Source organism: Janthinobacterium paucivorans (assembly GCF_051380805.1).
Classification (GTDB): Bacteria; Pseudomonadota; Gammaproteobacteria; order Burkholderiales; family Burkholderiaceae_D; genus Janthinobacterium; species Janthinobacterium lividum_D.
On record NZ_JBNYXR010000005.1, the window covers coordinates 168,171 to 225,841 of the forward strand.

Here is a 57,671-nt window from a genome sequence, read left to right on the forward strand (position 1 = left end):
CAGCCAGCAGCAGCACGGTGATGGCATAGCGGGTCAGTTTGCTTACCATGTCGGTAGCCCTTCCTTGATCAGATTGAACATTTTTTTTGTTTGAACATCATTGGTACAGCGATAAAGCCAGCGCGCCAAAGATGACGACGAAGATGCATAGCCGCGCCAGTGACGGGTGCCACACCATGCGGTACACGCCCAGCGATCCGAGGATGCGGTCGAGCAGGGTTTGCAGGCCGATGCTGAGGATGAACAGGGGTAGCAGGGTAGGAATCAGAATGCCGAACAGGGCAAATTCACGCGTCATGACGGTCTCCGGCGCCAGGCGCCATGTTGTCGAGTAATGAGGTGTAGATCGAATGCAGGTCGACCAGGGCCGTGTGCAGGCGCAGGTCTTGCTCCTGTTGGTGTTCGGCTGTGGCAGCGGCGTCGGCCGCCGTGTCCTTTTGCGCCGCACGCACCACGGCGCCTGCCTGCAAGGTGGCAGCCAGTGCCCCCTGCAGTTGCGCTGCGCCACGCGTGTGCAGCCAGGCGGCGATGCTGTCCACGCAGCGTTGCAGCGCGTCGCGCGCGCGGCTGTTGGCGCAGGCGCTGGCGATCAGTTCGCGCAGATCGATCACCGAGTGGCCGATTTCCAGCAAGGTCAAAGCCTGGCGCACGATGGCGCGCGTGGCCTCGCCCGGCGCTGGCCCGGCCGCCGCATTGAGCTGGCTGAGCAGATCGCGCACGCGGTTGTCGAAGCGGTGTTTCACGCGGTGCGCAGGTGCCGTGCACGCCTGCAGCGCTTCGCGCCACAGGGCTGGACCGACATGGTCCTTGTGGCCCATGGTGTGCTCGGGCAGCAGCACGGCGAACACGAGGGCGGCCAGCATCAGGCCGACGATCAGCGCCATGCCCGTGTTCAGGAACGCCGCACCATCGATATGCATCAGGTTGCTCGGCGCCATCTGCGTGATGAAGGTCGACATGCCCAGGCCCACCCCCAGCTTGGCAGGATTGGTCATCAGGTACAGGCCCACGGCCAGGAAGGGCGCAAAACTGAGCACCAACATGGGGAAGCCGTCGCCATGCACCAGCACGCAATACACGCACACGAGCGACAGCGGCAGGGCGATCAGGAAGCCCGCCAGCACTTGGCGTATCATCATGATGGGGCGCGGCGAGGACGAGGCCAGAGCGCAGAACACGGCTGCCATCAGCATCGCCGTGCTGGCATACGGCCAGGCCAGGAAGTAGGCGCCCAGCGCCAGCAGAGCCAGGCTGATGCCGGCGCGCGCGCCACTGGCGATGACCAGCGCGGGCGGCGTCTTCGGCGCATACGCCTGAGGCGTGCTCAGGTTCAGCGGCGTATCGTGCGCCAGGCTGGAATACACTTCGTGAAAGCGGCTCATGTCGCGCGTGTAGCGTTCCAGCAGTTCGCACATCGTGTCGAAGTCGATACGCTGCGCATGCACGATGCCGGTCGCGTCGATGTCCGCGCGCGCCAGCGCCAGCGCCGCTCGCAAATGGCGCTGCATGGTGTCGAGCGAGCCTTGCGAGGGCGTTGCCTGCAGCGCTTCGGCGACGATGGCGTACAGCGGCGCGCAGGCTTGCAGCACCTGTGTCTCGCCGTCGCGCTGCAGGCGTTCGAACAGGCGGTGGAAGGTATAGAAAGTGGTCAGCGCCGTCATGAAGGTGGCGTTGAAGGCGTGCAGCTTGCGGTTTTGCGCGCGCGCGTGGCCCACGGCGCTGCTCACTTCGAACAGGGCGGCCGAGCGGCCCAGTTCCAGCGCCGCGACGTCGGCGGCAAACTGCAGGTGCGTCAATTCCACCTGCGCCGGCGTGAGCTTTTGCTGTAGTACGTCCTGGCAAAAGGTAAGCAATTTGCTGTAGCGCGCCTGCACCGAGCGCATCACTTGCGTGCCCTGGTGGCGCGGTAGCAGCACGCTCGAGACGACGGCCGAGCAGATGATGCCCAGGCCCACTTCGGCCACGCGCGTGACGGCCAGCGAAAATACCTGCAGCGGCTGCTCGATGGCGGGCAGGACGATCATGCAGGCGGTGTAGCCGGCCAGCACATACACATACGACTGGGCGTTGCGGTGCAGGGCCGAGCCGCTGGTGCACAGGCCCACCCACAGGGCCAGGCCGGCCAACAGCAGCACCGGTTGTTGCGGGAACAGACCGATCAGAGTCAGCGCGGCCGTGCATCCGAGCACAGTGCCACACAAACGGTAAAAGCTTTTTTCCAGCACCATGCCGCTGCTGGGCAGGGCCAGGATGATGGTGGTGGTCATCGCCGTGCTGGGCGAATCGAGTCCCAGCCGGTAGGCCAGCCACAGGGCGCAGAACGCGGCGACCAGGGTCTTGAGCACGTAGATCCAGCGTTCGCCTTCCGTCGTGTGCCAGTCTTGCAGCGCCAGCGCCAGCCAGCGGGCCGCCCGGCTCAGGGCGCCTGGCGTGAATGTTGTTGCTGTCGCTGGCGTCATCGATAGGCGATCAGTTCTGGTTGTTGAGATTGTTGAGGTTGCGCAACTGGCGCAGGTACAGCTTGTCGAGCACTTGCAGCTCTTCATCCGTGAAGCCTTGGTACAGGGCAGAGGTTTCCTGGTACACGTCGGGCAGTGCCGTTTCGATCAGCGCGCGGCCCTTGTCGGTCAGCGAAATCATCACCGAGCGGCGGTCGCCGGGGCGCGTGCCGCGGTGGATCAAGCCGCGCGTTTCCAGGTCGTTGCACACGCGCGTCAGATTGGCCGGCTTTTCATGGCAAGCCATGCCCAGGGTGCAGGCGTTCGAGGTTTCCTCGTCCGTGCCGTACAGCACGGCCAGCACCATGTAGCTGGCATCGACTAAGTCGTGCTTCTTTAACGCGGCATTGGTCAAGTCTCTCATGCCTTTTTGAATGTGGTACGTCATGCGCAACAGGCGCATCAGTTCCATGGGGAAACCTGGCATGCGCGTGCGGATGTTTTGCAGCCGCTTGGAGGTGGCGTCAAAAGCGGTCATGTCCTATTCCTTCATGTGTGAATAAAGTCCCGATTGTATCTTGTTGAGCCATGGCAATGCCAGGATTGCAAGTTTAGATTCCGCCCCCCAGTGCATTCATCAAGGAAACGTAGAGATCGAGCTCGCGCGCCCCATTTCGCGCCCGCTGCTGTTCTTCCGCCAGCAGCGCCACTTGCGCGTTGAGCATGTTAATGGCGTCGCTCATGCCCGCCTTGTAAGTCTTTTCCGCCATGTCGCGCGCACGCTGCGCCGTGCTCAGCGCCTGCAGCGTCAATTGCTGCTGTTTTTCCAGCGATTGCGCCTCGGTGACGGCATTCGCCACCTCTGACATGGCGTTGATGACGCTGGCGTTGTATTGCTCCACGGCAGCGTCGTAGATGGCTGTCTGGCTACCCAGTTGGGCGCGCAGGCGGGCGCCGGCAAAGATGGGCAGGCTTAGCGCAGGGCTGGCGCCGCGGATCTCCGAGTTGGTGTCAAGAAAGTGGCTGAAGCCGAAGGCTTGGAAGCCGGCAAAGGCTACCAGGTTGACGTTCGGGTAAAACTCGGCCTTGGCCGCATCGATGCGCTGCGCCGCCGCTTCCACGCGCCAGCGCTGGGCGGCGATATCGGGCCGGCGGCCGATCAGGTCGGCCGGCAGGGCGGCCGGGATGGCCAGTGGCTGGTCCAGGCGCAGCACGGGACGCGTGAGCGCCGCACCGGCGCCCGGGCCCTTGCCCGTCAGGGCCGCCAGCTGGTTGCGCAGCAGGGCCAGCGACTCGGCCGATTGCTCCAGTTGGCGGCGTCCCGCCGGCAAGGTGGTTTCGATTTGCGCTACGTCAATATCGGTGCCGATGCCGGCCGCCTTGCGCTGGCGCGTGATGTCGAGGATGCGCGCGCGCTGCGCCAGGCTGCGTTCGATCACGTCCTGCAGCTGGAATGCATACGCGAGCTCGATGTAGGTGCGCAGCAACGCCGTTTCCAGGGCCAGACGGGCCATCTGCGATTCGGCCGAGGCCATCTGCACGTCGCCCAGGGCGGCGGACAGGGCGGCGCGGTTGCGGCCCCACAGGTCCAGGTCGTACGCGGCGGTGACGCTGGCCTGGTTGCGCCAGGCGTAGTTGCCGGCCAGCGGCGCCGGGGTGCTGCCGTGCTGGGAATACAGCTCGCGGTTGAGGGAGACGGTCGCATCGGCTTGCGGACGGGTCTTGTCTTCAAACGCGCCTGCCAGCGCCTCGGCCTGGCGCACGCGCGCCTGGGCGCCGCGCAGGGTGGGGCTGTCCGCCAGCGCCTGCTCGATCAAACGGTTCAATTGGGGGTCGTGCAAGTCTTGCCACCATTGCGTGCGTGGCCACTGTATGGCGGCAATGGCAGCGGCCTGCATGGCTTTGCTGGCCTGCAGTTTGTTGGCGTCGAGCATGGCTGATTGCGGCGCGATATGAGCCATGTCGGCGCAAGCGCTCAAGACAAGGATCAGGCTGGCGGCAAGCAAACGGCGGTGCAGGGACATGCAGGAACTCCGGGGTGGCTAAGTGTAGGGGGTGTTGCTTGCAGCATCACGGCTCGCCGCAGTAAGCGCCGGGAGTGGCCCGGCCGGGGCAGGCTCGAGTGCTGCGCCACAACTGAGTGCTTACTGACGCAACACGGATGCTGGCTGGTTTCTTATTTCACGACGTGCTTGGTCGTTTGCGCTACATCAAAGTCCGCTTCCGTTTGCGCGATCAGGCCAGCCTTGCGGGCGGCGTAGAACTCGGCCATGACTTGCTCGCGCGTCACTTTGCTGGCGGCGGCGACCGGCGTTTTCGGGTAGTCGACTTCGCTGCTGGCGATTTCGCCGGCGTTGCGGGCGCGGATGTATTCGGCCGTGACCTGCTCGCGCGTGAGTTGCTCGCTGGCGGCTGGTGCGGCGCTTTGGGCGAAAGCCGAGGTAGCGGTGGTGATGGCAAACAATGCTGTGATGAGTGATTTGGCTTGCATGATGAAACTCCAATATGTGCATGATGGCTGGGTGCATGGGCCGGTTCGCCACGGACCGGTCGCTTCGGTGGCAGGGCGCTGGTGGGCGCCGTGCCGCCGATGAAGCAGTTTCTGGATGAGAAGATGCTTACTTAAGTTAACTATAGCAATGAATATTACATTTGTGAAGTAATTGATGAAAATAGTGCTGCGGTGCCGCATTTCCGCCGGGGAAAATGCCGTGCAGGCGTGCGCCGCTGGCCAGGTCAGGGGAGTAAGCTCATTTTTTATTAATGGGAGGCAGCCATGAGCAGCAGTTCACTCGATCCGGATAATTTGCCCGTCACCTCTGACCGCGTATTGGGCAGCGGCCATGGCAAGGGCGCGCTGGGGCCCAGCGACAGTTCCGACAGCGGCAGCGACATGCAGGGCGTGCCCGGCCAGGATGCGGAAGAACTCGACAGCGACAGCGATGCGGCCGGCACCGGCGAACGGGCCGGCGTGGAGCCGCATAACGCGGCGCCCGATGGCGGCGACATCGATGTCGATCATGTCGAGCGCCTGGCGCCCGTCACCCCGGCAGAGCAAGCCGAGGATGAAGCGCGCGCTGCTCCGGTGCCGCTGCCACGTCGCTGATGCCGGCGGTGGCGCATGGCCGCCACGAATTGCTGTCTCTGCTGCGCCATCAGCGTAAAATGCGGCCAAGGCGGTGTGCGCGCCGCCATGGCCAGTCGGCCGACACACGATAGGATGTCAGAGGATGCAAACGCAGATGTCGCAAGAGAAAGAAAAAGACTTGATGTTGATGTACCGCGAGACGCGGCCACGCGAGTTCTTTGGCGAAAAAAGTAACACGAATCACTTGGCCTGGAGTTTGCTGGTGGTGTTGCTGGCGCTGGTATTGTGGTTGGTCTTGGCCCTGGCAGCAGCAGAAAATCAGCGCTATGCGCTGGCTACGAACGCGTGCCAGGATCACGTGTTCCCTGCAGAAATCGACATGTCTTGCCTCAAGCAGGTCAAGTCGCGCGATCACTGGTGGCAGCATGTAGGACATGCGCTGTTACGCATGGGTGCCTGAGCCTAGCGCGATCCGGCTGAATTTGGTGGCGGCGAGGGCCGCTGCGGTGACAGGGCGCAGGAACTGCTGGAACTGCTGCCACTGCTGCCACGGCCCTTGTCGCCGCCGTATATGTCGTAGATGTCGTATATATCGTATATATTGTATATGTCGTACATGCTGTACATGCCCGACACTGCCCGCGATGGACCTTCCCAAAGGTGAATGTGGCCTTCCCGCGCCTGCACGTCGATGGCCGCCAAGTCCAAGGCTCTACACGCCAACTGCTGCAGCGCGGCCACGCTTTTGCGGATTTGCGCACCGTTGATGGCACCGGCCAGCGTCGAGGTGACGCGTGGATCGCGCAGTACTCAGGCCAGCGCCATCTGCGTTAGAGTCTGCCCCCGCTGTGCAGCGATCTGCTTCAGTGCGCGCACGCGGGCCAGGTTTTCCGCGCCCATCCTGCGGCACGCGCCTTACAATACATGATAGGCGATAGGCTATAGGCAATAGGCGATAGGCGCTGACGAATCTCACAAGGAGTGGGCATGGAAATCGAATTGAAATTGTTGCTGGCGCCGCAAGACGCGCCGCGCCTGCGCGCGCACCCCCTGCTGGCGCAGTCTGCGCAAGGCGAGCCGCAGGTGCTGCAGATGCACGATATCTATGTCGATACGCCCGATTTGCAGCTGTGTCGCCACCAGGCGGGCTTGCGCGTGCGCCAGGTGGATGGGCGCTGGGTGCAAACCTTGAAGGCGGGCGGCCATGTCAGCGGCGGCTTGCACAGCCGCCATGAATGGGAAAGCGAGGTGGCGGGACCGCAACCGGACCTCGCCGCGCTCGACTTGCTCATCGGTCGCAAGCAGCCCATCCGCGCGCTGCTGCGCCAGGATGCCATCCGCGATGCCTTGCAGCCGGTGTTTACCACGCGCATCGAGCGCACCGTATGGCAGTTGCGCACGGCGCAGGGCGAGCAGATCGAGTGCGTGCTGGACCAGGGTGTGATTGAAAGCGGTGTGGCCGCTGGCGATGGTGCCCTACGTAGCGTGGCCGTCAGCGAGATCGAGCTGGAATTGAAGCAGGGGCAGGCCGCCAGCCTGTTCGGCGTGGCGCTGGCCCTGCTGCACGACGTGCCGCTGCAGCTGGGCCACATGAGCAAGGCGGAGCGCGGTTACCGCCTCGCAGCGCCACAGCCCCTGCGCGCCGTCAAGGCGCAAGCCCTGGCGCTGCATGCGGCGATGTCGGTGGAGCAGGTGTTCCTGGCTATCGCCAGCAATTGCCTGGAGCAGGTCAGCAGCAACCAGGATGGCGTGGCAGCGGGCGAGGACGTGGAAAGCGTGCACCAGATGCGCGTAGGTTTGCGCCGTTTGCGCTCGGCGCTCGGGATGTTCAAGTCCCTGCTGGCGCTGCCGCAGGTCTTGACGCGCGAACTCGACTGGTTGGGTGAGGTGCTCGGTGAGGCGCGCGACTGGGATGTACTCGCTGGCGTTACCCTGGCGCAGCTCGATGGCGAGGCAGCTGCGGACGCGGCGGTGCTGGTAGCGGCGGCGCAGGCGCAGGCACGCCTGAAGCACGTGCAAGCGGCCCAGGCCGTCACCTCGGCGCGCTATACGGCTTGCATGCTGGGCTTGCAGCGCTGGCTGCAGGCGCGGGCCTGGCGCGACAGTTGTTCAGTGCGTCAAGTGGTGCGTCTCGACGCGCATAGCTGCCCATTTGTCCGTGCTACCGTGCGCAAGGATCAGCGCCGACTGTTAAAGCGGGGAAAAGACTTGCCGCAGTTGGCGCCGCCGGCGCGTCACCGGGTGCGCATCGCGGCCAAGAAAGCGCGCTATGCCACTGAATTTTTTGCATCCTTGTATGACGCCGGGCAAGTCAGGCGCTACGTGAAGCGACTGTCCGCCTTGCAGGACGAACTGGGCTGGCGCAACGATAGCGCTGTGGCGGACGCCTTGCTACGCGCGCTGGCCGAAATGCAGCCTGATCTGCTATCGCAGGCGGCCTATGTGCGCGGCTTCCTGGCGGCGCAATTGCAGGGCGGTGCAGGCAAGGCGCTGGCGCGGCCATGGCGACGCTACGCGCACGCCCCTTTGCCGTCGAAGGACAAGGCCTGACAAGCTTGTCCAGCCGTCCTGCCGTCGAGCCTGTCGCCATCGTGAGATATCTGTTCCGCTGACACTTTGCAAGAGTGCAGACGTCGTCGATCGTCGTCGCATGGCGCAGCATGCGAGCGGCGCTGCACAAATTTTTCCAGGTCCGTGAGCGTCAAGGGGCTGCTGAAGAAGTATCCCTGGTAGGCGCGACAACCGTAACGCGCCAGGAAATCACGCTGTGCCAGCGTCTCGACGCCCTCCGCGATGACAGCGATGTTCAGGCTGTGCGCCAGGGCGATGATGGTTTTGGCGATCGATGCATCGCTAGGGTCATGCGTCACGTCGCGGACAAAGGACTTGTCTATCTTTAACTGGTCCAGCGGCAAGCGCTTGAGATAGGCCAGGGAAGAATAGCCCGTGCCAAAATCGTCGAGTGAAAAACCGACGCCGTGCGCTTTGATTGCGGACATCTTGGCGATCACGCCACCGACGTCGGACACCAGCAGGCTCTCGGTCAGCTCAAGCTTGAGAAGACGAGGGTTGGCACCGCTGCTGGCCAGGGCGCACAGTACCTGATCGACAAAATTGTCCTGGTTGAACTGGCGCACGCTGACATTGACCGCGATGCTCAGATAGCGCATGTCCGGGTGTCCGGCCCAGGCGACCAATTGTGCGCAGGCCGTTTCAAGCACCCATTGTCCCAGCGGCAGGATCACGCCGATTTCTTCGGCCAGCGCAATGAAGTCGCTGGGCGGCACCAGCGCGCGCAGCGGGTGTTGCCAGCGTACCAGCGCTTCGACGCCGGTAACGTCCCCACGGTGGTCGATTTGCGGCTGGTAATGGAGTATCAACTGCCGGCATGGAATAGCGTCGCGCAAGTCCGTTTCCAGCGCGGCCCGTTCCAGCATGGCCACCTCCATGGCGGGATCGAAGAAGCGCAAGGCATTGCGTCCCACCGCCTTGGACTTGTACATGGCCAGGTCTGCCTGCTTGAGCAGATCGTCGATACTGGTCAGATTGCCCATGAAGAGCGTGGCGCCGATACTCGAGGTGCTGCGGTGGCTAAGCTGCTTGAGCCAGTAAGTCTGGCTCAGTTCTTGCAGTATCTTGTTGCCGATGATATCGACCTGGGCTGCCGCCTGTTCCGCATTCACATGCAGGTCCGTCAGCATGACGACGAACTCATCGCCACCCAGGCGCGCTACGGTGTCGCCAGCGCGCACGCAGCCGACCAGGCGCCGCGCGACTTGATTGAGCAATAGGTCGCCCATGCCGTGCCCAAGCGTGTCGTTGAGTGTCTTGAAATTGTCCAGATCAATGAATAGGACGGCGCCATGCTTGCCGCTGCGCATGCTCGATGTCTTCGCCTGCTTCAGGCGGTCCAGCAGCAAGATGCGGTTGGGCAGATTGGTGAGTTGATCGAAGAAGGCCAGTTGCTGTATTTGCTTCTCTGTCTTCTTGCGCTCGGCGCGCCGAAAGCGGTGCCGTTTTTGTATCAGCAGCAGCCCGAGCGTGCTGAAAACGGCGACCAAACCGAACAGGATGCTTTGCGCATACAAGCTCTGGCGCCACGGCGCGAACAAAATCTCGGTGTCGCGGCTCACGGCGATGCGCAGCGTCGTCCCGAAGATGGACGCGCTCGACGGCACGTCGCGCTCGGCGACCATGCGATGCTGCTCGGCGCTGCGCGCCAGGCCGGGCATCCGGGCGTCGGTCTGGCGCGAAGAAGCCAGGTACATCTGGCCGTCTTCGCGTGAAATCGAGCTATGCACATCGTGCGCATAACGAATCGAATCGAGCAGGTTGGAAAAATAGGCGGGCGCCAGGCTGACCATGACGATGCCGCCAAAACGGCCCTGAAACCCGCTGATGCGCCGGCACAGGCTGATCGCGCCGGGAACGGCGGTGTCGCCAGGCGGTGCGCTCACGTGCAGCAATTGCGGATCGGCGAGTCGCATGGCTTTTTGGAAGCAATCGTTTTGCCGGAAGCTTTCGGCCGCCATGTCGGCGTCGCTGCCCGCGACCACCTGCCCGTCAGGACCGATGACCAGGATGGGGCGGATGCCGATCAGCGTATCGTTGATCACTTTGAGCCAGTGGTTGGCCCGCCGCAGGTGATCGCCTTGCGCCTGCCAAGTGGCCAGTTCGTCGATGATGCTGTCGATCACCCGCTTGCTCAATTTTAATTGCGGCGTTAAATTCTTTTCCACGATTTCCGCCTGCATCGCCAGCCGCTCGTGTTCCTGGCGATTAATCCGGTGATATTCCTCGTACTGGGTAAATGCAATGAAGCCGGCCAATGCCGACAACACCATGGCGTGGATCAGCCATTGCTGGAGAAAGTGTTCATTTTTAATCTGCTGCGGTGCGGACATGGAAGGTATGCGAGGTTCTGGCGCGGCAACCCGTTGCCACTGGCTTGCTTCGATCCAGATGGCCAAATGCTTTTGTTGCGAATGAGAAAGTGTAGCGGGGCATGCGTAAGCAAAATGTAAATTGCTTAGTCGGGCATGTAAATGTTTCGTAAATTCTGCACAGATAAAAAAGGAAGTTATTACCTTTCGGTAAAAACTTCCTTTGGGAAAATATGACAATTTTCAAGTCATATTTTCATGTCAACATGTCGTTGACGTTGACAAGAGAGACGCGCTTAGGCGAAGTTCTTGGCAACGAATTCCCAGTTGACCAGGCCCCAGAACGTTTCCACGTACTTGGCGCGCAGGTTGCGGTAATCGATATAGTAGGCGTGTTCCCATACGTCGCAGGTCAGCAGTGGCTTGTCGCCGGTGGTCAGAGGGCAGCCGGCGTTCGAGGTGTTGACGATGTCGACGGAGCCGTCGGCTTTTTGTACCAGCCAGGTCCAGCCCGAACCGAAGTTGCCTATGCACGACTTGGTGAATTCTTCCTTGAACTTGTCGAACGACGACCATTTGGCGTTGATCGCGTCAGCCACGGCACCGGTAGGCGCGCCGCCGCCGGCCGGCTTCATGCCGTTCCAGTAGAAGGTGTGGTTCCATACTTGTGCTGCATTGTTGAAGATGCCGCCCGACGATTTCTTGATGATCTCTTCCAGCGACAGGTTCTCGAACTCGGTACCCTTGATCAGGTTATTCAAGTTGGTGACATACGCCTGGTGATGCTTGGCATAGTGGTATTCCAGGGTTTCTTTCGAAATATGCGGCGCCAGAGCGTCCATTTCATACGGCAGTGGTGGCAGAGTATGTTCCATGTGATGTCCCTTTATGGTGAGTATTCGGAGTCTTCCGGCCTGGGCCGGAGGGTTGAGCCTTGCGTGCTTGAACCAAGCATTCTTGCTGAACGAGCCACTATTGTAAAGCGGATGCGCCATTGCTGCAGATTCCGGCACGCGTGGCCGATGCTGTCGGCGTAGTGATTCTCGTTTAGCTTAAGTTGCGAGGAAATGGTCGCTGCCGCAAGCCTCAGCGGACGCTGGCGCACGGATAGCCTGCGTCTTGCAAGCCTTCTTCGACGCCATGCAGGCTTGCGTTGAAGAAGGGGCTGGACCTATCGTGCACCGTGCATCGTGCACTGTGAGGCGTGCACCACCATGCCGATGCTCATCGGGTGCTCTGTGTTACGTTAGCGTCGCCTGTACGCTGGCGATGCCGATCTGCGCGCTGCCTTCGGCCAGGCGCACATTGACGTTCTGGCGCGCCTGTAGCTGCGCCGGCGAGCGCACGATGGCGCCCTTTTCATCGCGCACGATAGCGTAGCCGCGCTCCAGGGTGCGCTGGGGATTCAATAGTTCCAGCTGCGCCGTCAGGCCGTCGAGGTGGTGGCGCCGCTGGCCTAGTTGCTGCGCCATGGCCGCGCCGCTGCGGCGCTGCATTTCCACCAGGCGCACGCGCGGCGCCGTGACGTCGGGCCGCAAGGCGACCCAGCGCGAACGCAAGCGCTCGAGCGCGAACTGCGACTGCTTCACGGGCGCGCGCGCCGCATGCGTCATGGCCGTCGACAGGGCCAGCAACTGCAAGCGCTGTTGCTGCAACTGCGCTTTCGGGTTGAGCAGGCGACGGCTGTGGCGGTCCAGCGTTTGCGCTGCATCGTCGAGGCTGCGGCGCATGGCGCGGCGCAAGGCTGCCGCATCGGCGCGCAGCGATGCCAGCCAGTCGGCGCGCGGCGTGGCCGCCAGTTCGGCCGCCGCCGTCGGCGTGGCCGCGCGCAGGTCGGCCGCGAAGTCGGCGATGGTGAAATCGGTCTCGTGCCCCACGCCGCTGATGACGGGCATGGAACAATCGGCGATCGCGTAGGCCACGGCTTCATCGTTGAACGACCATAAGTCTTCGATGCTGCCGCCGCCACGGCATACCAGCAGCACGTCGCACTCGGCCCTTGTCGATGCCGTGCGGATGGCTTGCGCGATTTTTTCCGGCGCTTGCTGGCCCTGTACGGGCGTAGGGTACACAATGATATTGATGTGCGGTGCACGGCGCTTGAGCGCGATCAGCACGTCGCGCAGGGCCGCCGCTTGCGCGCTGGTGACGATGCCGATGCTGCGCGCAAACATCGGAATGGGGCGCTTGCGTTCCTGCTCGAACAGGCCCTGTGCGGCCAGTTTTTCCTTCAGGCGCTGAAACGCTTCATACAGGGCGCCCACGCCGGCGCGGCGGATGGCTTCCACGTTGATCTGGTAATCGCCGCGCGCGCCATACAGGGTGACGAGGGCGCGCACTTCGACTTTGTCGCCTTCGCGCGGCGTGAAGCCGGCGTACTGGGCGCGGCCGCGGAACATCACGGCGCGCACCTGGGCGCCATCGTCTTTCAAGGTGAAATACCAGTGACCCGAGGCGGCGCGCGTGAAGTTGGAAATCTCGCCGGCGATCCAGGTCAGGGGGAACGAGCGCTCGAGCAGGCGCGCGACGGCCTGGTTCAGGGCGCTGACGGTCAGCACGGGCGGGGCGGCAAAGCCGCTGTCAGTCGGGGTGTCGGTCATCATGAAGTGGGAGAGGGAAGGGAACTGTCCACATATTATCGGCGAGGTCATGCTTATGTCATATATCGCGCAAAACAACAAGTTCTATTTCTAAGTATTTGATTTTATGTGGAATTCCTGTATGCCTGATTTGCGTGCACAGGGAAAAAATCCTTTAATATCAAGCACATCAACGCAGCCCCTGCCACTTACGCACAAAGTTATCCACAGAAAGTGTGCGGAACTTTTTTCCATGCACCAACGTTGCCGAGCAGAGCTGTTTTGGCGAGGAAAAATGCCTTGCTACATTTTTGCGCACGGCAATAAAATACTGAGGAATCAATCGCTTAGTCTGCCATGCATGGCCTTGCGCACAATCTTATCCACAAAAAATGTGCAGAACTCCGATTTGGCGTGTGAATTATCCACCGACATGCCCATGGCACGGCTTGCCTGAATTTTGCGCAGCATAAGAATATTCATATAAATCAATAGTTTAGTATCGCAGTGTATGCATTGCGCACAATCTTATCCACAGAATATGTGCAAAACTGCCTAAACCGTAGCGTCTCTTCGCCGGATTTTTCACTGCACGCGCGGGCTGTGAGTCTGCCTTATTTTTAAGCATGTAAAAAAAATCCTTTAAAATCAATGCTCTTCCAGGGAGTTAATCAGCTTGCTCACAATCTTATCCACACTTTATGTGTGGAACTGCACTGGCGCCGGAAAAGTACAGTATCGCAGCGAAACGCGGCCATCAAAATGCCGCTTTTCGGCTCCTGCCACATTTTTATGCAAGCTCAAAAAAACGATATAAATCAATGTACTTGGCGTCTATTCTTGCGCTTGCACACAATCTTGTCCACAGATTGTGTGTGAAACTTTGACGCTGACTAAGTCGCCTATTTTTCGCCGCCTGCCACTTTTTTGCGCATTGATTTAATCTCCTTTAAAATCAGGCACTTAATCGAATTACTTGGCTTTGCGCACAATCTTGTCCACAGTAAATGTGCAAAACTCTTCAACTGTTAATTTATTGGCATTGACTATGCTCGATAAACTGCTATGCCTGTATTTTACGCATACCGACAATACCCATGTAAATCAATGACTTGCATGCTGCACTTCATGCTTGCTCACAATCTTATCCACACAAAGTGTGCAAAACTGTGCACTGGCGCTATACGCCCGGCGCGTGGTGTGGGCCAGTGTGCAGTCAGTCACCACTTGCCGCCGACGCGGCAACGCGCTACATTGCGCCATTCCCGCGCCGACATGTCATCGCATTTCGGCGCTCGCTACAATACGGTTTGTCCGGGCGCTGCATCGCCGTCTCTTTACCAGGAGTTTCTTTTGCTTGCTATATTCCAAGCCGCTGGCTGGCCCATCTGGCTGTTGTTGATTGCTTCCATCGTCGCCCTGGCCCTGATCATCGAGCGCGTGTTTTACTTGCGTCGTGGCAAGATCTTGCCCCGCAAGCTCTTCGATGAAGTGGTGCAGGTGTATCGCAGCGGCAAGATCACGCCCGATACGGTAAGCAAGCTGGAAGACAATTCGCCGCTGGGCGTGGTGCTGGCCGCCGCCTTGCGCAATGTCAACGCGCCGCGCGAGGTGATGAAGGAATCGATCGAGGAGGCGGGCAGTGGCGTGGCCCACGTGCTGGAGCGCTACCTGACCACCCTCGGCACCATCGCCACCCTGGCCCCACTGATGGGGCTATTTGGCACGGTGGTGGGCATGATTGAAATCTTCGGTTCGCAAAATGCCAGCGGATCGAATCCGGCCCAGCTGGCCCACGGCATTTCGGTGGCGCTATACAACACCGGCTTTGGCCTCGCCATCGCGATGCCGGCACTGATCTTCTACCGCCATTTCCGCGCCCTCGTCGACAGCTTCGTTATTGACATGGAGCAACAAGCGGTCAAGTTCGTCGACATCGTCCACAGTGGCCGTCAATGAACTTCCGCAAAGGCAAGGGGCGTGAAGACCCCGAAATCAATCTGATCCCGTTTATCGACGTGCTGCTGGTGATCCTGATCTTTCTGATGGTCAGCACCACCTACAGCAAATTTACGCAGCTGCAGATCACCTTGCCGACGGCCGACGCCGAGCAAGCGAAGGACAAGCCACAGCAGATCGACGTCACTATCGATGCCAAGGGTAACTACACTGTGAACCGCGAACCGGTCTCGTTTCGCGACGTCGCTGGCCTGGCCGATGCCTTGCAGAGCGCGGCCAGGGCGGCCAATGGCGGCAAGGCGCCCGCGCAGACGCCCGTGGTGGTGCTCAACGCCGACCAATTCGCCATGCACCAGATGGTCATCCATGTCATGGAAGCGGCGCGCCTGGCCGGCTATGAAAAGCTGACGTTTGCGGCGCAGGCGGGCGGCAAGTAAGGCAAACCTCCAACCCCAACCGAAGTGCCGGGGTCGGACCCTCAGGGTCCGACCCCAGGTGTTGATTTTGGGTTCCAATTTTATTTGACACCCATGCCCACATCCTCCCCCGCCAAGCTTGAAACGACTCTCACCCGCGCCTGGCTGACGCGCGGTCCGCTGGCGTGCGCGCTTTGGCCTGTCTCTCTGCTGTTCGGCGCCCTGAGCGCGCTACGGCGCGGCCTGTACCGCGTCGGCGTGTTGAAATCGACGCGCCTGCCCGTGCCCGTCGTCGTCGTCGGCAATATCTTTATTGGCGGCACAGGCAAGACGCCGCTGACGATCTGGCTGGTGCAAGCCTTGCGCGACGCCGGCATGCGCCCTGGCGTCATTTCGCGTGGCCATGGCAGCGCCGAGCGCTTGCCGCGCGCCGTCACTGCCGCCTCTACGGCGCAGCAGGTGGGCGACGAGCCGCTGTTGATGTTCCAGCGCGGCGCTTGTCCCGTGATGGTGGGGCGCGACCGCGCGCAAGCGGGGCGGGCGCTACTGGCGGCGCACCCGGACGTCGACGTACTGGTCACGGACGACGGTTTGCAGCATTACGCTTTGCAGCGCGACGTGGAAATCGTGCTGTTCGATGGCCGCGGCGTTGGCAATGGCTGGCTGCTGCCGGCCGGCCCTTTGCGTGAATCGCCGCGCCGTCGGCGCGATGTGACCGTGCTCAATGCGCCCGAGTTGGCGCCGGCACTGCTGGGCAACGTCGCGCCCGCAGCTTCATTGGTGGTGCAGATGCTGCTCGATGGCAGCGTGGCCGAGCGCCTGCTCGAGCGCAGCGTGCAACTGCCGTTGGCGACCCTGGCGGCCAGCGGTCAGCGCATCGTGGCGGCGGCCGGCATTGGCAATCCCCGGCGTTTCTTTGCCATGCTGCGCGCTGCCGGATTGGACTTTGTGGAGCTGTCCTTGCCCGACCATCACGACTTCCTCGACCAGCCATTTGCGGCACTCGACACGGATGTGATCTTGATCACCGAGAAGGATGCAGTAAAATGTGCGCAAATTGAATATCTCAAAGATGACCCGAGACTGTGGGTCGTCCCCGTCAGTGCGCGCATCGATAGCGCGCTGGCCCAACAAATTGTGGAGAAATGTCGTGGACGCTCGATTGCTTGATATCCTGGTCTGCCCTGTTTGCAAGGGTCCGCTTGAACACGATAAAAAGGCGCAGGAATTGATTTGCCGCGCCGACCGCCTGGCCTATCCTATCCGCGATGGCATCCCCATCATGTGGGCGGACGAAGCGCGCACCTTGCAAGACGCAGTGGAATAACGATGGCGTTCATCGTCATCATCCCGGCCCGCCTGGCCTCGACGCGACTGCCGGGCAAGCCGCTGGCCGACCTGGGCGGCAAGCCCATGGTGGTGCGCGTGGCCGAGCAAGCGCTGCTCTCGGGTGCCACACGCGTCATCGTTGCCACCGACCATGACAGCATCCGCGCCGCCTGCGCCGCGCACGGCGTGGAAGTGTGCATGACGCGTGCCGACCATCCGTCGGGCACGGACCGCATCGCCGAAGTGGCGCGCACGCTCGATTTGCCGCCGGACGCCGTCGTCGTCAACCTGCAGGGCGACGAACCCTTGATCGATCCCGCCCTGCTGGCCGCCTGCGCGGCGCAGATCAGCGCCAGCGTCCCCATGGCCACGTGCGCCCACCCGCTGCATGATGTGCTTGAGGCCTTCAACCCGAATGTCGTCAAAGTGGTGCTGGACAAGGCGAATCGCGCCTTGTATTTTTCGCGCGCCTGCATCCCCTGGCACCGCGACGGCTTTGCACAGTCGCGTGAAACCTTGCCGCAAGGCTACGTGCCGCTGCGCCATATCGGCCTGTATGCGTACAGCAATGCGTTTTTGCAAACGTACCCCAGCCTGTCCGTGTCGCCGCTGGAAGCGATCGAGGCGCTGGAGCAGTTGCGCGTGCTGTGGCACGGTGTTGCCATCGCTGTGCACGTCACCGACTCGGCGCCTGCAGCCGGCGTTGATACGCCGGAAGATCTTGTCAGGGTGCAAGCCCACTACGGCGTTCTGTAACGCGCTGGCGGCAAAGCGGCAAAGCGGCAGGTGTGCAACGGTGGTTTGTATGCCTGCAGCAAAAACCACATTTTGAAACCCCTGTCTCGCTTATTACTGGCTTTGATCAATCAGGGCATGACAATTCGACAGCAAACTGGCGCTGCGGGGATTTTTTGTGGTAAGTTTCGTAGAGAAAGATAGTCATAGCAACATCATCTAAAAATAATTACACATACCACCATCCAAAATCTGTTTTTTAGGAACTTTTCAATGCGTCTGATACTTTTAGGAGCACCCGGTGCCGGCAAGGGCACCCAAGCTAACTTCATCAAAGAAAAATACAACATTCCACAAATCTCCACGGGCGACATGCTGCGCGCGGCGATCAAGGAAGGCACAGAACTGGGCCTGGCAGCGAAAAAAGTCATGGATGCCGGCGGCCTCGTGTCCGACGACATCATGATCGGCCTGGTCAAGAACCGCTTGCAAGAAGCCGATTGCGCCCATGGCTACCTGTTCGATGGCTTCCCACGCACCATCGCGCAAGCGGACGCCATGAAAGATGCCGGCATCAATGTCGACTATGTGCTGGAAATCGACGTGCCTGATGCCTCGATCATCGAGCGCATGGATGGCCGCCGCAGCCACCCCGGTTCGGGCCGCGTCTACCACGTCAAATTCAACCCGCCCAAGGTAGACGGTATCGATGACATCACGGGCGAAGCGCTGATCCAGCGTGACGACGACAAGGCCGAAACGGTCAAGAAGCGCCTGGACGTCTACCATAACCAGACCAAGGTCTTGCTCGGTTACTACAACGAATGGGCCAAGTCCGGCCTGTCAGGTGCGCCGAAATACCGCCGCATCGCCGGCGTCGGTCCGGTTGAGCAAATCCGCGACAGCGCCTTCGCTGCCCTGGCTGAATAAGCAGTGATGTAAAAGCGGACCTCAGCGTCCGCTTTTTTTCTGCCCGCATCGCTGAAGGCATAACGTTTTCGTAGTTCAGGTTTTTTGCAGGTCGTGTTTTCCTGGCTGCGCGTGCCTACCCGGTGCGTTCTGCAGCTGTTGGCAATGACGTCGGATAAAAACAGAAGGGGACGATATGGCAGCCAGTTTGTGGTTTGCGGTAGCCTGCGGCTTGCTCGCAGTCATTTACGGTGTGATGTCGCGTAGCTGGATCTTGCGCCAGGATCCCGGTAACGCGCGCATGCAGGAAATCGCGCTAGCCATCGAGCAGGGTGCGGCCGCCTATCTGGCGCGCCAGTACCGTACCATCGCGTTTGTGGGCGTGGTGTTGCTGATCGCCATCTATGCGCTGCTTGGCCTGCATACGGCGCTGGGCTTTTTGATCGGCGCCGTGCTCTCGGGCGCCTGCGGCTTCATCGGCATGAATGTCTCGGTGCGGGCCAATGTGCGCACGGCGCAAGCGGCCACGCTGGGTATCAACCAAGCTTTGAGCGTGGCCTTCAAGGGCGGAGCGATCACCGGCATGCTGGTGGTCGGCTTGGGCCTCTTGGGCGTGACCCTGTTCTACTGGCTGCTGGTGATGACGGGTGCGCCCGGCCTGAGCCAGCATGACTTGATCAAGCCCCTGATCGGACTGGCCTTCGGCGCTTCGCTTATTTCCATCTTCGCTCGCCTCGGTGGCGGCATTTTTACCAAGGGCGCCGACGTGGGCGCTGACCTGGTAGGCAAGGTCGAGGCGGGCATCCCCGAGGACGATCCGCGCAATCCGGCCGTCATCGCCGACAACGTGGGCGACAACGTGGGCGACTGCGCCGGCATGGCGGCCGACCTGTTCGAAACCTATGTCGTGACCCTGATCGCCACCATGCTGCTGGGCGCATTGCTGATGGCGCAGGCCAGCAGCACGGCCATCATTTATCCGCTGCTGCTGGGCGCCGTCTCCATCCTCGGGTCCATCGTCGGCTGCGCGATGGTGAAGACCAAGCCGGGCGCGAAGATCATGTCGGCCCTGTACACGGGCCTGTGGTGGGCTGCTGGCTTGTCGCTGCTCGGCTTTGCCGTGGTGACGTGGCTGCTGTGGCCCGACGACGCCATGCGCTACAAGATGATGGGCGCTACCGTCGTCGGCATCGTGCTCACCGGCCTGATGGTCTACATCACCGAGTACTACACGGGCACGGATTTCAAACCCGTGCGCCATATCGCCGAAGCGTCGACGACGGGTCACGGTACGAATATCATCGCCGGCCTGGGCGTATCGATGAAGTCCACCGCTTACCCGGTGCTGGCCGTCTGCGTCGCCATCCTCGTCTCGTATCAATTGGCCGGCCTGTACGGCATCGCCATTGCAGCGACGGCCATGCTGTCGATGGCGGGCATCATCGTCGCGCTCGACGCGTATGGCCCGATCACCGATAACGCGGGCGGCATCGCCGAAATGTCGGGCCTGCCCGACTCCGTGCGCGCCATCACCGATCCGCTCGATGCCGTGGGCAACACCACCAAAGCCGTCACCAAAGGTTATGCCATCGGTTCGGCCGGGCTGGCCGCGCTGGTGCTGTTCGCCGACTACACGCATGCGCTCGAATCGGTGGGCCAGCACATCACCTTTGATTTGTCTAACCCCATGGTCATCGTTGGCCTCTTCATCGGTGGCCTGATACCGTATCTGTTCGGCGCCATGGCGATGGAAGCGGTGGGCCGCGCTGCGGGTGCCGTGGTGGTCGAAGTGCGGCGCCAGTTCCGCGATATCAAGGGCATCATGGAAGGCACGGCGCGGCCCGAATACGACAAGGCCGTCGACATGCTGACGGCGTCGGCTATCCGGGAAATGATCGTACCCTCGCTGTTGCCGGTGGTGGTGCCCGTCGTTGTCGGCATGCTGCTGGGGCCAGCGGCGCTGGGCGGGCTCTTGATGGGCACCATCGTGACGGGCCTGTTCGTGGCCATTTCCATGACCACGGGCGGCGGCGCCTGGGACAACGCCAAGAAATATATCGAGGATGGACACTTCGGCGGCAAGGGCTCGGAGGCGCACAAGGCGGCCGTCACGGGCGACACGGTGGGCGACCCGTACAAGGACACGGCGGGACCGGCCGTGAACCCCTTGATCAAGATTATCAATATCGTGGCCCTGTTGCTGGTGCCGCTGCTGCCGGCCAAGGGCTGGCTGGAGGTCAGGGCACCGGTGTCCAGTCATGCGATCGCAGCGCCGGTCCTGGCGCCGGTGACACCGGTGCAAGTATTGCCGGCGCAGTAAGGCTACTCCTGCCCGCCCCGCATCACATGCTGCGGGGCGGTGCCGCGTCAGAAGCGCGACGTCAGGCCTGCAAACATGCGCCGCCCTGGCACGTAATAGGTGACCAAGCCATCGTTTGCCGGGCCCTTCTTGAACAGGTTTTCCACGCCGCCGCGCAGCGTCCACTGCGGCGTGACCTTGTACGACACGACCGCGTCAACGATGGTGTAGGCCTTGTTGGGCGTGCGGCGCGTCGCGGAACGTGACTCGGCGTCCAGTTCCTTGCCCGTGTACTGGGCCGATACTTCACCGAACAACTGGTCGTTCACTTGCCAGCCCAGTGCCGAATACAGCGACACTTTCGGCGTTGACAGCAAGTTCACTCCGGTAGTGAGGTTTTTCGCTTCCGCCATGTAGGTCAGGTTGTTACGCCAATTCACATGTTTCGTCAGGGGGATGGTGAGTGTGCCTTCGAGCCCGCTGGTGCGCGCTTTCTGGATATTCGTCATCTTGGTCCACCATTGTCCCTGGAAGAAGCCCAGCGGCGCATAGTCGATCTTGTTCTTGAAATCCGTGCTGAAATACGTCAGCCCGGCATCCCAACCGTTGTGTTCGTACGCCACGCCGATTTCGGTCGCGGTGCTCGTTTCCGGCGTCAACTCCGCGTTGCCAGCCATGTAGCAGCCGCCCTTGATGTAACCGAGTGGACGCAGGCCGTTGCAGCCGCCGCCGCCCGACTGTGTGGCGGCGCCCGGCGAGTTTTCCTTCAGGCTGGGGGCACGGAAGCCTTGCGACACGCCACCCTTGACGGTCCAGGCTGGCAAAGGGTGGTACACCAGATACAGGCGCGGGCTGTAGTGGTTGCCGAACTTGCCGTGGTGATCGAGGCGCAGGCCGGCCGTGGCCGTCAAGTCCTCGCGCAGGAACAGCTGATCTTCCGCGAACAGTGCCGAGGTGGTGCCGGACAAGGTTGCGCCGCTCACGGGATTGCCCAGGTAATCGGTGGGCAAGGTGCCGATGGTGTCCGTATTCGTCAATTGTTGGTGTTTCCATTGGCCGCCCATCACCAGCAGTTGCTCGACGCCCCAGCCCAGGCGTTTTTCCAGGGCCGCGTCCAGCGTGCTGTCCTTGGACTTGGCCAGCGTCCCGATGAACTGGTTGTCATAGTCGTTATGGTACAGATTGACCTTGGCCTTGCCGAAATCATAGCGGCCTTCATAGTCGAGGCCCACGCTCTTACGGATCAGCTTGCTTGCGCCCCAAGCACCGAACAGTGGCCTGCCGTTCTGGTTCAGCGTGGGCGAATCGCTCGCTTCCTGGCGGCCATAGCTGGCGTCCAGCGACAGGCTGTGCTTGTTATTTATGGCCCAGTTCAGCTGGCCGCTCATGGTCTGGTTGCGTTCGCCACCTATGCCGCCTGCCTTGCCGTTGCTGCGTTCATCGGGTTTTTGTTCCGATTGCGCGATGCCGATGCGCATGCCGACGGACTCCGACAGGGGGCCGGCCAGATTCAATCCCAACTGGTGCGCCGTGCCGCGGCCGCTGTCCTGCGGCTGCGTGTAGTTGGCCGTAGCCGTACCGTTCCACTTGCCCGGTACCTTGCGCGTGATGATGTTGATCACGCCGCCCATGGCGTCCGAACCGTACAGCGAGGACATGGGGCCGCGCACCACTTCGATGCGCTCGATCATGTCGGGCGAGATCCAGTTCAAGTCCTGGCGGCCCAGGTCGGGGCGGTAAGCCGTGTCGGCCGAGCTGCCGACGCGCTTGCCATCGACCAGGATCAAGGTGTATTTGTCGGGCAAGCCGCGCAGTTTGATCTTCGATTCTTCGCCGACCGGGCTGGTGCCGCCCGTCACGCCGGGAATGCGGCGCAGCAAGGTGTTGAGGTCATACACGGGCTGGCGTTCGATTTCTTCGCGCGTGATGACGCTGATGCTGGCCGGCGCATCCTGGATATCGATGGCCGTACCCGATGCGGTAACGACGACCGTGTTCATGCTGGGATCGGCGGCTACATGGGCTTCGGCCCAGGCGCTGCTGACGGCCAGCGACAGCAGGCAGGGCAGTAGCCGGGTGGCACAATACACGGCGCGGGCGGGATTGGAAACGGGGCTTACGAAGGTGGGACTACGCTTGGTCATGGTGAGTTTTCCGGAACTTGTTATTGCCTGGCTACCGTCCGGGTGGCTCGGGTATGAATGAAAAGAAAATATACTGTGCTCGAATTCTGTCAATGAGAATAAGAATCGTTAGCATTCTAATGCCATCCTGGCAAGAAGGAAAGTCTTGAACGGAAATAAAACACTGTTGCAAGCTGCGCATGGCAGGGGCAATTGTCAGCTTGTTAGCTTCGCTGGCATGTGGCATGGCGTGTGCCAATAAAGAAAGTCGTGCGATGGCAACAACGATCAGGGCAGGCGCATGTGCGCTGTTGCTGCAAGTTTTCGCTAAGAGAGCGTAAAAGTGGCTACAATTGTCGCCGACATTACGTTTACGTTTACGTAAGCGTAATGCATGACGCCATGCACCATGCAACCATCGGATGCTGGGAAAGCGGCCCTTATCACTCAGGAGATTTCATGCAGATTCAGGACAATGTATTCATCATCACCGGCGGCGCATCGGGTTTGGGCGCGGCCACGGCGCGCATGCTGGCGGCCGCTGGCGGCAAGGTCGTGCTGGCCGACGTGCAGACGGAGGCGGGCCAGGCATTGGCCGCTGAACTGAACGGCGTGTTCGTGCAGTGCGATGTCACGTCGGAAGAAGATGGCATGGCCGTGGTGGCAGCGGCAGGCAAGCTGGGGATATTGCGCGGCTTGGTCAATTGCGCCGGCGTAGCGCCTGCCGTGAAAACCGTGGGCAAGGATGGCCCGCATCCGCTGGCCCTGTTCCAGAAAGTCGTCAACATCAATCTGGTGGGCACCTTCAATATGTGCCGCCTGGCGGCCGACGCCATGGCCAGGCAGGATGCGACCGCTGAAGGCGAGCGCGGCATCATCATCAACACCGCTTCCGTGGCCGCTTACGATGGCCAGATCGGCCAGGCCGCGTACGCGTCGTCGAAGGCGGCAGTGGTAGGCCTGACCCTGCCGATGGCACGCGACCTGTCGCGCAGCGGTATCCGCGTCATGACGGTGGCGCCTGGCATTTTTGAGACGCCGATGCTGCTGGGCATGCCGGCCGAAGTGCAGGATGCGCTGGGCAAGATGGTGCCGTTCCCTTCGCGCCTGGGCAAGCCCGGCGAATACGCGCAACTGGTGAAAGCCATCGTGGAAAACATCATGCTCAATGGCGAGACCATCCGCCTTGACGGCGCGATTCGCATGCAGCCGAAATAACAGCATCCGGGCACTGCCCAGGGCGTCGCTGCATGCTCCGGGCTTGTCATGCTGCGTGCCATCCGCCCTGTTTTCGGCCACGCGCCTGCCCCTGTAGATTGCCATGCACTCTGACGCGGACAGTGCCCTGGCGGGTATTTGATGTAGGATGCCGCCGTATGGGGCGTACAGCCTTGCCGGGCTGTACGCCCTTTTTTTATCGGAGAATCCATGATCATATTGAAGCCGCTGGCGCTGAGCCTGACCTTGCTGGGAGCGCTCGTTGCCAGTCCCGTATTTGCCGAAGTGCCGCAAAGGGCGCCGGAAATTGCCACCGCATATACGGAAAAATCGGGTTGGGCGGCGCAGAAAAACATGGTCGCCGCCGCCAATCCTCTGGCCGCCGATGCCGGCTACCAGATGCTCAAAATAGGCGGTAGCGCCATCGATGCGGCCATCGCCACGCAGTTGGTGCTTACTTTGGTCGAACCACAATCGTCGGGCATCGGCGGCGGCGCCTTTTTGCTGTATTCCACTGCCAAGGGCGTGCAAGCGTTTGACGGGCGCGAAACGGCGCCTGCCGCTGCCGACGAACACCTGTTCCAGAATGCCGACGGCACAGCTGTTTCGCGCGCGACGGGCGTGGTGGGCGGGCGTTCCGTGGGTGCGCCAGGCGTGCTGCGCATGCTCGAACTGGCGCACAAGGAGCATGGCAAGCTGCCGTGGGCGACCCTGTTCGGCCCCGCCATCAGCCTGGCGCATGATGGTTTTCCCGTCAGTCAGCGCCTCCACGGCCTGTTGAACTGGGATCAGGCGCTGAAGCGCGACCCTGTCGCCGCCGCCTATTTTTATGACCAGCAAGGCAAGGCATGGCCCGTTGGCCATGTGCTGAAAAACCCGCAGCTGGCACGCACCCTGCGCGAGATCGCCCTCGGTGGCGCCGACGCCTTTTACCAAGGCCGCATCGCGCGCGACATCGCCGCCAAGGTGGCGTCGCACCCGAGCAATCCGGGCAAGCTGACGGCGCGCGATATCGCCGCTTATCAGGCCAAGGTGCGCGAACCCGTGTGCAGCGACTACAAGGCCTGGACCGTGTGCGGCATGCCGCCGCCATCGTCGGGCGGCATCGCCATCGCGCAGATGCTGGGCATGCTGGAAGTGAAAGATATCCGGCCGTATGCGCCCGTCGATGGCGTGCTCGATGCGCAAGCGATCCATTTGTTTACGGAAGTGGGACGCCTGGCCTACGCCGACCGCAACCGCTACGTGGCCGATACCGACTTCGTGCCGCTGCCGGGCAAGGGCATCGCCTCTCTGCTCGATAAAAACTACTTGGCGCAGCGCGCCTCGTTGATAGGCGAGAAATCCATGCGCCGCGCCTTGCCCGGCACGCCGCCCGGCATGCAGGTGGCGTGGGGCATGGATAACGCCCTGCAGCGTCCGTCGACCTCGCACCTGGTGGCGGTGGACGCCTTCGGCGGCGGCCTGTCGATGACCAGCAGCGTGGAAGACGCGTTCGGCTCGCGCCAGATGGTCGACGGGTTTTTGCTCAATAACCAGTTGACGGATTTCTCGTTCGATTCGCGCGATGCCGATGGCCCGATTGCCAATCGCGTCGAAGCGGGCAAGCGTCCGCGTAGCGCCATGTCGCCCACTCTCGTGTTTGAGAAGGGCACGCACAAGCTGGTGCTGGCGACGGGATCGCCCGGCGGCTCGTCCATCATCAATTATGTGGCCAAGGTACTGGTCGGCACCATGGATTGGGGCTTGAACGTGCAGCAGGCGATCAGCTTGCCGAACTTCGGCAGCCGCAATGGCCCGACGGAGCTGGAAAAAGGGCGTGCGCCGGCAGCCCAGGTCGCGGCGCTGCAAGCCATGGGCCACGAGGTGCGCGTCATCGAACAAAATTCCGGCTTGCAGGGCATCATGCGCCTCAATGCGCATGGCAAGGATTTTTGGTTTGGTGGCGCGGACCCGCGGCGCGAGGGCATGGTCCGAGGAGATTAATTTGTCCTAAACTTTTCCACAAAGCATCCAGACCCTGCTAATCTGCCAGCATGGGAATGCAAAATAAAACAGGCTTGATACTCACTGGAGGGGGCGCTCGTGCCGCCTACCAGGTGGGCGTGCTGCAGGCGATTTCGGCGATTCTGTGGGAAGCGGGCTGGGCGCCGGCGCGCAACCCGTTCGACATCATTTGCGGCACCTCGGCTGGCGCCATCAACGCCACGGCGCTGGCCTGTCGGGCAGACAATTTCGGCGAAGGCGTGCAAAAGCTGCTCGACGTGTGGCAGCACATCCAGGTCGAGCAAGTCTACCGCGCCGATTCGCTGGGCGTGATCCGTTCGGGCGCGCGCTGGTTGTCGCTGCTGTCGTTCGGCTGGCTGCTGCGCCAGTGGCATGCGTCGCCGCCCAACTCCCTGCTCGACAATACCCCCTTGGTCAGCCTCTTGCACCGCATGCTCGACTTGCCGCGCCTGGACGCGGCGCTGGCCGATGGTTTGCTCCATGCGCTGGCCGTGACGGCGTCGTCGTATACGGGCAGCCGCCACATGACGTTTTACCAGACGGCCGCCGAGATCGCGCCCTGGGTGCGCACGCAGCGCGTGGCCCTGCAAGACCAGATCGGCGTGGAACACTTGCTCGCCTCGGCTGCCATCCCCTTCATTTTTCCCGCCGTGCCCCTGTACGTGGGCGGCCAGCGCGAGTACTGCGGCGATGGATCGATGCGCCAACTGGCGCCAATTTCCCCGGCCATCCACCTGGGTGCGAACAAAGTGCTGGTGGTGGGGGCGGGGCGCATGACGGAACCGGCGCCCGGTCCGGGCGATGCGGCGCCCTACCCGAGCCTGGCGCAGATCGCCGGCCATGCACTATCGTCGATCTTCCTCGATGGCCTGGCCGTCGACATCGAGCGCTTGAACCGCATCAACCTCACGCTGTCGATGCTGCCGCCTGAATTTCTGGGCAAGACGGCATTGAAACCGGTGCAATTGCTGGTCATCGCGCCTTCCGAACGGCTCGATGCCATCGCCAGCCGGCACATCGGCAGTTTGCCCCGCCCGATACGCACCATGTTGTCGGGCATCGGTGCGGCCGAAGCGCGCGGCGCGGCATTGGCATCGTATTTATTGTTTGAATCGACGTATACTAACGAGTTGATCCGTCTTGGACAGCGCGATACGCAGGCCCGCAAGGACGATGTACTGACGTTTTTTGGTTCTTGAGACGGCCTGCGTAACAGTAGCCGGAATTTTCGCGTTTTTTTGACAGGACGATTGTGGTGGTATTTGGACGTGCGTGCGTATTGGTATCGCTATTGCTATTGTTTTTTCTGCTGCCTGGCGGTTCGGCCGCTGCGGCGCCTGCGCCCACCCTGCGTTTCGACCAGCTCAGCGTCGAACATGGCCTGGCGCAGGAGTCGGTACTGGCCATCGTCCAGGACCGGCAGGGCTATATGTGGTTCGGCAGCCAGTCTGGCCTGAGCCGCTACGATGGCTATCGCATGGTCGTCTACAAGAATGTCGAGGGCGACAAGACCAGCCTGGTCGACAACTGGGTGGGCGAACTGCATGTCGATGGGCAGGGGCAGCTGTGGGTGGGCACCGACAACGGCCTGGATCGCTTTGACGCCGCCAGCCAAACCTTCACGCATTACGCCCCGGCCGAAAAGAGCAAGCGCGGCAACGGCAATCGGCGTATCCACGCCATTGTCGACGATGGCGCGCGCGGCTTCTGGATCGCCACCTCGGACGGCTTGCAGCATTTCGACCCCGCTACCGGCACCTTTCGCACCTGGCACCATGAAGAAGGCAATCCGCACAGCCTGGGCGACAATGAAATCAAGGCGCTGGTGCTGGACGCGCAAAAGCGCCTGTGGATAGGCACGGTCACGGGCCTGGACATGCTGGCGCCGGGCAGTGAGCGCTTCGAGCATTTCGCCGTCGATGCCAAGCCCGGTTCCAAATATAACGTGATCCAGTCGCTGCTGGTCGACCGCCAGCAAAATCTGTGGATAGGCACCATGGCCGGTGCCGAGCGCTGGCGTCTGGGAGGTGCCGGACAGGCGCCGCAGGCACGCCTGCGCCTGAATGAAAAACAGGGCTTTTCCGCCATCCGCGTGGCCAGTTTGTACCAGGATATCGACGCCACCGTCTGGCTGGGCAGCAATGCCGATGGCCTGTTCCGCTGGCTGCCCGAGAGCGATACCTTTCTGCAGTACCGCCACCAGACGGGCGACAAGTACAGCGTCGCCGACAATCAGCTGTCGTCGCTGTACCGCGACCGCGCCGGCACTTTTTGGGTCGGCTCCTGGTACAACGGCGTGAGCCGGGTCGACCTGGGCAGCGGCGGCTTTTCGCGCATGGCGCTGCCGTCCGGTGACGTCGGCGCGCTGGCCGACAAGAAGGTGCGCGCCGTGGTCGATGCGGGCAATGGCAAGCTATGGCTGGCCACCAAAGCCGGCTTGAAACTGTACGATACGCGCGACGGCAGTTCGCGGCTGTTCGACCTGCGCAGTTCGCCCGGTATGTCGCGTGATGAGCAGGTCACCACCCTGTACAAGGCGCCGGACGGCACCCTGTGGGTGGGAGGCTCGACGGGCTTGCACCGTTTCGATGCGCGACAGGAGCGCTTTTTTACCATGCGCTTTGCCGCCGGTGATCCGAACAGCGATACTATTCGCAATGTCGTGAGCGATCGCAGCGGCATGCTGTGGGTGTCGACGCGCGGCGGCGTGCACCGTTTCGACCCCGTTAGCCGGGCCTTTACTACGTATCGCCACGACCCTGCCAACCCGAACAGCCTGTCCGACAACATGGTGCGGCCCGTGCTGGAAGACGGCAAGGGACAATTGTGGATAGGCACATTCCATGGCCTGGACTTGCTCGACCGCGCCAGCGGCCAATTCCGGCATTTCCGCCACGATCCGCAAAATGCACATAGCCTCAGCCACGACGAGGTGCACTACCTGCACGAAGACAAGCGCGGCGTGCTGTGGGTGGGCACAGCCAATGGCCTGAACCGCATGGATGTCGATGCGAAGGGCGAGATCCGCTTTCGGCGCTTCGTGCGCAAGGACGGCATGGCCGACGATGCCGTCGCCAGCATCCTGGGCGACGATAAGGAGCAGCTGTGGCTGAGTACGAATAGCGGCATCACGCGGCTCGACATGCGCAGTGGCCTGTTGCGCAACTACGACAGCGCCGACGGCACGGTGGAAGGCTCGTACTTCGATGGCGCGGCCCTGCGCGCTACGGATGGGAGCATGTATTTCGGCGGATTTAACGGCATGACGGTGTTCGTGCCGCAAGATATCCATGACAACCGCGTGCCGCCACTGGTGACCATCACGGAGCTGCAGATTTTTAACAAGCCGGTGTTCATCGGCCGCGGCGAGTTCGCGCACGTGCTCAAGAAGGCGATCGAGCATACGCGCGAGCTGGTGCTGACCAGCCGCGAAAGCGTCTTTTCGCTGGAATTTGCAGCCTTGCATTTCGCAGCACCGCAGCGCAATATGTTCGCCTACCGGCTAGAAGGCTTCGACCAGGAATGGGTCATGACGGATGCGGGGCGGCGCTTCGCCACCTACACCAACCTCGATGCAGGCAATTATGTGTTTCGCGTCAAGGCGGCCAACAAGGATGGCGTGTGGAACGAGAGCGGCGCCACGCTGGCCATCACGATTCTGCCGCCTTTCTGGAAAACCTGGTGGTTCCGCACGCTGATGGCGGCGCTGCTGCTGGGTGCTGTGTATGGCGCTTACCGGCAGCGCGTGCGCGCGCTGCGACGCCAGCAGAACGAGCTGGAAAAACTGGTCGGTGAACGCACGGCCGAATTGCAGAGCAAGGAAATCGAAGTGCTGGCGCAGTCGGAAAAGCTGGCGCAGGTCAATAGCAGCCTGACGAAAAACGAGGAAAGCCTGCGCCAGGCCAAGCGCAAGGCCGAGGATGCGACGCGCCAGAAGTCGGAATTTTTGGCCAATATGAGCCACGAGATGCGTACGCCACTGGCTGGCGTGATCGGCATGCTGGGCTTTGCACTGCGCGACGAGCAGTTGCACGACGCTACGCGCGAGCAGATTTTGCGCGGCCAGGCCAATGCCCAGTCGCTGCTGGTGATCATCAATGACTTGCTCGACTTTTCCAAGATCGAAGCGGGCAAGCTGAGTATAGAGAATATCGATTTCGCGCTGGGCGCTGCCATCGAGACGGTCGTCAGCCTGTTCGAGGAGCAGGCGGCCGCGCGCAGCATCGGTTTTTCCATCGATTTTGCGCCTGACCTGCCGCTCTTCGTGGTGGGCGACCCGACTCGTTTGCGCCAGGTGCTGGTCAACCTGGTCGGCAATGCCTTCAAGTTCACCCAGCGCGGCGGCGTCAGCGTGTGCGTCGAGCGGGCCGGCGTAGCCAGCGGCGCTGGCGCAAGCCGTGTCAACCTGATTCGTTTTACCGTCAGCGACAGCGGCATCGGCATCGATGCGGACGCGATGGCGCGCCTGTTCCAGAAGTTCGAGCAGGCCGACGCCAGTACCACGCGGCGCTACGGCGGCACGGGGCTGGGCTTGGCGATCTGCCGTCAGCTGGTCGAACTGATGCAGGGCGAGATCGAGGTGAGCAGCACGCCAGGGCAGGGCAGCACGTTTGCCTTCACCTTGCCGCTGGCCGATGGCGTGGCGCCGCCGCTGGTGCCGCAGGTGGCGCTGGCGCCGCACAGCCACCAGTTGCGCGTGCTATGCGCCGAAGACTTCCCCACCAACCAGATCATCATCCGCGTCATGCTTGAAGACTTGGGGCACCGCGTCGATGTGGTTGCCAACGGCGTGCTGGCCGTGGCAGCGTGCGTGCAGACGCGCTACGACCTGATCCTGATGGATGGGCGCATGCCGGAGATGGACGGTGCCACGGCGACGCGCCTGATCCGCCTGGGTGGCTGGCCGGACCAGCCCGTGCGCGACCAGGAGCTGATGATCGTGGCCCTGACGGCGAATGCCAGTGAAGAAGACCGCAGCCGCTACCTCGGTGTCGGCATGGATGATTTCCTCAGCAAACCAGTGGACGAGGCGGTGCTGCATGGTTTGCTGGCGCGTGCCATCGAGCGCCAGCTGCAGCGCGGTTTTATGTTGCCGCGCATGCCGAGCATGCCGTCGCACGTCTCGCGCGGCGCCTCGCGCGGCCAGGCCGAACTCGATGCCCTGTTCGGCATCGCGTCGACGGTCGCCGTGGCGGCAGCGTCCCCAGCGGACCGTAGCGGCGAACTGCAGCGGCGCATCCGTGTCGCCTTCGCCGCCGGCCTGGAGGGGCGCCTGCGTGAAATCGACGCCGCCCTGGCGGCGCAGGACAAGGACAACGCCGGGCGCCTGCTGCACGGCTTGAAGGGCAGCGCCGCCTATCTGCATGAAACCCAGCTGCACCAGTTGTGCACGCAACTGGAAGAGGCTGCGGACGGTGGGCGCTGGACGCAGGTAGCCTTGCATTTGCCGCAATTGCGCGCACTGTTGGCGCAGATAGCCGTTTCGGGCAAGAAAATGTAAAATAAGCAATGCCGACCATGTGGCGCGCGGCGAAACTGGGTAGAATATCGCCAGGCCCCCGACGCTGCCGGCAATGGAGAAAGCAATGAAAGTACTGGTAGTTGACGATGATGTCGTGTCGCGCATGGTGTTGATGCATCTGATCGACAGCTGCGGCGTGCACGATATCGTGGAAGCTGAGGATGGCGCAGCGGCTTGGGAGCAGCTCGCAGGGGGCTTGCGTCCGTCGCTGTGCTTTTGCGATTTGCGCATGCCGCGCCTGTCGGGCATGGAACTGCTGCAGAAAATCCGCGCCGACAGCACGCTCGATGCCATGCCGCTGGTGCTGGTGTCGTCGGCCAATGACCAGGACACGGTGCGTGACGCCGTGCAGGCCGGTGCTGCTGGCTATATCGTCAAACCCTTCCAGCCGCAGCAGGTACGCGAGCATATCGATGCCTGCTTCGAGCTCTGCGCATTGCCGGCCGAGACGCCGCGCGACACCTTGCAGCGGCTCGATATCGACGGCGAACGCCTGCAGTCCTATTTGACGGGCTTCCAGGGCCAGATAGCGGCGGCCAGCGAACAGGTCGACGCCTTGCTGGCGCGCGGCGAACCGGCGCAGGCGCGCCAGCAGCTCGAACGCCTGCACCTCGGTTGCCGCACCCTGGGTTTGCATGGCGCGCAGGCCGCGATGATGGACGTGCTGCAGGCATCGGTGCTCGATGGCGGCCAGATACAGGCGGCGCTGGCTGCCTTGGCGCGCAGCGTAGTACAACAGGTGCGCCTGCTGCGACAATAGGACGGCGTCGACTGAAACGCCATAACAAAACCGACTGCGCGTCGCCATTTGCGGCCTCCGATGCTCACTGTGCTAAAGCACAGTTCCGCTTCTCAGACCAACGGGGGGGGCCGAGCCGCACATCGGCTCGCTACGGTTTGTCAGGTGTATTGAATTTGCTGTTTTTCGCTTGCCGGAAAAATACTTTAGGTTTAAAGTATTTACTTCCGGGCCCTGTGCACGCGCCCGCCACCAGCCAGGATGAGCATGAGCAGCGACCCTACGCCCAGCATGGCATCTCCCCAGGACGACTTTGCGCGCGCGCACCTGCCGCCGCGCGCACTCTGGCCGCAGCTCTGCCTTGACTTGCCCGAGCTGCAGTATCGGGCGCGTCTCAATTGCGTCACCGAACTGCTCGATGCTGCCGTCGCCAGCGGTGGCGGCGAGCGCATCGCCATCCTTGCCGATAGCCAGCGCTGGACTTACGCGCAGCTGGCGCGGCAGGTCGACCGCATCGCCCATGTGTTGCAGACCGACCTGCGCCTGATCCCCGGCAACCGCGTGCTGCTGCGCGGCGCGAATACCCCCATGATGGCCGCCTGCCTGCTGGCCGTGTTGAAGGCCGGCTGCATCGCCGTGCCCACCATGCCGCTGCTGCGCGCGCGTGAATTGTCTACCATCCTGGCCAAGGCGCAAGTGAATGCCGTGCTGTGCGCGCAGCCCTTGCGTGCGGAACTCGATAGCGTGTCGACATGCCCGCCGATGCTGTGCTTTGGCGCCGATGACGGCGAACTGGAACAGCGCATGGCAGCGCGCGACACCGCGTTTGTCGCCTTTCCTGCGCACGATACGGCGGCCGATGATGTCTGCCTGATCAGTTTTACTTCGGGCACGACGGGCGTGCCCAAGGGAACCATGCATATGCACCGCGACTTGCTGGCCATTTGCGATTGTTTTCCCCGCTCCATGCTGCAGGTGCGCGCCGACGATATCTTCATCGGCACGCCGCCGCTGGCCTTTACCTTCGGCCTGGGCGGCTTGCTGCTGTTCCCCCTGCGCTTTGGTGCTTGCGCCGTGCTGCTGGAAAAATGTACACCCGAGACTTTGCTGCGCGCCATCGATGCATACCAGGCCACTATCTGCTTCACGGCGCCGACCTTTTACCGTCTCATGGCGCCGCTCGCTACTCGCCACGAGGTGCGCAGCTTGCGCCTGTCCGTGTCGGCCGGCGAGGCACTGCCGCTGGCCACGCGCGACGCCTGGCAGGTCGCGACGGGACTGGCCATGGTGGACGGCATTGGCGCTACCGAGATGCTGCACATCTTCATTTCCGCCACCGGCGAGGGCATACGCCGCGGCGCTATCGGCAAGGCCATCCCCGGCTACCAGGCTTGCATCGTCGACGATGCCGGCGTGCCCCAGCCGTCCGGCGTGACGGGCCGCCTGGCCGTGAAAGGCCCCACCGGTTGCCGCTATCTGTCCGACCCGCGCCAGCGCGAATATGTGCGCAATGGCTGGAACCTGACCGGTGACACCTTCGAAATGGACGGCGACGGCTATTTTTATTACCGCTCGCGCAGCGACGACATGATCGTCTCGGCCGGCTACAACATCGCCGGCCCGGAAGTGGAGGAGGCGCTGCAGTGCCACCCGGCCGTGGCCGAATGCGCCGTGGTCGGGCGCGCCGATGCCGAGCGTGGCCAAATCGTCGAGGCGCACGTGGTGCTCAAGGACGGCTGCCTGGCCAGCGATGCGCTGGCGGCCGAACTGCAGCACTTCGTGCGCCAGCAGATCGCCCCGTATAAATATCCCCGCGCCATCCGCTTCCTGTCTTCCCTGCCACGCACGGAAACGGGCAAGCTGCAGCGCTTCAAACTTCGCACGGATACCGCATGAATATTGTCTGCATCGGCGGCGGCCCCGCCGGCCTGTATTTCAGCCTGCTCATGAAAAAGCAGAACCCGGAGCACCGCATCACGGTTATCGAGCGCAACCGCCCGTATGACACGTTTGGCTGGGGCGTGGTGTTTTCCGACCAGACCCTGGGCAACCTGGCCAATGCGGACGAGCCGACCGCGCGCGCCATCCTGCAGGCGTTCAATCACTGGGACGATATCGAGATTCGCTTCAAGGGCGAGAGCGTGCGTTCCGGTGGCCATGGCTTTTGTGGCATAGGCCGCAAGCGCTTGCTCAATATCTTGCAGGCGCGTTGCGAGGAACTTGGCGTGCAGCTGAAGTTCGAGACGGAAGTGCAGGACGACCAGGCCATTGCGCGCCAGTACGGCGCCGACCTGGTGATCGCCAGCGACGGCTTGAACAGCCGCATTCGCACGCGCTACGCGGCCAGCTACCAGCCCGAGATCGATCAGCGCCATTGCCGTTTCGTCTGGCTGGGCACGCGCAAGAAGTTCGAGGCTTTCACGTTTGCCTTCCGCCAGACGCCATACGGCTGGTTCCAGGCGCATATTTATCAGTATGACGGCGATACATCGACCTTCATCGTCGAAACGCCCGAACACGTGTGGCGCGCCGCGGGGCTCGACAGCATGAGCCAGGAAGAAGGCATTGCCTTTTGCGAAACGCTGTTCGCGCAGGAACTCGATGGCCATGGCTTGCTGAGCAACTCGCCGCATTTGCGCGGCTCGGCGCAGTGGATCACCTTCCCGCGCATCGTTTGCCGGCAATGGGTGCACCGGCAGGATGGGGTGCCTGTCGTGCTGATGGGCGACGCGGCCCACACGGCGCATTATTCGATTGGTTCGGGCACCAAGCTGGCGCTGGAAGACGCCATCGAGCTGGCGCGCTGCTTTGGCCAGTATGCCGACGCTGCTGCTACCGCTGTTGTTAGCGCTGCTGCTACCGACGCTGCGCTGGCGGCCTACCAGCAGCTGCGCGCCATCGAGGTGCTCAAGATCCAGAGCGCGGCGCGCAATTCCATGGAGTGGTTTGAAAACGTCGAGCGCTACAGCGCCATGGAGGCGCCGCAGTTTGCCTATGCCATGCTCACGCGCAGCCAGCGCATTTCGCATGAAAACCTGCGCCTGCGCGATCCCGCCTACGTGGCCGATTACGAGCGCTGGCTGGCGCGGCGCGCGGGCGAACAGGCGGGCGTGGCGCTGCCCGACGAGGCCATGCCGCCCATGCTCACGCCTTTCCGGCTGCGCGGCGTGCTGCTGAAAAACCGCATCGCCGTCTCGCCGATGGCGCAGTACAGCGCCGTCGATGGCGTGGCGGGCGACTACCATCTGATGCACCTGGGCGCGCGCGCCATGGGCGGCGCTGCGCTCGTGTTTGCAGAGATGACATGCGTATCGGCCGATGCGCGCATCACGCCCGCCTGTCCTGGCATGTACACTGAAGCGCACACGCAGGCCTGGCAGCGCATCGTCGATTTCGTGCATGCCAGCAGCGATGCGAAAATCGCCCTGCAGTTGGGCCACGCGGGGCCGAAAGGGTCGACGCGCCCCATGTGGGACGGCATCGACCTGCCGTTGGAGGACGGTAACTGGCCGCTGCTGGCCGCATCGAGCCAGCAATATCTGGCCGGCGTGTCGCAGGTGGCGCGCGCAGCCTCGGCTGGCGACCTGGCGCGCATCGAACACGATTTTGTGCGCGCCACCCTGGCCGCCGCCGTCGCCGGTTTCGATTGGTTGGAACTGCACTGCGCGCATGGCTATCTGCTGTCGAGTTTTATCTCGCCGCTGACCAACCGCCGCACGGACGAGTATGGCGGCAGCCTGGAAAACCGTTGCCGCTATCCGCTGCGCGTATTGCGCGCCATGCGCGCCGCCTGGCCGCAAGATAAACCCATGAGCGTGCGCATTTCGGCCCATGACTGGGTTGAAGGCGGCATCACGCCCGACGATGCGGTCGTCATCGCGCGCCTGTTCAAGCAGGCCGGCGCCGACCTGATCGACTGTTCCTCGGGGCAGGTCAGCAAACTCGAACAGCCGGTGTACGGACGCATGTTCCAGGCGCCGTTCGCCGACCGCGTGCGCAATGAGGCAGGTATCGCCAGCATGGCTGTCGGCTCGATTTTTGAAGCCGACCACGCCAACAGCATCATCGCCGCCGGGCGCGCCGACCTGTGCGCCGTGGGCCGCCCGCACCTGGCCAACCCGGCCTGGACCCTGACGGAAATGGCACGCATCGGCTACAGTGGCGCCGGGGCAGGCGCAACGTGGCCGAAACAGTACCGGCCCGCGCAGCTGCAACTGGAGCGCAATCTGCAGCGCGAACGCCAGCTGGCTGCCGCCAGCACGGGCCTGACCTCGCAACAGGTGGCCGCGCGGCTGCTGGAAGGATGACATGAACAGGGAACGACGGGACGGCGCGTTGGCCGACAAGCACGCGCTGCTGACGGGCGCCGGCAGCGGCATCGGCCTGGCCTGCGCGGGCGCCTTGCTCGACGCGGGCGCCCGCGTTACCCTGGCCGGGCGCGATGGCGCGCGGCTGGCGCGCGCGCGCCTGCAACTGGAAGAGGGCGGTTATGCTGGCAGGGTGGCCATCTGCATGCTCGACGTGAGCGTGGAAGCGTCCGTGCAAGCGGGCTTCGCGCAGGCTGCCGCGCATTTTGGCCGCATCGATATCCTGGTCAATAGCGCCGGCCAGGCCCACGCGGCGCCGTTCGGCAAGACCGACGCTGCCATCTGGCAGCAGATGCTGGCCGTGAACCTGACGGGCGTGTTTCACTGCTGTCAGGCAGCCATGCCGGCCATGCTGGAAGCGGGCTGGGGGCGCATCGTCAACGTGGCGTCGACGGCGGGCCTGAAGGGCTATCGCTATGTCAGCGCCTATGTCGCCGCCAAGCACGGCGTGATCGGCCTGACGCGCGCGCTGGCCCTCGAAGCGGCGCCGCACGGCGTCACCGTCAACGCCGTCTGCCCTGGTTACACGCAAACGCAGATGCTGGCGCAGGCCGTGCAAAATATCGCGCGCAAGACGGGGTGCGACGAAGACGCGGCGCGCGCGCAGCTGGCTGCGGCCAATCCGCAGCAACGTCTGGTGCAGGCGCGCGAAGTGGCCGATGCGGTGGCCTGGCTATGCCTGCCTGCATCAGCGGCCATGAATGGACAATCGATCGCCGTCGCCGGCGGTGAAGTCATGTAGACAATGGATAAAATGGATAATCAACGCGACCTTCTGCAGGCCGAACCGGAGCTGGACCTGGCCAGCCGCCTGACACAGGATCACCACCAGTCGCTCAAACTGTGGCTGCGCATGCTCTCGTGCACGGTGAAAATAGAAAACGAGGTGCGCACACGCTTGCGCGCCAGCTTCGGCATCACCTTGCCCCGCTTCGATCTGATGGCGCAGCTCGAGCGCTTTCCCGAAGGCTTGCGCATGGGCGAACTGTCCAAGCGCATGATGGTTACGGGCGGCAATATCACGGGCATCACCGACCAACTGGAGCAGGAGAAGCTGGTGCTGCGCGTGGTCGATCCGCAGGACCGCCGCGCGTATAGCGTCAAGCTGACGCCGGCCGGGCGGCGCGCCTTTGACGACATGGCCAGGGTGCACGAAGGCTGGATCGCTGAACTGCTGCAGGGCGTGACGCCGGACGACAAAAGCCAATTGATCGACCTGCTGTCGCACATGAAGCAGCAGCTAAATGACATCGCCATAAAGGACTGACCATGCGCCATCTACCGGGCCAGCCGCAAGACCTGCCAGGCAACCGCGCCAGCTTGGGCCATTACGCCGCGCGGCATTTTCTGTTCTCCGTCGAAGCAGGCGTAGCGCGCCTGACCCTGCACCGCCCCGAGCGCAAAAACCCGCTGACCTTCGATTCGTATGCGGAGTTGCGTGATCTATTCCGCGCGCTGGCGCATGCGCACGATGTCAAGGCCGTAGTCATTGCTGGCAGCGGCGATAACTTCTGTTCGGGCGGCGACGTGCACGACATCATCGGCCCGCTGACGCAACTCGATATGCCCGGCCTGCTGGCGTTTACGCGCATGACGGGCGACGTGGTGAAAGCCATGCGCGCCTGCCCGCAACCGATTATCGCCGCCATCGACGGCATTTGCGCCGGCGCCGGCGCCATGCTGGCGCTGGCCGCCGATATGCGCATCGGCACGGCGCGCAGCAAGACGGCCTTCCTGTTTACCCGCGTGGGCCTGGCCGGCTGCGACATGGGTGCCTGCGCCTTGCTGCCGCGCGTGATCGGCCAGGGCCGCGCCGCCGAACTGCTGTACACGGGACGCTCGCTGCCGGGCACGGAGGCTGAGCGCTGGGGCTGGCTCAACCGCCTGGTCGAGCCGGCAGAACTGGCACAGGCGGCGCAGCTATTGGCCGCCGGCCTGGCCAGCGGCCCCACCTTTGCGCACGGCATGACAAAAAAAATGCTGCAGCAGGAGTGGAATATGGGCGTCGATGAGGCCATCGAGGCGGAAGCGCAGGCGCAAGCCATCTGCATGGCCACCAACGATTTTCACCGCGCCTATCACGCCTTCGTGGCCAAGGAAAAACCGCAATTTGAGGGCGATTGACATGCGTAGCAGCACAATGAGCAGTACACGCGACACGACTTACCTGGACTGGCCGTTTTTTGAGCCGCATCATGCCGAACTTGAGCGCGAACTCGATGCCTGGGCGACGCTGCACCTCGACGCTGCCCATGGCAGTGACGTCGATGCGGCCTGCCGCGCGCTGGTGGCGCAACTGGGGCAGGGCGGTTGGCTCGCACATGCCACCGGCATCGATGGCAAGATCGACACGCGCGCCATTTGCCTGCTGCGCGAAACCCTGGCGCGCCACGACGGCCTGGCCGATTTCGCCTTTGCCATGCAAGGCCTGGGTTCGGGCGCCATCGGCCTGTTCGGCAGCGCGCAGAACAAGGCGCGCTATTTGCCGGACGTGGCCAGCGGCAAGCGCATCGCCGCCTTTGCCTTGTCCGAGCCGCAGGCTGGTTCCGACGTGGCGGCCATGGCATGCGCGGCGCGCCGCGATGGCGACGCGTATGTGCTCGATGGCGAAAAGACGTGGATCTCGAACGGTGGCATCGCCGATTTTTACGTGGTGTTTGCCCGCACGGGCGAGGCGCCCGGTGCGCGCGGCATCAGCGCCTTCATCGTCGACGCCGACAATCCCGGCCTGGAAATCGCCGAGCGCATCGCCGTGATCGCGCCGCACCCGCTGGCGCGCCTGCGTTTCAATCACTGCCGCGTGGACGTGTCGCAGCGCCTGGGAGAGGCAGGCCAGGGCTTCAAGGTGGCGATGGCGACCCTCGACGTGTTCCGCACATCGGTGGCCGCCGCCGCCCTCGGCTTTGCCCGGCGCGCCTTCGATGAAGCGCTGCGCCATGCGACAAAGCGCCAGATGTTCGGCCAGACGCTGGCGGATTTTCAGCTGACGCAGGCCAAGCTGGCGCAGATGGCCACCGGCATCGACGCGGCCGCGCTGCTGACCTACCGCGCCGCCTGGCAGCGCGACCAGGGGCGCAAGGTGACGAAGGAAGCGGCCATGGCCAAGTTGACGGCCACGGAAACGGCGCAGCAGGTGATCGACGCGGCCGTGCAACTGTTCGGTGGCATGGGCGTGGTCAGCGGGCACCCTGTCGAGCGCTTGTACCGGGAAATTCGCGCCTTGCGCATCTACGAGGGCGCCAGCGAAGTACAGCAATTGATCATCGCGCGCGAACTGCTGCGCGAGGCGGACAACGCATGAACGGCATGAAGCGCACACAGAGTGAGGAAAGCAATATGCAAGTTCTACAACCGCCAGGGTGGGCCAGGCCGCGCGGCTATGCGAACGGCATCGCCGTCAGCGGGCGCACGGTGTACGTCAGCGGCATGATAGGCTGGGATGCGCAGGGCCAGTTCCATACGGACGACTTTGCAGGGCAGGTACGCCAGGCCTTGCACAATATCGTCGCCGTGCTGGCCGAAGCGGGCGCCTTGCCCGAACACATCGTGCGCATGAATTGGTATGTGCTCGACAAAAAGGAATATGTCGCGGCATATCCACAAATCGGCGTGGCTTACCGGGAAATTATCGGCAAGCATTTTCCGGCCATGACGGCGGTGCAGGTGGCTGGTCTGATCGAGGACAGAGCGAAGGTGGAGATTGAGGTGACGGCGGTGTTGGTGGGCTGACTTTCCGGTATTGCATATTGGTATGTAAATAATAAATATAAAAAAATTATCTTTCATGTTATATTTGGCAACCGGAAAGCGTGCCGGTTTTAAATACTGACAGTCGAGGTAGCGGATGCAGAACAATTCTAGAGCAGCAAAAAGCATGGCGCTGGCGGTGGTCGGCATGGTTGTTTGCCTGGGTGCGCAAGCCGATTCCGGCACCTCGCTACTCTCTCCTAGTTACAAGACGCAACTGGAAACGTGGCTCGGCGAAGGGCGCCTGTCGCTGACGAATATTTATACCAAGGCTGCGGGCGATACCTCGCTGGACTTTCACAAGGCGTCCGATGGCAAGGGGCGTACTTTTTCCGTCATGGAGGCCACCAACGCATCGGGGCAGACCTGGCTGGTGGGCGGCTATAATCCGCAAAGCTGGAGTTCGTCGGGCACCTACAATACGACGCAGGAAGACCGCGACCGCACAGCTTTTATCTTTAACCTGACATCGGGACTGATGCTGCCGCAATTAAAGCAATATTTCAACGGCGATACCATCGGTAGCGGCCAGACTTTTAATCACATCGAATACGGCCCTACCTTCGGCGTCGGCCATGACCTTTACGTGCCACAGGATTTGACGCATGGCGGTTACTCATCGCTGTACAGCTATAATTATTTAGGCCAGCCGAACGGTGGCGTTAGCCTTATTGATGGCTCGGTGTTTACGAATCCGAATATCACTTATGGTGCGATCCAGGTGTTCAGTATCAGCGCCGTGCCTGAACCTGGCATTTATAGTTTGATGCTGGCGGGGCTGATCTTGCTGGCTGGGCTACATTTTCGCGAGAGGCAGGCAACGGTTCGCAGTTAAAGGCGGCTGTTGGACTGATATCGGGTACTCTTGCGCGTGTCGCAGGAGCGGCGCGCGGGCGCCCGCTGCTGACGCAAAAAGGCGATATGGCAGCATCTGTCTAGTCAGAAAAATGATTGATGGCCATTAGCTCATCGGATGGCAGTCGCCCGAGCTTGATATTGTCGTACGAATAATCACCCACGCTTGGATCTTGTAGTGTTATTTAATACCTTCTCATTTTTCCTCATTTTTCTACCGCTGGCACTGCTTGGTTACTTTGTCCTGTCGCGTCATTCGCTGCGCCTTTCCATCATTTTTCTATTGCTGGCCTCGGTTGCATTCTATTGCTACTGGGATATTGCCTTCTTGCCCTTGCTGGCCCTTTCCATTTGTATTAACTTTGCCGTCGGGCGCAGCATTTCGCTGCACCACAGCCAGGGCAGGCTGCGTCAGGCAAAGCTATGGCTGATTTGCGGCCTTACCTTCAATTTGTCCTTGCTCGTGTTTTTCAAGTACTTTGACTTCCTGCTGAGCAATATCGCCGCGTTTACGGGGGCGCCCATCGAACCCATCGGGATAACTTTGCCCATCGGTATTTCATTCTTCACCTTCACGCAAATCGCCTATCTTGTCGATTGCCACGCCGGCAAGGTTAAGGATTATCAGCCCGAAAGTTACGGCTTGTTCGTCACGTATTTTCCCCATCTGATTGCCGGTCCCATTCTGCATCACAAGGACATGATGCCGCAGTTCTCGGAGCCGACCCGCCATGTCTTTCGCCGCGCTCGGCTGGTTGTTGGCTTGAGTTTCTTTACCATCGGCCTGTTCAAAAAAGTCGTCTTGGCCGATGGCGTGGCGCGCTTCGTGGGGCCAGTCTTTGACCTGCACCATCAGCACCTGAGCATGCTTGAAGCATGGGCTGGCGCGCTGGCCTATACCTTCCAGCTGTACTTCGATTTCTCGGCATACTCCGATATGGCCTATGGCTTGTCCTATATGTTTGGCATTGTCTTGCCCATCAATTTCAACTCGCCGTACAAGGCGGCATCCATTATCGATTTTTGGCGTCGCTGGCATATCACGCTGTCCAATTTCCTGCGCGATTATCTGTACATTCCGCTGGGTGGCAATCGCAAGAGCGCGTTCCAGCGCTATCGAAATCTGCTGCTGACGATGTTGCTGGGGGGGGCTGTGGCATGGCGCCAACTGGACGTTCTTGCTGTGGGGCATGTTGCACGGTATTTATCTGATTATTAACCATGCCTTGCGGCATTTGCTGGGAGGGCGCAGCAACCTGATACTGCGTCTGGGTGGCGCGTGTGCCACCTTTCTAGCCGTGGTCGTGGCCTGGGTCTTCTTCCGCGCCACTTCCGTGGGCGTGGCTGTAGACGTGCTTCATGCTATGTTTGGGGGGACCCTGACGCCGGCGATGCGCGGAACTGTGCTTGGAATAAACCGCATCATGGAGCTTGGCACTTGCCTGTGGTGGCTCGGCGCCTGTGCCGCGATCGTGTTCTTTTTGCCAAATGCCTATGACCTGCTGGGCCGTGGCTTGCGCCTTGAGCAGGAAAATCGCCTGGAAGGCCGGTGCGGCAACCTGTTGATGGGTGCCATGCTGTTGCTGTGCCTATTTTTGCTGTCGATCAGCGAGACCCGCGGCGTGTCCGAATTTCTGTACTTTAACTTTTAAATCATCATGCGTTCATCCATTACGATAGGAATCGGTGTGCTGCTGATGGCGCTGGTGCTCGAAGTTGTGTTGCAGTGTCTGCCGGTATCATCCGGCTTGCGCCTCGATCAAAGTAGCCCCAGCATGCCGCTCAGCCGTTACATGCCCGGACAACATTATGTGTATTCCTATGGATGGGCACTGTCGAATGCGCGCCGTGGCGTCACCAACAGGCAGGGATTTGCCAATTCCGCCGATTTTCAGCCGGATGCCGCCGTGCTTGTGTTAGGCGACAGCTTCGTCGAAAGTCTGATGCTCGATTACCCGGACACCCTGCAGGGGGCGCTAGACAGCATGCTGGGCGGCGCCGTGTATTCCGCCGCCAGCTCGGGAAACGGCCTGGCCGATACGCTTGAATTGCTGCGCTACTATGCGCCTCGCTTGCATCCGCGTAACGTCGTCGTGCTGATCGATTCGGGTAATTTGAACAACTTGTTGTTGCCCGCATCGCGTAGCCACAACCAGTTCGTGGCCGGTCCCGATGGCGTGCGTACGGTGCATGTTGAGTATGTCGAATCCAAGCTCAAGCGCTGGATGGCGCACTCGGCTCTCGTGCGCTATGCCTATTACAATCTGAAACTTCCGGACTGGATCTCGTCGCTGCTGAGGGTAGCCCCTATGACAGGGGGCTTTAACGCTGCGCCGGCGGCACGCGATCAGATGCTTGATTATTATTTTAGGCAGATAAAGGCGGTGCAGGGTGTTGCTAATATGAAAATTGTCTTTGTCATTGATGGCGAGCGCAATACCTTGTACGAGCCGAAGAAGGGCAAGCCCACGTGGCACGGCGATGATCGCCAGGTTTTTATGGCGCAGGTCAGGAGGAATGGCCACACCGTGGTCGACATGCAGCCCGTGTTCGAGGAACATTGGCGCCAACGTGGCGAACGGCTCGATTTCCTGCCGATGGACGGGCACTGGAACAAGGTGGCGCATGGCATGGCTGCGCAGCAGGTCCGACAGGTTCTGTTGCCAGCCACGCAGCCATAGCCCGACGTCGCCAGCCGGATTTTCGCCTCGCGCACCAGTGTTCACTATGTCCATGGCGCGCGCCACCCTGTATAATGCCGCTGCGCGTGTCGCCATCGTACAATGGATAGTACAAGGTACTCCTAAGACTTAAATGCAGGTTCGATTCCTGCTGGCGACACCACATTCCACGCAGCGCGCGTCGGCGGCCCGAGTCCCTGCGGGCGAAATTACTGGTCGATGGCGATTGAAGTCCGAGATATCGGTACAATGCGTGCTTCATTCATCTAATCGGCGGCTGTTTTGCGCACCACGCGGTGTGCAGGGAACGGCGCCCGAGCACTCTTACTCATTATGGCTGTCATTTCTCTCTCATCGGCGCAACTTGCGTTCGGTCACGTCGCGCTGCTCGATCACGCGGAATTTTCACTGGAAACCACGGAGCGGGTCGGCTTGATCGGCCGCAACGGCACGGGTAAATCGTCGCTGTTGAAAGTCATCTCGGGCAAGTTCAAGCTCGACGACGGCTTGTTGGTGATGCAGCAAGGCATCAAGATCGCCTATGTGGAACAGGAACCGCAATTCGACCCGGATATGTCCGTGTTCGACGCCGTCGCCTCCGGCATGGGTGAATCGCAGGCATGGCTGAAGGAATACGATGCGTTGACGGGCCAGTTTGGCCAGGGCAATGACGACGAATTGATGGAACGCATGCACGACATCCAGGTCAAACTCGATGCGGCCGATGCGTGGAGCTTGCCGAACAAGGTGGAAACCGTGCTCGACCGTTTAAATCTGACGGGTGATATGTTGATGAAAACCCTGTCGGGCGGGATGCAAAAGCGCGTCGCGCTGGCACGCGCGCTGGTGTCGGCACCCGACGTGCTGCTGCTCGATGAGCCAACCAACCATCTGGACTTCAGCTCCATCTTGTGGCTGGAAGGCTTGCTGCGCGACTTCAAGGGCAGTGTGTTGTTCATTACCCATGACCGCTCCTTCCTCGACAACGTGGCCACGCGCATCATCGAGCTCGACCGCGGTCGTTTGCTGTCGTATCCGGGCAACTTCACCGCTTATCAGACTCGCAAGGCCGAGCAGCTGGAAATCGAGGAAGTGGAAAACGCCAAGTTCGACAAGTTCCTGGCGCAGGAAGAAGTGTGGATACGCAAGGGCGTCAAGGCGCGTCGCGTGCGTGACGAAGGCCGCGTGCGCCGCCTGGAAGCGCTGCGCCTGACGCGCAATGCGCGCCGCGACCAGCAAGGTCAGGTAAAACTGGACGTGTCGGCCGGCGAACGCTCGGGCAAGATCGTGGCAGACCTGGAAAACGTTTCCAAAATTTATGGCGACAAGGTCATCGTCAAAGATTTCAGTGCCACCATCTTGCGTGGCGACAAAGTCGGCCTGATTGGTGCCAACGGCGCCGGCAAGACCACCCTGCTGAAGATGATCCTGGGCCAGGAAGAGTCCGACACGGGTAGCATCCGCCTCGGTACCAAGTTGCAAGTGGCGTATTTCGACCAGATGCGCACGCAGCTGAACGAAGAGGCAAACTTGATGGAAACCATCGCGCCAGGCAGCGACTGGGTCGAGATCAATGGCCAGCGCCGTCACGTAATGACCTATTTGAACGATTTCCTGTTCGCGCCGGAACGCGCGCGTTCGCCCGTCAAGTCGCTGTCCGGTGGCGAGCGCAACCGTTTGCTGCTGGCGCGCCTGTTCGCCAAGCCGGCCAACGTGCTGGTCCTCGACGAGCCGACCAATGACTTGGATATCGATACTCTGGAATTGTTGGAAGAGTTGCTGGAAGAATATACTGGCACCGTCTTCCTGGTTAGCCATGACCGCACCTTCCTCGACAACGTGGTCACGCAGGTGATCGTCGCCGAAGGCGAGGGCAAGTGGCGCGAATTCGTCGGCGGTTACACGGACTGGGAGCGCGTGCGCACCTTGCCGATCGCCACGGCACCAGCGAGCAAGCCAGCTGTGAAGGTCGATGCCGCTGCACCGGCGGCCAAGCAGAAAAAGCTTAGCTACAAGGAGCAGCGCGAACTGGAAGAATTGCCCAAGCTGATCGCCAAGCTGGAAGACGAGCAATCGGTGCTCGCTGCCGAATTGTCGCACCCTGATTTCTACAAGAAGACGCCGGCCGAAGGCAAGCGCCTGAACGCGCGCGTGGCCGAAATTGAAGGTGAACTGCTGGAAGCGTTGGAGAAATGGGAGCTGATCGAGGCGCGCGCCAACGGTTGATGCCTTTTTGCATTTCTTGTTGTAATTAAATCAGTATTATTTGCCACGGAAACGTTCTGGTTTGATATAATTATATAATTATATTTATTACATCGGGGAATGCATGTTTTTCATAAAAAACACGCGCTCCGGACCACTGCGTCCGGCGCGTGGCTTCTCCTCCGATGCGCGGCACTATGTTTGACCGCGCTGCCTTGCCCAGGGTGGCGCCATTCCTGGCCTATTTGTCCTTCATCTTCATTGCCGACATGCTCGCTCGCCTGGGTGTTGCTTCGCAGGAATTGCGTTGGCTGTACGCCGTCAAGATCGGCGTCGTGTTGGGCATGCTGTTGTACTGGCGCCGTAGCTATACGGAATTGGCTTGGCGGCCCTTGGGTGCGCGCGCCTTGGCGGTGGCATTGGCCACGGGAGTCGTGGTTTTTCTGCTGTGGATTAATCTGAGCGCCAGCTGGATGACGATCGGTAGCGCCGCTGGCTTCGACCCGCGTAGCGACGGCCAGATCGCATGGAGTCTGGTGGTGCTGCGTATCGCTGGTGCTGCCCTCGTGGTGCCCGTGATGGAAGAGTTGTTCTGGCGCTCTTTCCTGCTGCGCTGGATCGATGCTGCTGATTTCCTGAAATTCCAGCCATGCCTGGCGAGCGCCAAGGCTTTTATTGTCAGTGTGGTACTGTTTGGCTTTGAACACAATTTGTGGCTGGCCGGCATCGTTGCCGGCGCCGCCTACAGTCTGCTGTACATGCGTAGTCAGAACCTGTGGTCGCCGATTCTTGCGCACGGCGTCACGAATGGCGTACTGGGCCTGTGGATTGTTTATGGCGGACACTGGACTTACTGGTAATATTGCCGATCAACTGTTTGCTCTCTCAAAAGACGATACCCATGTTGAATTCCCCTTGCCAAAGCGTGCCTAGCAGCGCATGCAAGTTGCCTGGCATGCCGCTCAAATCCCGCCTGCGTGCCGCCTGCGTCATCCTTGTATGCGGCATGGCAAGTTCGACGGCAGTGGCTGCGCTCAGCGATACCATTGTTCCGTTCTTGTCGACGTCGTATTCCTATGACGATAACCTGTTGCGCCTCGACGACAAAGTGCCCGGCTACAACGGTCCCCGTTCAGATACCTCGCGCCAGATACAAGCGGGATTCCTCGTCAACCGGCCGTTCGGACGCCAGATCTTGAGCGGGCAGGCGAAGTGGTCGCGTGTCTCGTTCCAGCACTTTGATCAGTTCAACTATAGCGGCAAGGATTTCCTAGCCGACCTGGAGTGGCATCTCGGCAACCATCTTGACGGTCACGCGGGCGCCTTGTACTCGCAAACCCTGACGCCGTTCAGTGATTTCCAGAGCGTCGAACGTAATTTGCGTACGCGCCAGCGCGAGTACGTGGATGGCGGCTGGCGTTTCCATCCGAGCTGGCGCGTGCGCGGCGCTTATAGTCGTGAGCGCTATTCGTACGATTTGCTATCGCAGCGCGTTTCCAACCGCGTGGAAAACGCCTCGGAACTGGGGCTGGATTACTTGGCTTCAAGTAACAGTCGCATCGGCGTTCAACTTCGTCATCTCAAGGGGAACTACCCGAACCGCCTGAACAGTGGTCAGTTTGGCCTCGACCGCGGTTATACGCAGGATGAGATGAAGGCTAATGTCTATTGGGTGTACAGCGCCATTACCCAAGTGCAGCTGCTGGGCGGCTTGGTGCGGCGCAGCAACTCCGTTAATTCGGAGCGCGATTCGAGCGGTGCCAATGGCCGCGTCGTAGTGAATTGGGCGCCACTGGGCAAGGTGCGCTTCACCGGTTCACTGTGGCACGAGTTTGGAACCGTGGAAAATGCGCTCATATCGAGCAGCTTGAATAACGGCGCCAGCGTGGCCGCCTCCTGGGATATCACTTCCAAGGTGCGCATGGATGCGCAACTGCGCCGCGAGAAGCGCGATTTCTCGTCCGTCAGCGGCCTGGTGCTGCCGGTCAATGTCAGCGATAACTCGCATACCGAATCGCTGGGAGTGACCTATCTGCCCACGCCGAGCATTCAGCTGGGCCTGAATGCCTTCCGTGAGACGCGCGAGGGCGCGCCGATTATCAATACAGGCAGCTACCGCGCCAAAGGCGTTTCCTTTAGCGCCAGTGTCCAGTTATGAAGAGTACTATGACGGTCAATGATATCCCCTTAATTTCCTTCTTCCAGCGCATCCTTGATCCACTGATCATCATGGGTACGTTGTATCTGTTGTCCGCCTTGTCTGGTTCGCCCTTTACCGGTTATTCGCTGGTACTGATGATATTGGCGTTTTTCATTTCCTCGTCTGTGTTTCAGTATGTCGATCCCTATCGCACCTGGCGCAGCGGCCGTATGCTGGCCTATGCCCGCGATGTCTTTGTCGGCTGGGGCATCACGGCCCTGATTCTCGTTTTCCTGGGGGCGGCGACGGAGCTGGCGTTTCATTATGACCACCAGTTGGTGCTGGCCTGGTTGGTGCTGACCCCGTTCATCATACTGCTCAGTCACCTCGCCGCGCGGCGCATGGCGGCTGATCCCGGACGTGACAGCGAAGTGCGCTCCGTAGTCATCATCGGCGCCAACGATGCCAGCCTGAAATTTGCCGCAACCGTAGAGCGCAATCCGAATCTGTTCATGAGAGTGCGGGGGTTTTTTGACGACCGCACGGATGAGCGCTGGCCAGAAACGATGCGCGAACCAATGCTGGGCAAGATGGCCGATATCGCCGCCTATGTGCGCGAACACAATATCAAGATGATATTTATCAGCCAGCCCATTTCTGCCCAGCCGCGCATCCGCAAGATGCTCGATGAATTGCAGGATACGACGGCTTCCGTGTACTTCCTGCCCGATATTTATATCTTTGACTTGATGCAGGCGCGTTTCGACAATGTGGGTGGCATGCCTGTGATCGCCATCCGCGAATCGCCGTTCACGGGCATTAATGGCATGGTCAAACGGGGTAGTGATATTGTACTGGGCCTGTTGATCCAGGTGATGTTGTTGCCTGTGATGCTGGTGATTGCCATCGCTGTGAAGATGACATCGAAGGGGCCGGTGATTTTCCGGCAGCGCCGCTACGGCCTGTATGGGGAGGAAATTATTGTCTATAAATTCCGCTCGATGACGGTCAGTGAAGATGGCGACAAGGTGGTGCAAGCGACCAAGGGCGATCAGCGCGTGACGCGCATAGGCGGTTTCCTGCGCCGCAGCTCTCTGGATGAGTTGCCACAGTTCATTAATGTCCTGCAGGGGAGGATGAGCATTGTCGGACCGCGTCCGCACGCGGTGGCGCACAATGAACAGTACCGCAAGCTGATCAAGGGCTACATGCTGCGCCACAAGGTCAAGCCGGGCATTACCGGGTGGGCTCAAGTGAATGGCTTGCGTGGCGAGACGGAAACAATCGACAAGATGGAAGCACGTATTCATTTTGACCTCGATTACCTGCGTAATTGGTCGCTATGGCTCGATTTGTGGATTATTTTGCGTACCGTCAAGGTGGTGCTGAAGCGTGACAATGCGCATTGAACGCGCGTCGCTTGCCTCGTGGCGGGCGCGCCTGTGGCGTGCGCCGGCGCGTCGCCCGCCCAGCGAAGTCCACAGCTACGTTGCAAAAAATCTGCGCCTAAAGGGCTTGCCCGATCCCAGCCGCTTTGCTGTATTGGTCTGTGCCCAAGTTTTGTGCAGTATGGTGTTAGTGGGCATTGCTTAAAAGTAAATATTTTAATTTGAAAATTATTTTCTAGTTGGCATGTATGTCAGTGTTTGTGTTCCTGATAAAATAGTTGTTTATAAGATCTTTTAATAGATTTTTAAGCAAATAGTTTCCTAGCAAGCTAATACACTGTGTATCATATTTATTATATTGATAATCATGTGGCCGCAAGCCCATAATTTCATTCGAAATCTGTTTAAAACTAGCAGCGGATTTCCTTACCTGAATCGAAGGAGTCATTTTGAACCAATCGCAAATCGCCCGTATGTCTTCCAAGCCTGCCATGCCGATGCGCCTGCTGTGTGCTGCCATGGTGTTGCTGGCCGTCGCAGGATTGTCCGCTTGTGGCAATAAAGAAAAAAAGCCTGGTCAGGCGCTGGCGAGCGTGAATGGGGAAGAAATTACCGTTTTTCAGCTGAATGAAGAGATGCAGCGCGCCAATGTCCAGGCGCCGCAGCAGGAAGCGGCCAGCAAGCAGTTGCTCGAATCGCTGATCGACCGCCAACTATTGCAGAACGAGGCGGTCAAGGACAAGACGGACCGCGATCCCAAGGTGGTGCAGGCGATCGAACGCGCCAAGGCGCTGATCGTTGCACAAGCCTACATGCAAAAGCGCGTCGGCACGGTCGCGCGTCCAACCAAGCAGGAAGTGGAGGAGTACTTCCACAAGAATCCCCAATTTTTCACCGAACGCAAGCAGTTCGACATGCGTGAACTGGTCATTGCCAGCGCCGACATGAACGACAAGCTGAAGGCTGCCATGGATGCGGCGAAGACGCTGGACGATGTTGCTGCCTGGCTCGATGCGAACAAGGTCAAGTATGCCCGTACCCAGCTATCGCGTACCAGCTCGGACCTGGCGCCTGAGCTGAGCGCAAAATTGCTGTCGATGCCGAAGGGCCAATTGTTCATTATTCGCGAGGGCGACCGCACATTACTCATTTCTCTGGCCAATATCAGCGACAATCCCGTGACCCTGGCGCAGGCCGAGCCGCAGATTGAGCAATTTATGTTCAACAAGAAAAATAAGGATGCTGCCGATGCTGAACTGAAGCGTTTGCGTGCCGCCGCCAAGATCGAGTACCTGGGCAAGGATGGCGCTCCGGCGGCGGCATCGGCAGCCGCTAGCAGCGCCGCGCCAGCTCCGGCTTCGGCTCCTGCTCCGGAAGCTGCGGCCCAGCCTGCTCCGGCGCAGAGTTCCTCGGAAGCAAATGACCGTGGCGTTGCTGGCTTAAAGTAAGTACCAGCATTTTAGTTTAGCTAATTAACTTATCAATGGAATAAGCGAATCATGAAACGACTTCTGATGTGGTGCATGGCCACTCTGCTGGCCTTGAGTGCTGGTTTTGCCGGCGCTGCCGATATACAGCTTGGTGCCGGCGATGTATTGAAAATTTCCGTCTATGGCAATCCCGATCTGGCCCTAGAAACGCGCGTCAGCGAGGCGGGCGAAATCACCTTCCCTCTGGTCGGTAATGTTGCCCTGGGCGGTCTGTCGGTCTCGTCAGCAGAAAAAAAGCTGGGCGGTTTGTTGGAAAAAGGCGGCTTCCTGCGCAAGGCACAGGTGAACATCATCGTGACGCAGTTGCAAAGCCAGCAAGTGTCGGTGCTGGGCCAGGTCAATCGTCCCGGACGCTATCCGATTGAAGGCAAGCGCAGCCTGATGGACATGCTGGCTATGGCCGGCGGCGTTAGCCAGGACGGCGGCGATGCGGTCAGCGTGATCCGCAAGCGTAATGGTAATACGACGCGTGAAATCGTCGACATCGTCGATATGGTGCGCTCGGCCGACTTGAACCGCGACCTGGATGTGGCCGGCAATGACGTGATCTTTGTCGAGCGCGCGCCGCGCTTCTATATTTACGGCGAAGTGCAGCGCCCGGGGGCCTTCCGCCTTGAGCGTTCGATGACGGTGTTGCAGGCATTATCCGTCGGCGGTGGCTTGACGCAGCGAGGCACCGAGCGCGGTATTCGTATCAAGCGCCGTGACGAGGCTGGCAAGCTGGAAATCATTAAGGCCAAGCATGATGACCTGCTGCAAGTTGACGATATGGTGTACGTGCAGGAAAGCCTGTTCTAAGCCTGGTTCTGTATCTTTCCGGCACAAGCCGGATGTTTTTCATTCTGTGTTGAGGTTTTTTCATGAATTTGTCACAGCTCCTACTGATCCTGCGTGCACACAAGAAGTTGATCTTGATCACGCTGCTGGTTACTGTGCTCGGCACGCTGTCGGTTAGTCTGCTCTTGCCTAAAACATACAAGGCGACAAGTTCGTTGCTCTTGAACTACAAAGGTGTCGACCCGTTGACCGGCCTGCCCATGCCGGGCCAGTTGTTGCCCGGTTTCATGGCGACGCAAATCGACATCATCAGCAGCAAGAACGTTGCCTTGCGCGTTGTCGATTATTTGAAACTGGCGGAAAGCCCGGCCGTGATCGCGCAATTCAATGAGGCGAACGAAGGCAAGGGCGGCACCGTGCGCGACTGGCTGGCCGATCTGCTGTTGAAAAAGGTGGAAATTGTGCCTTCGCGCGAAAGCAGCGTAGTCGATATCAGCTTCAAGGGCAGCGACCCGCAGTTCGTCGCTGCCGTGGCAAATGCCTTTGCGGACGAATACCAAAAGATCAGCATCCAGCTGAAGGTCGATCCCATGCGCCGCGTCTCAACGTATTTTAGTGAACAGACCAAGTTGTTGCGCGATAACCTGGAAGTGGCGCAGAGCCGGCTGTCCAAGTATCAGCAGGACAATGGCATCGTCAGCGTCGACAATCGCCTTGATGTAGAGTCGAACCGTTTGAATGACTTGTCGGCGCAGCTGGTCATGGTCCAGGGCCAGGCGATGGAAGCGTCGTCGCGCCAGCGCATGGCTCAGGGCAGCAATGGCATGGCCTCGCCCGACGTTTCGTCGAATCCGCTGATCCAGAACCTGAAAATTGGTCTGGGCAACGCCGAAGGCAAGCTGGCGGAAATCGCCCAGCGCCTGGGTCGCAATCACCCGCAATACGAGAGCGCCAAGGCGGAAGTCGACAAACTGCGCGCTGATCTGCGCGACCAGTTGGCCAATACTTCTAGCAGCGTGGGTAATAACGCACAGATCATGCAGCAGCGCGAAGCGGCAGTACGCGCCGCTCTTCAGGCGCAAAAAACCAAGGTGCTGGAACTAAACCGTACCCGCGATGAGATGGGCGTGCTGATGAAGGATGTCGAAAGCGCCCAGCGCGCCTTTGACGTGACTTCCCAGCGCTTGTCGCAGACGCGCATCGAGGGACAGGCGGAGCAGTCGGATGTCTCCGTGCTCAATCCGGCCGTCCCGCCGACCGATCCTGCCGGTCCACGCGTGCTACTCAATACCTTGCTTTCGATTTTCCTCGGCACTTTGCTGGGTGTGGGCCTCGCCATCGTGATCGAGATGTTGTATCGCCGCGTGCGTTCGGAAGCTGACTTGCAAGATGCGCTGCAAATTCCCGTCTTCGGCTCGATTGACTGGAACGCCAGCAAGACGCCAGGCAAAAAAGGTGTGTTGAACGGCATCCTTCCGCGCCGCCTGCGCCTTCGTTAAACATGGATAAGATGATGAATCAAGCCGAGCTACCTATTCCGATGAACACCGTGCCACGTACCGGCGACTCCAGTATTGGCGGTCTGCTGCTCGAGTCGGGCAAGATCACGCCAGAGAACGCCGAGCGTGTCCTGCGCATGCAAAAAGAACTCGGCATCCGCTTCGGCGAAGCGGCCCTGCGCCTAGGGCTGATCACAGAAGCCGACATTCAGCAGGTGCTGGCACGTCAGTTTGATTATCCCTACCTGCAAAAAGGCGAGGGCAAGTATTCGCAACTGCTGGTCGCGGCTTACGAACCGTTCACTCCGCAAGTGGAAAAACTGCGAGCGATTCGCAGCCAGCTCATGCTGCGCTGGTTTGCGCGCGGGCACAAGGCGCTGGTGGTACTGGGTGGTGCGTCCGGCGACGGTGCCAGTCTGTTTGCCGCCAACTTGGCCGTGGTGTTTTCGCAACTGGGCGAGCGCACCCTGCTGGTTGACGCCAACTTGCGCAATCCGCGCCAGCATGAGATTTTTGACGTGCAGACGCGCCAGGGCCTGTCCGACGTGCTCGCTGGCCGCGCCCAGCTTGACGCCATTACCAAGGTCGAATCGTTCGTCGACTTGTCCGTGCTGGGAGCCGGCACCTTGCCGCCGAATCCGCAAGAGTTGCTGAGCCGTAGCTCGTTTGCCAACCTGAACACGGAAATCGAATCGTTGTTCGACATCGTCATCTATGACGTGGCTGCCTACGCCCTCGGTTCCGATGCCATGGCCATTGCGGCGCGCGCCGGTGGCGTGCTGATCGTGGCGCGCAAGGATCAATCCCTGTTGAGTGATATCAACGCCATGGCCGAGCAAATCGTGCAGAGCGGCGCCAAGGTGGTTGGTTCCGTGATGGTAGATTTCTAAATGAATACGCAAGTCAAGCGCTGGAATGGCGTGAATTTGCAGCAATGCAAGGAGTATCTGCCGGAATGGCTGCCGCTGGCCGTTGGCATGCTAGCCATGTACATCCCGTCGTTTATCGGCCTCTTTGGCGGTATTTGGGCGACGGAAGAGCAGGCGCATGGCCCCATCATCCTGTTCCTGTCGCTGTGGTTGATCTGGCGCAACTGGCCGTACATGCTGGAAAAAACCAGCGCTACCGAACCAAGCGCTCTGGGCTGGGTAGCGCTGGTCATCGCCTTGGTGCTGTACGTGCTGGGCCGCTCGCAACATATCTTAGCCTTTGAAATCGCTTCCTTCATCTGGATGCTCGCCGCGATCCTGCTGCTGAAACGGGGCTTGCGCGCCCTAAAGGTGCTGTGGTTTCCCTTTTTCTTCATGCTGTTCATGGTGCCTCTGCCGGCCCAGCTCGTGATTATGCTGACGATGCCGATGAAGATGGCGGTGTCGTACGTGGTCGAGCACCTGCTGTTCTTTGCCGCTTACCCTATTGCCCGCACGGGCGTGATACTGCAGATCGGCCAGTACCAGCTGATGGTGGCGGACGCGTGCGCAGGCCTGCAGACCTTGCTGTCGCTGGAGGCACTGGGCCTGTTTTATCTGAATGTCGTGCGCCACACCTCGGCCCTGCGCAATATCGCTCTGGCCATCCTGATCATCCCGATTTCGTTCTCGGCCAACGTCGTGCGCGTCATCGTGCTGACCTTGATTACCTATTATTTCGGTGATGCGGCGGGGCAGGGTTTCCTGCACGGTTTTGCCGGCATGGTGCTGTTCATTACGGCGCTGATCTTGATCCTGTCTGCTGATACTCTGCTGCAATGGATCGTTAAATTGCGCGCACGCGCAGCATTGGGGAGCCGGGCATGAAATCGATGAGTAAGTCCGTCAAGGCCAGCATGCTTGCCGGCATCCTGATGGTGGCGTCGGCCGGTCTGGCCAAGCACTTGACGCCTAGCGTCAAGATCGCGGACAGCAAGAGCCAATTCCAGCTCGCTGAGATCATTCCCGCTCAATTTGACGGCTGGACCATCGATACGAGCATCATCCCGTTGCAAGTGGATCCGGAAACCCAGGCGCGCCTGGACAGGATATATAACCAGACTCTGTCGCGTACGTATGTCGATCTGCAAGGAAATCGCGTCATGCTATCGATCGCCTATGGTGGCGACCAGAGCAGCAATATGGCTGTCCACTTGCCGGAAGTCTGCTATGGCGCTCAAGGTTTCGAAGTGCAGAAATCGGGCCGCGGCGAGATTAGCACAGCATACGGCACGATACCGGTGAAACGGCTATATGCCATCAGTGGCCCGCGCCAGGAACCGATCACTTACTGGATTACCGTGGGCGACAAGGCGCTCACTCCCGGCATAGACCAGCGCATGCAGGAACTGCGCTATGGCTTAAGCGGCGCAATTCCCGATGCCATGCTGGTACGTGTATCGAGTATCAATAGCGATACTAGGGCCGCCTATGCGACACAGGAAGGTTTTGTGCGCGCCATGTTGTCGAGTATGAAACCGCAGGACCGTGCGCGCATCATCGGCAGCTTTCCTGGTTGATCCGGGCGCCGGTGCGCCGTCTGTCGCGGCTTATGCGCCCTGAAATTTTATCGATAGGAATCACCATTAACACTTCTCCGCTGCGCGTGAGCGCTTCTTCCTGCCCCGTGTTCCGCCATGCCCGCCAGCGCTGACATCAAGACGCGGGCCGTGAGTGCCGTGAAGTGGGCCGCGCTCGGCACGGTGACCCGCTTCGTGCTGCAGATGGGGGTGCAGATCGTGCTGGCCCGCCTGCTGGGGCCGGAAATCTATGGTTTGTTCGCCATGGGGCTGCTGGTTATGACCCTGAGCACCTTCCTCGCTGATTTTGGCTTTGCCTGGGGCCTCGTGCAAAATCAGGAACTGCAAGACGATGACATCCGCTTTGCCTTTACATGGCAGTGCTTGTCCGGCGCGGCGGCCATGCTTGGCCTGTACCTGCTGGCACCGTGGGTTGCCGCCTACTTTAAGGAGCCGCGCCTGGAATCGATCGTCAGCTGGTTGAGCCTGACGTGTTTGCTGAGCGCGATGACGGCGCCGAGCAGCAATCTGTTACGCCGTCAACTGGATTTTCGCTGGCTTAACATTGCGCAGATTCTCAGCTACGCGCTGGGCTATCTGTGCGTGGGCGTACCGCTGGCGCTGATGGGCGCCGGCGTCTGGACCTTGGTCAGTGCGTGGCTGGTACAGGCACTAAGCTTGCTGCTACTTACATATTGCCGTAAGCCCCATACGCTGCGTCCGCTGCTGTGGTACGCGGGGGCGCGCCGCTCGACGAACACGGGCAGCACGGTCTTCATTACCAACTTGAGTAACTGGTTCTTGAATAATCTGGACCGTATTTTTCTCGGGCGTATGCTCAATGCCCATGCAGTGGGGGTCTATGCGGTCGGTTATAACCTGGCCAATACGCCCAATTCGCTGTTTCTCAGTGCGCTGCAACCGGCCTTCCTGGCGGCCGGCGCGCGTTTGCAAGACGACCTGGCGGGTTTGCGCCAAGCTTACTTGTCCGTCATCGCCGCCACCTGGATCGTCATCGGGCCTATCTTCGTGGTGTTTGCCTGCTTGGCCGGCGACCTGATCGCCACCCTGTACGGCGACGCCTGGCGCGAATCGAGCCGCGTGCTGGCTGTGTTGGCGCTGGCTATGCCAGCCTACGTCACATGGGGCATGTCCACGCCGATCTTGTGGAATACGGGCGGCAAGCATCTGGAGTCCTTGCTGCAGATGCCGCTGATCGTGTTGGCCTGCCTGGCGCTCTGGCAATTCGCGGGCCTGGGCGTGCTGATGGTCGCCGGCATCGCCGCTGGCACCTTGCTGGCGCGCGCGGTGGTGATCGGCAGCGCGGCGTGTCGCCGTCTGCGGCTGGGGCCGGCGGACCTGTGGCCCAGTGTCTGGCGTTCCATCGTGTTGATGCTGCTTGCGGCGGCGGGTGCGCATGGCGGTTCCCTGCTGGGACATGCCCTGGGGCATGGACCCTTGCCGGCTTTGTTGCTCGGCTCATTGGGCGGCGGTGGCCTGTGTCTGCTGGCCGGCATGATTTATCCGCCATTGCTGGGCCGGCGCATTGTTGACCTGCTTGGACGTTTCAGTCCGCCGGTACCGGCATGGGTCGGCGTTTATCTTCGTAGTAAATGTTTGGTGTGATGAGACTGATATGATTGAATTGATCATCGGCCTGGCAGTCTTGGCTGCTGCCATCGCTGTCCTGGCGGGTGCCGCATTGAGCGCGCACTGGGGAAGGAACCGCGAATTGGGGGTGATGCAGTATATTCCCTACCTGCTTCTGCTGAACTATGGCTTGTCCATCCT

Annotated in this window: 48 protein-coding genes and 1 tRNA gene (2 of these 49 cut by a window edge); 39 read left to right on the plus strand and 10 right to left on the minus strand. The window is 61.0% G+C overall.

From position 1 onward, the window contains the following. From ACQ4V8_RS08315 to ACQ4V8_RS08340, 6 genes are all read right to left on the minus strand, one after another. Nucleotides 1-49, minus strand: partial view of an efflux RND transporter periplasmic adaptor subunit gene (locus ACQ4V8_RS08315; protein WP_196855282.1) — the beginning only. The gene continues 848 nt to the left of window position 1, outside the view; 49 of the gene's 897 nt are visible here — the first part of the coding sequence; its start codon is at nucleotides 47-49; its stop codon lies beyond the left edge, outside the window. Between the two features lie 48 nt (nucleotides 50-97). After that, complete coding sequence (locus tag ACQ4V8_RS08320; RefSeq protein ID WP_010395756.1) at nucleotides 98-298, minus strand: DUF1656 domain-containing protein; 201 nt, start codon at nucleotides 296-298, stop codon at nucleotides 98-100. Beyond that, nucleotides 288-2,459 carry an FUSC family protein gene (locus tag ACQ4V8_RS08325; RefSeq protein ID WP_436571219.1) on the minus strand — a complete coding sequence of 724 codons (2,172 nt, stop codon included), beginning with the start codon at nucleotides 2,457-2,459 and terminating at the stop codon, nucleotides 288-290. Before ACQ4V8_RS08325 ends, ACQ4V8_RS08320 begins: the two co-directional genes overlap by 11 nt. 10 nt (nucleotides 2,460-2,469) lie before the next feature. Beyond that, entirely contained in the window at nucleotides 2,470-2,976 is a 507-nt protein-coding gene (locus ACQ4V8_RS08330; RefSeq protein WP_070345605.1) for a MarR family winged helix-turn-helix transcriptional regulator, read from the minus strand. A 73-nt stretch (nucleotides 2,977-3,049) separates the two neighbouring features. Continuing rightward, the gene (locus tag ACQ4V8_RS08335) at nucleotides 3,050-4,462 is read right to left on the minus strand and encodes an efflux transporter outer membrane subunit (RefSeq protein ID WP_436571220.1); all 1,413 of its coding nucleotides are present in this window, start codon (nucleotides 4,460-4,462) and stop codon (nucleotides 3,050-3,052) included. A gap of 152 nt (nucleotides 4,463-4,614) precedes the next feature. Next, nucleotides 4,615-4,929 (minus strand): DUF4148 domain-containing protein, encoded by a 315-nt coding sequence (locus ACQ4V8_RS08340; RefSeq protein WP_010395767.1) that lies wholly within the window; start codon nucleotides 4,927-4,929, stop codon nucleotides 4,615-4,617. A gap of 285 nt (nucleotides 4,930-5,214) precedes the next feature. Here ACQ4V8_RS08340 and ACQ4V8_RS08345 point away from each other — a divergent pair, with 285 nt between their 5' ends. From ACQ4V8_RS08345 to ACQ4V8_RS08355, 3 genes are all read left to right on the plus strand, one after another. Continuing rightward, nucleotides 5,215-5,544 (plus strand): hypothetical protein, encoded by a 330-nt coding sequence (locus ACQ4V8_RS08345; RefSeq protein WP_010395768.1) that lies wholly within the window; start codon nucleotides 5,215-5,217, stop codon nucleotides 5,542-5,544. A 124-nt stretch (nucleotides 5,545-5,668) separates the two neighbouring features. Beyond that, nucleotides 5,669-5,986 (plus strand): hypothetical protein, encoded by a 318-nt coding sequence (locus ACQ4V8_RS08350; protein WP_010395770.1) that lies wholly within the window; start codon nucleotides 5,669-5,671, stop codon nucleotides 5,984-5,986. Nucleotides 5,987-6,513: 527 nt separating this feature from the next. Further along, nucleotides 6,514-8,076: a CYTH and CHAD domain-containing protein gene (locus tag ACQ4V8_RS08355; RefSeq protein ID WP_436571221.1), complete on the plus strand. Its 1,563-nt coding sequence runs from the start codon at nucleotides 6,514-6,516 to the stop codon at nucleotides 8,074-8,076. Here ACQ4V8_RS08355 and ACQ4V8_RS08360 read toward each other — a convergent pair. The 3 genes from ACQ4V8_RS08360 to xseA all read right to left on the minus strand — a co-directional run bounded on the left by ACQ4V8_RS08360 (nucleotide 8,037) and on the right by xseA (nucleotide 13,012). Then, nucleotides 8,037-10,430, minus strand: coding sequence for a putative bifunctional diguanylate cyclase/phosphodiesterase (locus tag ACQ4V8_RS08360; protein ID WP_436571222.1), 2,394 nt, complete (start codon nucleotides 10,428-10,430; stop codon nucleotides 8,037-8,039). The genes ACQ4V8_RS08355 and ACQ4V8_RS08360 overlap by 40 nt on opposite strands. Before the next feature lie 275 nt (nucleotides 10,431-10,705). Next, nucleotides 10,706-11,284 carry a superoxide dismutase [Fe] gene (gene sodB / locus ACQ4V8_RS08365; protein ID WP_010395778.1) on the minus strand — a complete coding sequence of 193 codons (579 nt, stop codon included), beginning with the start codon at nucleotides 11,282-11,284 and terminating at the stop codon, nucleotides 10,706-10,708. A gap of 366 nt (nucleotides 11,285-11,650) precedes the next feature. Continuing rightward, entirely contained in the window at nucleotides 11,651-13,012 is a 1,362-nt protein-coding gene (gene xseA, locus ACQ4V8_RS08370; RefSeq protein ID WP_070345598.1) for an exodeoxyribonuclease VII large subunit, read from the minus strand. A 1,329-nt stretch (nucleotides 13,013-14,341) separates the two neighbouring features. On the opposite strand from xseA, the gene ACQ4V8_RS08375 reads away from it, so the two are divergent. From ACQ4V8_RS08375 to ACQ4V8_RS08405, 7 genes are all read left to right on the plus strand, one after another. Next, nucleotides 14,342-14,947, plus strand: a complete 606-nt coding sequence (locus ACQ4V8_RS08375) for a MotA/TolQ/ExbB proton channel family protein (protein WP_010395783.1) — start codon at nucleotides 14,342-14,344, stop codon at nucleotides 14,945-14,947. Continuing rightward, nucleotides 14,944-15,384: an ExbD/TolR family protein gene (locus tag ACQ4V8_RS08380; protein WP_010395785.1), complete on the plus strand. Its 441-nt coding sequence runs from the start codon at nucleotides 14,944-14,946 to the stop codon at nucleotides 15,382-15,384. Before ACQ4V8_RS08375 ends, ACQ4V8_RS08380 begins: the two co-directional genes overlap by 4 nt. Nucleotides 15,385-15,477: 93 nt before the next feature. Continuing rightward, nucleotides 15,478-16,533 (plus strand): tetraacyldisaccharide 4'-kinase, encoded by a 1,056-nt coding sequence (gene lpxK / locus ACQ4V8_RS08385; RefSeq protein ID WP_010395787.1) that lies wholly within the window; start codon nucleotides 15,478-15,480, stop codon nucleotides 16,531-16,533. After that, nucleotides 16,514-16,690 carry a Trm112 family protein gene (locus ACQ4V8_RS08390; protein WP_010395789.1) on the plus strand — a complete coding sequence of 59 codons (177 nt, stop codon included), beginning with the start codon at nucleotides 16,514-16,516 and terminating at the stop codon, nucleotides 16,688-16,690. The genes lpxK and ACQ4V8_RS08390 overlap by 20 nt, the downstream gene beginning before the upstream one ends. Before the next feature lie 2 nt (nucleotides 16,691-16,692). Next, the gene (gene kdsB, locus ACQ4V8_RS08395; protein ID WP_436571223.1) at nucleotides 16,693-17,448 is read left to right on the plus strand and encodes a 3-deoxy-manno-octulosonate cytidylyltransferase; all 756 of its coding nucleotides are present in this window, start codon (nucleotides 16,693-16,695) and stop codon (nucleotides 17,446-17,448) included. 252 nt (nucleotides 17,449-17,700) lie between these two features. Beyond that, entirely contained in the window at nucleotides 17,701-18,357 is a 657-nt protein-coding gene (gene adk, locus ACQ4V8_RS08400) for an adenylate kinase (RefSeq protein ID WP_010395793.1), read from the plus strand. 175 nt (nucleotides 18,358-18,532) lie between these two features. Then, nucleotides 18,533-20,656, plus strand: a complete 2,124-nt coding sequence (locus ACQ4V8_RS08405) for a sodium-translocating pyrophosphatase (protein ID WP_070345597.1) — start codon at nucleotides 18,533-18,535, stop codon at nucleotides 20,654-20,656. 47 nt (nucleotides 20,657-20,703) lie between these two features. On the opposite strand, the gene ACQ4V8_RS08410 is transcribed toward ACQ4V8_RS08405, so the two are convergent. Beyond that, on the minus strand, nucleotides 20,704-22,779 hold the full coding sequence (locus ACQ4V8_RS08410; RefSeq protein ID WP_436571224.1) for a TonB-dependent receptor domain-containing protein: 2,076 nt from the start codon (nucleotides 22,777-22,779) through the stop codon (nucleotides 20,704-20,706). Between the two features lie 438 nt (nucleotides 22,780-23,217). On the opposite strand from ACQ4V8_RS08410, the gene ACQ4V8_RS08415 reads away from it, so the two are divergent. The 29 genes from ACQ4V8_RS08415 to ACQ4V8_RS08555 form a co-directional block, all read left to right on the plus strand. After that, nucleotides 23,218-23,976, plus strand: coding sequence for a 3-hydroxyacyl-CoA dehydrogenase (locus tag ACQ4V8_RS08415; RefSeq protein ID WP_436571225.1), 759 nt, complete (start codon nucleotides 23,218-23,220; stop codon nucleotides 23,974-23,976). A gap of 210 nt (nucleotides 23,977-24,186) precedes the next feature. Continuing rightward, entirely contained in the window at nucleotides 24,187-25,962 is a 1,776-nt protein-coding gene (gene ggt / locus ACQ4V8_RS08420; RefSeq protein ID WP_010395804.1) for a gamma-glutamyltransferase, read from the plus strand. Between the two features lie 50 nt (nucleotides 25,963-26,012). Next, entirely contained in the window at nucleotides 26,013-27,182 is a 1,170-nt protein-coding gene (locus ACQ4V8_RS08425) for a patatin-like phospholipase family protein (protein WP_029496231.1), read from the plus strand. A gap of 92 nt (nucleotides 27,183-27,274) precedes the next feature. After that, the gene (locus ACQ4V8_RS08430; RefSeq protein ID WP_436571226.1) at nucleotides 27,275-31,483 is read left to right on the plus strand and encodes a hybrid sensor histidine kinase/response regulator; all 4,209 of its coding nucleotides are present in this window, start codon (nucleotides 27,275-27,277) and stop codon (nucleotides 31,481-31,483) included. A gap of 85 nt (nucleotides 31,484-31,568) precedes the next feature. Further along, on the plus strand, nucleotides 31,569-32,264 hold the full coding sequence (locus ACQ4V8_RS08435) for a response regulator (protein WP_436571227.1): 696 nt from the start codon (nucleotides 31,569-31,571) through the stop codon (nucleotides 32,262-32,264). A gap of 246 nt (nucleotides 32,265-32,510) precedes the next feature. Beyond that, entirely contained in the window at nucleotides 32,511-34,139 is a 1,629-nt protein-coding gene (locus tag ACQ4V8_RS08440) for an AMP-binding protein (protein ID WP_436571228.1), read from the plus strand. Beyond that, complete coding sequence (locus ACQ4V8_RS08445; protein ID WP_436571229.1) at nucleotides 34,136-36,550, plus strand: bifunctional salicylyl-CoA 5-hydroxylase/oxidoreductase; 2,415 nt, start codon at nucleotides 34,136-34,138, stop codon at nucleotides 36,548-36,550. Before ACQ4V8_RS08440 ends, ACQ4V8_RS08445 begins: the two co-directional genes overlap by 4 nt. Before the next feature lies 1 nt (nucleotide 36,551). Then, a complete protein-coding gene (locus ACQ4V8_RS08450; protein WP_436571230.1) occupies nucleotides 36,552-37,352 on the plus strand; it encodes an SDR family NAD(P)-dependent oxidoreductase in 801 nt (266 codons plus the stop codon). 12 nt (nucleotides 37,353-37,364) lie between these two features. Further along, nucleotides 37,365-37,877 carry a MarR family winged helix-turn-helix transcriptional regulator gene (locus tag ACQ4V8_RS08455; protein ID WP_010395823.1) on the plus strand — a complete coding sequence of 171 codons (513 nt, stop codon included), beginning with the start codon at nucleotides 37,365-37,367 and terminating at the stop codon, nucleotides 37,875-37,877. A gap of 2 nt (nucleotides 37,878-37,879) precedes the next feature. Continuing rightward, nucleotides 37,880-38,734, plus strand: a complete 855-nt coding sequence (locus ACQ4V8_RS08460; protein ID WP_010395825.1) for an enoyl-CoA hydratase family protein — start codon at nucleotides 37,880-37,882, stop codon at nucleotides 38,732-38,734. A 1-nt stretch (nucleotide 38,735) separates the two neighbouring features. Then, on the plus strand, nucleotides 38,736-39,911 hold the full coding sequence (locus ACQ4V8_RS08465) for an acyl-CoA dehydrogenase family protein (protein ID WP_261980732.1): 1,176 nt from the start codon (nucleotides 38,736-38,738) through the stop codon (nucleotides 39,909-39,911). A gap of 35 nt (nucleotides 39,912-39,946) precedes the next feature. Next, the gene (locus ACQ4V8_RS08470; RefSeq protein WP_010395830.1) at nucleotides 39,947-40,339 is read left to right on the plus strand and encodes a RidA family protein; all 393 of its coding nucleotides are present in this window, start codon (nucleotides 39,947-39,949) and stop codon (nucleotides 40,337-40,339) included. A 145-nt stretch (nucleotides 40,340-40,484) separates the two neighbouring features. Next, nucleotides 40,485-41,192: a PEP_CTERM-anchored TLD domain-containing protein gene (locus tag ACQ4V8_RS08475; protein ID WP_436571231.1), complete on the plus strand. Its 708-nt coding sequence runs from the start codon at nucleotides 40,485-40,487 to the stop codon at nucleotides 41,190-41,192. A gap of 198 nt (nucleotides 41,193-41,390) precedes the next feature. Then, the gene (locus ACQ4V8_RS08480) at nucleotides 41,391-42,431 is read left to right on the plus strand and encodes an MBOAT family O-acyltransferase (protein ID WP_436571232.1); all 1,041 of its coding nucleotides are present in this window, start codon (nucleotides 41,391-41,393) and stop codon (nucleotides 42,429-42,431) included. After that, nucleotides 42,403-42,864 carry an MBOAT family O-acyltransferase gene (locus tag ACQ4V8_RS08485; protein ID WP_436571233.1) on the plus strand — a complete coding sequence of 154 codons (462 nt, stop codon included), beginning with the start codon at nucleotides 42,403-42,405 and terminating at the stop codon, nucleotides 42,862-42,864. Before ACQ4V8_RS08480 ends, ACQ4V8_RS08485 begins: the two co-directional genes overlap by 29 nt. 36 nt (nucleotides 42,865-42,900) lie before the next feature. Beyond that, entirely contained in the window at nucleotides 42,901-43,893 is a 993-nt protein-coding gene (locus tag ACQ4V8_RS08490; protein WP_010395838.1) for an SGNH/GDSL hydrolase family protein, read from the plus strand. Between the two features lie 88 nt (nucleotides 43,894-43,981). Then, nucleotides 43,982-44,056, plus strand: a tRNA-Arg gene (locus ACQ4V8_RS08495). A 170-nt stretch (nucleotides 44,057-44,226) separates the two neighbouring features. Next, nucleotides 44,227-46,119, plus strand: coding sequence for an ATP-binding cassette domain-containing protein (locus ACQ4V8_RS08500; RefSeq protein ID WP_070345590.1), 1,893 nt, complete (start codon nucleotides 44,227-44,229; stop codon nucleotides 46,117-46,119). 176 nt (nucleotides 46,120-46,295) lie between these two features. Beyond that, complete coding sequence (locus ACQ4V8_RS08505) at nucleotides 46,296-46,958, plus strand: CAAX prenyl protease-related protein (RefSeq protein WP_436571234.1); 663 nt, start codon at nucleotides 46,296-46,298, stop codon at nucleotides 46,956-46,958. A gap of 95 nt (nucleotides 46,959-47,053) precedes the next feature. Continuing rightward, on the plus strand, nucleotides 47,054-48,256 hold the full coding sequence (epsL, locus tag ACQ4V8_RS08510) for an XrtB/PEP-CTERM-associated polysaccharide biosynthesis outer membrane protein EpsL (protein WP_261980729.1): 1,203 nt from the start codon (nucleotides 47,054-47,056) through the stop codon (nucleotides 48,254-48,256). Between the two features lie 8 nt (nucleotides 48,257-48,264). Beyond that, on the plus strand, nucleotides 48,265-49,647 hold the full coding sequence (locus ACQ4V8_RS08515; RefSeq protein WP_010395845.1) for an undecaprenyl-phosphate glucose phosphotransferase: 1,383 nt from the start codon (nucleotides 48,265-48,267) through the stop codon (nucleotides 49,645-49,647). 452 nt (nucleotides 49,648-50,099) lie between these two features. Beyond that, nucleotides 50,100-51,074 (plus strand): EpsD family peptidyl-prolyl cis-trans isomerase, encoded by a 975-nt coding sequence (locus ACQ4V8_RS08520; RefSeq protein WP_010395847.1) that lies wholly within the window; start codon nucleotides 50,100-50,102, stop codon nucleotides 51,072-51,074. Nucleotides 51,075-51,125: 51 nt separating this feature from the next. Next, nucleotides 51,126-51,914 carry a polysaccharide export protein EpsE gene (gene epsE / locus ACQ4V8_RS08525; RefSeq protein ID WP_029496235.1) on the plus strand — a complete coding sequence of 263 codons (789 nt, stop codon included), beginning with the start codon at nucleotides 51,126-51,128 and terminating at the stop codon, nucleotides 51,912-51,914. A 62-nt stretch (nucleotides 51,915-51,976) separates the two neighbouring features. Next, nucleotides 51,977-53,392 carry a chain length determinant protein EpsF gene (gene epsF, locus ACQ4V8_RS08530; protein WP_010395851.1) on the plus strand — a complete coding sequence of 472 codons (1,416 nt, stop codon included), beginning with the start codon at nucleotides 51,977-51,979 and terminating at the stop codon, nucleotides 53,390-53,392. A gap of 14 nt (nucleotides 53,393-53,406) precedes the next feature. Further along, entirely contained in the window at nucleotides 53,407-54,282 is an 876-nt protein-coding gene (epsG, locus tag ACQ4V8_RS08535; protein WP_010395854.1) for a chain length determinant protein tyrosine kinase EpsG, read from the plus strand. After that, on the plus strand, nucleotides 54,283-55,188 hold the full coding sequence (xrtB, locus tag ACQ4V8_RS08540; RefSeq protein ID WP_010395859.1) for an exosortase B: 906 nt from the start codon (nucleotides 54,283-54,285) through the stop codon (nucleotides 55,186-55,188). Continuing rightward, entirely contained in the window at nucleotides 55,185-55,880 is a 696-nt protein-coding gene (epsI, locus tag ACQ4V8_RS08545; RefSeq protein WP_070345589.1) for an exosortase-associated protein EpsI, B-type, read from the plus strand. Before xrtB ends, epsI begins: the two co-directional genes overlap by 4 nt. A 117-nt stretch (nucleotides 55,881-55,997) precedes the next feature. Beyond that, on the plus strand, nucleotides 55,998-57,506 hold the full coding sequence (locus ACQ4V8_RS08550; RefSeq protein ID WP_010395863.1) for a lipopolysaccharide biosynthesis protein: 1,509 nt from the start codon (nucleotides 55,998-56,000) through the stop codon (nucleotides 57,504-57,506). 10 nt (nucleotides 57,507-57,516) lie between these two features. Beyond that, nucleotides 57,517-57,671 carry the start of an O-antigen ligase family protein gene (locus tag ACQ4V8_RS08555; RefSeq protein WP_010395865.1) on the plus strand. The gene runs 1,279 nt beyond the window's last position, so the window shows 155 of its 1,434 coding nt (coding positions 1-155); its start codon is at nucleotides 57,517-57,519; its stop codon lies beyond the right edge, outside the window.

Excerpts from the sequence above, each read along its gene's own strand:
- ACQ4V8_RS08320 (WP_010395756.1), bottom strand. The coding sequence starts at position 298 with ATGACGCGTGAATTTGCCCTGTTCGGCATTCTGATTCCTACCCTGCTA.
- ACQ4V8_RS08325 (WP_436571219.1), bottom strand. The coding sequence starts at position 2,459 with ATGACGCCAGCGACAGCAACAACATTCACGCCAGGCGCCCTGAGCCGG.
- ACQ4V8_RS08330 (WP_070345605.1), bottom strand. The coding sequence starts at position 2,976 with ATGACCGCTTTTGACGCCACCTCCAAGCGGCTGCAAAACATCCGCACG.
- ACQ4V8_RS08335 (WP_436571220.1), bottom strand. The coding sequence starts at position 4,462 with ATGTCCCTGCACCGCCGTTTGCTTGCCGCCAGCCTGATCCTTGTCTTG.
- ACQ4V8_RS08340 (WP_010395767.1), bottom strand. The coding sequence starts at position 4,929 with ATGCAAGCCAAATCACTCATCACAGCATTGTTTGCCATCACCACCGCT.
- ACQ4V8_RS08345 (WP_010395768.1), top strand. The coding sequence starts at position 5,215 with ATGAGCAGCAGTTCACTCGATCCGGATAATTTGCCCGTCACCTCTGAC.
- ACQ4V8_RS08350 (WP_010395770.1), top strand. The coding sequence starts at position 5,669 with ATGCAAACGCAGATGTCGCAAGAGAAAGAAAAAGACTTGATGTTGATG.
- ACQ4V8_RS08355 (WP_436571221.1), top strand. The coding sequence starts at position 6,514 with ATGGAAATCGAATTGAAATTGTTGCTGGCGCCGCAAGACGCGCCGCGC.
- ACQ4V8_RS08360 (WP_436571222.1), bottom strand. The coding sequence starts at position 10,430 with ATGTCCGCACCGCAGCAGATTAAAAATGAACACTTTCTCCAGCAATGG.
- sodB (WP_010395778.1), bottom strand. The coding sequence starts at position 11,284 with ATGGAACATACTCTGCCACCACTGCCGTATGAAATGGACGCTCTGGCG.
- xseA (WP_070345598.1), bottom strand. The coding sequence starts at position 13,012 with ATGATGACCGACACCCCGACTGACAGCGGCTTTGCCGCCCCGCCCGTG.
- ACQ4V8_RS08380 (WP_010395785.1), top strand. The coding sequence starts at position 14,944 with ATGAACTTCCGCAAAGGCAAGGGGCGTGAAGACCCCGAAATCAATCTG.
- lpxK (WP_010395787.1), top strand. The coding sequence starts at position 15,478 with ATGCCCACATCCTCCCCCGCCAAGCTTGAAACGACTCTCACCCGCGCC.
- kdsB (WP_436571223.1), top strand. The coding sequence starts at position 16,693 with ATGGCGTTCATCGTCATCATCCCGGCCCGCCTGGCCTCGACGCGACTG.
- adk (WP_010395793.1), top strand. The coding sequence starts at position 17,701 with ATGCGTCTGATACTTTTAGGAGCACCCGGTGCCGGCAAGGGCACCCAA.
- ACQ4V8_RS08405 (WP_070345597.1), top strand. The coding sequence starts at position 18,533 with ATGGCAGCCAGTTTGTGGTTTGCGGTAGCCTGCGGCTTGCTCGCAGTC.
- ACQ4V8_RS08410 (WP_436571224.1), bottom strand. The coding sequence starts at position 22,779 with ATGACCAAGCGTAGTCCCACCTTCGTAAGCCCCGTTTCCAATCCCGCC.
- ACQ4V8_RS08415 (WP_436571225.1), top strand. The coding sequence starts at position 23,218 with ATGCAGATTCAGGACAATGTATTCATCATCACCGGCGGCGCATCGGGT.
- ggt (WP_010395804.1), top strand. The coding sequence starts at position 24,187 with ATGATCATATTGAAGCCGCTGGCGCTGAGCCTGACCTTGCTGGGAGCG.
- ACQ4V8_RS08425 (WP_029496231.1), top strand. The coding sequence starts at position 26,013 with ATGGGAATGCAAAATAAAACAGGCTTGATACTCACTGGAGGGGGCGCT.
- ACQ4V8_RS08435 (WP_436571227.1), top strand. The coding sequence starts at position 31,569 with ATGAAAGTACTGGTAGTTGACGATGATGTCGTGTCGCGCATGGTGTTG.
- ACQ4V8_RS08440 (WP_436571228.1), top strand. The coding sequence starts at position 32,511 with ATGAGCAGCGACCCTACGCCCAGCATGGCATCTCCCCAGGACGACTTT.
- ACQ4V8_RS08445 (WP_436571229.1), top strand. The coding sequence starts at position 34,136 with ATGAATATTGTCTGCATCGGCGGCGGCCCCGCCGGCCTGTATTTCAGC.
- ACQ4V8_RS08450 (WP_436571230.1), top strand. The coding sequence starts at position 36,552 with ATGAACAGGGAACGACGGGACGGCGCGTTGGCCGACAAGCACGCGCTG.
- ACQ4V8_RS08455 (WP_010395823.1), top strand. The coding sequence starts at position 37,365 with ATGGATAATCAACGCGACCTTCTGCAGGCCGAACCGGAGCTGGACCTG.
- ACQ4V8_RS08460 (WP_010395825.1), top strand. The coding sequence starts at position 37,880 with ATGCGCCATCTACCGGGCCAGCCGCAAGACCTGCCAGGCAACCGCGCC.
- ACQ4V8_RS08465 (WP_261980732.1), top strand. The coding sequence starts at position 38,736 with ATGCGTAGCAGCACAATGAGCAGTACACGCGACACGACTTACCTGGAC.
- ACQ4V8_RS08470 (WP_010395830.1), top strand. The coding sequence starts at position 39,947 with ATGCAAGTTCTACAACCGCCAGGGTGGGCCAGGCCGCGCGGCTATGCG.
- ACQ4V8_RS08475 (WP_436571231.1), top strand. The coding sequence starts at position 40,485 with ATGGCGCTGGCGGTGGTCGGCATGGTTGTTTGCCTGGGTGCGCAAGCC.
- ACQ4V8_RS08485 (WP_436571233.1), top strand. The coding sequence starts at position 42,403 with ATGTTGCACGGTATTTATCTGATTATTAACCATGCCTTGCGGCATTTG.
- ACQ4V8_RS08500 (WP_070345590.1), top strand. The coding sequence starts at position 44,227 with ATGGCTGTCATTTCTCTCTCATCGGCGCAACTTGCGTTCGGTCACGTC.
- ACQ4V8_RS08505 (WP_436571234.1), top strand. The coding sequence starts at position 46,296 with ATGTTTGACCGCGCTGCCTTGCCCAGGGTGGCGCCATTCCTGGCCTAT.
- epsL (WP_261980729.1), top strand. The coding sequence starts at position 47,054 with ATGCCGCTCAAATCCCGCCTGCGTGCCGCCTGCGTCATCCTTGTATGC.
- ACQ4V8_RS08515 (WP_010395845.1), top strand. The coding sequence starts at position 48,265 with ATGACGGTCAATGATATCCCCTTAATTTCCTTCTTCCAGCGCATCCTT.
- ACQ4V8_RS08520 (WP_010395847.1), top strand. The coding sequence starts at position 50,100 with ATGTCTTCCAAGCCTGCCATGCCGATGCGCCTGCTGTGTGCTGCCATG.
- epsE (WP_029496235.1), top strand. The coding sequence starts at position 51,126 with ATGAAACGACTTCTGATGTGGTGCATGGCCACTCTGCTGGCCTTGAGT.
- epsF (WP_010395851.1), top strand. The coding sequence starts at position 51,977 with ATGAATTTGTCACAGCTCCTACTGATCCTGCGTGCACACAAGAAGTTG.
- epsG (WP_010395854.1), top strand. The coding sequence starts at position 53,407 with ATGAATCAAGCCGAGCTACCTATTCCGATGAACACCGTGCCACGTACC.
- xrtB (WP_010395859.1), top strand. The coding sequence starts at position 54,283 with ATGAATACGCAAGTCAAGCGCTGGAATGGCGTGAATTTGCAGCAATGC.
- epsI (WP_070345589.1), top strand. The coding sequence starts at position 55,185 with ATGAAATCGATGAGTAAGTCCGTCAAGGCCAGCATGCTTGCCGGCATC.
- ACQ4V8_RS08550 (WP_010395863.1), top strand. The coding sequence starts at position 55,998 with ATGCCCGCCAGCGCTGACATCAAGACGCGGGCCGTGAGTGCCGTGAAG.